The following is a 57,671-nucleotide window of genomic DNA, read 5'->3' as shown; positions in this document are numbered from 1 at the left end:
CGGACCACAAGCCCTTTACTTGGGTCCCTATTCATTAATTTTTTCCTACAAAAAGCATGGATTGTATTATAATAAATAGGATCTTTTTTGTTGGAGATTACAGAGCGATGATCATTTATTACATGCCTTATATGATCTAGATTGGCAAGCTGGTATTCACCGTTATTTTTTGTAACCTCTATTTTTTCTAGCTGAGGCAACTGAGAAAATTTCATAGAGAAACAAAGTAACTGCGTGTGTTCATGACTATCCAAAATATCATAGTCGGCATTTTGCTCAAACCTAAATATAATATGGTCGGTTCCTAAATTTGTTATCTGTATTTGCTGAATTGAATTAATTATACCTCTAATTTGCTTCTCTATATCGTGAAGTTTATTTTCAATTCTTTTGGGGATCTCTTGGCAGTCAATAAGATTGATTCTCATTTGTCTTCTCCATAAATAGTACTTTTAGAATGATTCAATATAAGGTTCAAGCTTCTTTTTAGTTCAAGCTTCTTTTTTTTGAAAATTTATTAAGCATTTTTCGTAATAATCGGAATCCCTTAAAACAGAAGTCTCAACATCCCATTCTTCATTTCTTATTGTCAGCAATTTTGATATAACTGGCATCTAATTCCGGGAGTGATGTTTCACTGCCTAGAACGGTTTTATACGTCTTTAGGCCTTTAGCAACGCCCCAGATGGTTATTACGTCTTTCTCCAGTATACGATCCTCTCCGTTTTGTCTCCGGTAATTAACAAAAATAGTATCTTCCCAAATACCATAGTCTCCCTTAGTTACATTAACCCTTAAAGCAACGTTGTTTCCTTGCTCTAGAACTTGAATAACTTGGCCATCAAAAGTAAGGCGTTCACCTTTAAATTTATCGGGGTTCCGAGCAAGATCAACATAAGGCATTTTCTTAGCAGACTCTTTAAATTGATCCTCTGTTTCTTTTTTTTCAGTGGTAGCGATAGCAGCATCCTCACTTATCTTTGCACCAGTTGAAATTGCCGATATATTTTTGGAACCCGTGCTTGGTTGACTTACCTTCCCAATGATAGTGAAAAGAACGATCAATGCAATACCATAGGTTGCCAATACTTTTTTTCGCGAAGCTATTTTCCCTGGAATTATTGAGGGATTGATTATTCCAAATATTAATTGAATTATACACAGGAGAATTAGGGTAGCAGAGATCGCAAAAGGCCTGTTGTTTGGATCAATTATAAGGGTTAATAATCCAAATAAAACAATTAATCCGGATAAGGCATATACTATAATCTTAAAGACTTTGGACACTAATGCTACTCGGGCAACTTTTATTTCCTTGGTTTCGTAATCTGTAGAGAACAGAGGTTTCAGACACTTTTTACATGCGTTCCTGTTTGGCTCATTAGCAGTATCACAAAATGCGCAGACATATAATTTATCCCATGTAGTTCCCTTCTTTACTTTCTGAGCGGGGAACCTATCGCTTAGCAGCCAAGTTCCACATTGAGTACAGTATTTTTGATGTTCATCGTTCTTTGATTTACAGATCGGGCATATGTAAAACTCCAATATACTTCCCTCCAGCTAATGATTATAAATACATATACAACAAGATATAGGAATTTCCTCCCAGATTAACTCAATTTAAAAAATCTTATCTTAGCGCCGGGTTGACAACGTGCTGGATGCCGTCGTCGCATTCTAGGCAAGATGTAGGATTCGACCATTTTTAGGTTTGACTGTGAGGGCCTCTTTGTTATGAATTAGTTTACCCTATCAATAGATGCGGCTAGATTGTATGTTGTTTCCGTACGTCTCATGTGGAGTGTGTTGATTGAAAGCCAATAGCCCTTGTATTAAGCGGTATACAGGGTTTGAGCCTGTATAATTTCGCGTAATTGGTATTGCGCGTAGGAATAGAGGGGGAATGATTTCACTACTAAATAATATTTATAAGGCGCCATCTTTGTGTAGAAAGGGTATAATAAATTGGAAGAAGTATACACTAACAGGGCCTGTCTTGTGTTAATCTGGAAACAGAAAACTAAAAAATGCAATAGAATGCCTATGATTTTTGTCCATGTAAAAAACTAGGATACAAAAAGACTGAAGAAGAACAGGAGATACGATGACAAAGGGAAAAGAAATAATAGAGACAGGATGGAACTTCGACAACAGTTATGCCCGTCTGCCGGAATCATTTTTTACCGTCACCAACCCAACCCCAGTACGCTCACCGAAGTTGATCATTCTCAATAATCCGTTGGCAACATCCCTGGGGTTGAACGTCCAGGCGCTGCAAAGCGAAGATGGCGTAGCGGTGCTTGCCGGCAACCGGATTCCCGAAGGTGCTTTGCCTCTTGCTCAAGCTTACGCGGGGCATCAATTCGGGCATTTTACCATGTTAGGGGACGGCCGGGCTCTGCTGCTTGGCGAGCAGATCACTCCCTTCGGTGAGCGGGTTGACATTCAGCTTAAGGGTTCAGGTAGAACGCCATACTCCCGTAGGGGTGATGGTCGAGCGGCACTTGGACCGATGCTGCGCGAATACATCATCAGCGAAGCCATGCATGCGCTTGGTATTGCGACTACCCGCAGCCTAGCGGTGGTGACAACGGGTGAGTCGGTAATCCGTGAAACCGACCTGTCTGGCGCAATTTTGACTCGCGTGGCTGCCAGTCATCTGCGCGTCGGCACCTTTCAATACGTTTCAAAATGGGGCACTGCCGAGGATCTCCGGGTCCTGGCTGATTATACATTGCAACGACATTTTCCAGACGTTGAAGCTGCCCAGAATCGCTATCTTTTCCTACTTCAGGAAGTGATTAAGCGTCAGGCCGTGCTGATTGCCAAATGGCAGCTGGTTGGCTTTATTCACGGGGTGATGAACACCGACAACATGGCCATTAGTGGAGAAGCCATTGATTATGGTCCTTGCGCCTTCATGGATGCCTATGACCCGGCAACGGTATTCAGTTCCATTGACACTCAAGGCCGCTATGCCTATGGCAATCAGCCGCATATTGCCGCGTGGAATCTCGCGCGATTTGCTGAAGCGCTATTGCCGCTGCTGCATGAAAATCAGGAGCAGGCTGTCGAACTGGCCCAGGATGCGATTTCAAATTTTACGGAGTGGTATCACTTGAATTGGCTCGCGGGAATGAGAGCAAAACTGGGGATATTTAACGAAGAGATAGAGGATGAATCCCTTATTGAAGACCTGCTCAGTATGATGCAAAAGTATCGTGCGGACTATACCAATACCTTCCGCTCATTAACTTTTGATACGGCGGAGGATACGGTTCTGTTTACGACCCCGGAATTTGCTCAGTGGCACGAGCTGTGGCAGGCGAGATTAGGCAGGCAGCAGGAAACGAAAGCCTCCTCGCATCAGTTGATGCGGAACAGCAATCCTGCGCTAATCCCTCGGAACCACCGGGTAGAAGCCGCACTAGAAGCCGCAGTGAAACAAGGAGACTACAGCGTGATGGAGCGGCTTCTTGATGTTCTTTCAAGCCCTTACGCGCATTCCCCCGAACAGGCTGATTACTCGACACTGCCTGCGCAATCAAACCGTCCTTACCGAACCTTTTGCGGCACATGATAATAGAAGCGTTAGGGATGGTTCTTTCTGCTATGGATCACTGCACGAACTCACACAGTATCGTAATGAATGACCAAAAAAGGCAGTCCAAAGCTGTCTTTTTTGCATTTTAAAAAGGCCAGCAGGCTTTTTGAATGGATGCATCGTATGATGTCATGTATAAAAGCATGATTATATGAAGGGGAGGGGTTTAACAAAATGGAAATCAAAGGATTAAACCATATCACTATCTCCGTATCTAACCTTGAGAAATCAATCTTATTTTATGAGCAAGCGCTTAAAGCGAAACTTATGGTTAAAGCAGAAAAGATGGCTTATTTTGATTTACATGGTATTTGGCTTGCTTTAAATGTACAAATGGATATTCCAAGAAATGATATTTATTCATCGTATACCCACATGGCTTTTACAGTAGATGAACATGATTTTGAACATATTGAACAGCAACTTAAGAATCAAGGTGTAAGTATCCTGGATGGGCGTAATCGTGATGAAGCAAGAGAAGGAAAATCAATTTATTTTACGGACCCTGATGGACATAAATTTGAATTTCACACTGGAAATCTGCAAAAGCGAATCCAATATTATAAGGATGAAAAGACAAACATGACATTCTATATATAATCATGTGTGAACAAAAGAGTAAGTTTCATTTACAAGCAGATGCCGCGGCAGTTTGCTTGTTTTATTGAAGTAACGTGGTACTTCAGTGCTCCAATGTTTGCGACCCTTGTTGAAAGTAATTTTAATATGTCCACTTATTCCCTGATTATTCGTAATATTTCCATCCGCCGATTGGGGCAATCTACTGGTGGAGGTGTGAACAAACAAAATGAGAAAGATCTTGGTACTGGTCCTATTGGGCACATTGGTTTTTGGAAATTCGCCGGCGGAAGTTTACAGTTTGTCGTATGAAATGCAAGAGGAAGTCAAACCGTCGGGTACTGTTGAGCCTTTTAAACGGGGCGGATATCGTTCGCCTCGGGGAAGCTATAATCCCGGGATCGGGAGCCCCGGCCGTACAACTCCTGCTAGACCGGATAATGCGGTACGTAATCCAGCGCCTCCGAGAACGACGCCATCTCCGCGAACCGGTTTTGGTGGATTTTTTGGCGGACTATTCGGTGGATTAGCTTTGGGGACGATTCTAGGATCACTGTTCAATCCATTTGCCGGTTTTTCGCTCGGGTTTCCTTTGCTTTCACTGCTAAGCCTCGCTTTATGGATCGTTGTTATTTTTACCGTCGTTCGACTAATTCGCAAGTCACGGCGCAATGGATATTAATTTTACAACCGCTCACCGTCAAGGAACCCGAAAGGGCCCTTGCGAATTATTAGGTCAGTCAGAAACTTCTGATTGGCCTATTTCCTTTGGTGCTTTAAATTGGGAGAAGGGTGTACCCCCTTAGAGAAACCTGCGATAACATCTAGCGTGTTGGCGTGCGGTCGTAATAATGAGATGGTATAGGGAGTTGATCCCCTTGCCCCGTTCAACTGCATGAGTCATGCCCAGTTGCTCTTCATTTGAAGGGCTTTTTGTCGTGAGGAATCGATTTTTGTCGGTTCTTCATAATTTCTTAACGCTGCGTTAACATCGAGCGAACATAAATGACTACAATTTAATTAATGAACCGCCTGCTGCTAAAGAGTTGGACACAAAGAAGGGAGGTTGATCATGTTAAATGATGCTCGCGAATAGGTACGGTCCCATTTACCGTAGAGGGCTGACGGCTGTTGTTCTGCTGTTGGCGATGGGTTTGGGGCTATTTCTTCCGCCCGGCGCGGAAGCACATTTCACCTCTACCGGGTATTCGGATATCACCGTCAAGGAACAGGAGCTTCAATATTTGCTTTCCTTTGGCGAGCATGATCTGATGGAAGCGCTCAAGCTGGATCAGGACGGGGACGGAAAGCTTTCCGAACAAGAATTAAGCGATGCGTCGGAAAGCTTGAAGGCATTTGTGAACGACGGACTGATTGTGACAGGGGACGGCAAGGTCGGACAAGCCGCGATCAAACAGGTAAAGAAAACGCTGCGGGCCAAAATGCCAATGGTCGAACTCGATTTGGTGTACGCGTTTCCCGGCAAGGTTGAACGCTTTCAGGTGCAGTACGGGTTCTTTTACAACGGAACGAACTCGGACCATCGAAGCTTCGCAACGATTCTTCTGGGTGGACAAACCGTCACTCAGGTGTTGAACCAGAACAACGCCATCCTGCAAATTCAAGGCTCTTCGCAGACGCAGGAGAGCGGGCAAGCGGGGGCGGCAGAGGAGAAGACAAGCTTCAAAGGCGTGCAGCCGGCCTCGCAAGGCTCCGCTTCCAACCCTTGGTACCTGACGCTCATGGAGTACGTGCGGATGGGGATGGAGCACATATGGGGCGGGGCCGATCATCTTTTGTTCGTCGCCGGTCTTATTGTTGCCACGCGAAACCGGAAGGAGGTCGTCCGCCTAATTACGGCTTTTACCGTGGGTCACAGTGTGACCTTGGTTTTGGCCGCATTGGAGTTGGCCTCATTGTCGCCGATTCTTGTCGAACCGCTCATCGCCCTTAGCATTGTATATGTAGCGATGGAGAATCTAAATTGGACCCGGAAGATCCCGATGAACCGGACGACGCTGACGGCGCTGTTTGGACTCGTTCACGGCTTCGGGTTTGCCGAGATTTTGCAGGGAACGCTGGCCGGTCACATTGCACTGCCCTTGTTCTCCTTTAACCTTGGGGTAGAGCTCGGTCAGCTTGCGGTGATAGCGATTGTGCTTCCCTTGCTGTGGGTGTTTCATCGAAGCCTGAAGAAAGCCTACGACCGCTGGCTTCCAGGCGCCTCGGGTTTGATCGGCTTATTCGGCGTCTTCTGGTTTATCGAACGCGTATTTTCAATATAAAGGAGAAGCGAATGGTGAGAAGCATACGTAAGTTGTTGAAAACATACATATCAGCCGTGGCGGCTGGCAGTTTGCTGCTAAGCTGTTTGTCACCCTTTGGACCCGTTGCTGCAGTTGCGGCGGCAGAGTCGAGCGCGCCGGTGCTGCTCGTGACGGAAATTCATCCGAATAATACGGGGGATGACGATTACGAGTTTATTGAAATCTATAATAACTCTGATCGGACGCTTAAGCTAAACGATTATTCTGTTAGGTACTATTATCCCTCAGACGGATCTACGATTCCGTTCCAATTCCCTGAGGTGTCGCTGCCCTCTGGGCAAACGGTTGTTCTCTGGTACAACAAGAGCGAGAAGACGGTCGCAGACTTTAACTCCAAGTACGGAACGTCGCTTAACCCCGATCAGATCGCAGAAATTACCGGGACCGGTTTTACCGGACTGGCGAACAGTGGCAGCCGCGGCGTGGTCATTCGAGACGCGGCCGCCAACGAGATCACAAGAGCGATCTACGTCACAGAAGACATTGGCACCGGATTAGGCGTTTATTATAGATCTCCACTAGCGGGAACGGAACAAGCGAAGCTTGCCGTCCTGCAGTCGCCGACGCCAGGGACGCTTTCCCCCGGTCAGGTTCCGGATACTCCGGTGCACCTGCCGGATAACGAGCCGCCGGTCATCACGCACACGCCGGTAACGGCTGCAAATGTGGAGAACGATGTAATCATCACGGCGAGCATTACGAATCCGGAGGATACGGTCGCTGGGGCCACCTACAACGATATTGTAACGGCGGCGGTATACTATAAATCGATTTCGGAACCGACCTTCTTATCTGTACCGCTTGTAAAAATGACGGGTACCGACTTCAGCGCAGCGATTCCTAGAACAGAGCTGAAGGAGGCGCAGCTTCAGTACTATATTCAGGCTAAGGACAGCGCCAATACTGTAAAAACAGATACGTATACGGTGCAGATTGCAATGCCGGATATCGACTTCAATGCGCTGCCGCCGTTAATGGTTACCGAGCTTGTGCCCGATTCGACGAACGTAGGGTTGGCTGACGGGTATGAGTTTATCGAGATTTATAACAACTCCGACAAGGACGTTAACTTTAAAGATTATAAAATTTATTATCGTTATACAGACTCCGGTCCGGACGCCGATGTCGTTTGGCCGACGGACGTAGAGGACTTCATCCTTCCATCTAAGCAAACGATGGTATTCTGGATTATCAACGCGCAGAACCAGTCCAAAACCGTCGCTGATTTTAACGCGATCTATGGCACGAATCTGCAGGAAAACGTGAACATCATGAAGATGCGCAGTGACGGGATGGCCAACGGTGGCAAGCGGGGCATCGTCATTGCCACGAACACCCACAAAGAGATATCGGTTGCGCTCTACGACAACGACGAAGAAACGCAGGCGAACAAAGGCATCTTCTATAAGTACGCCGCCAACGGCGCCGCTACGATGATCAAGTACAGCGCGGGTCTGGAAGCGGCGACGCCGGGCACGGTAGCCGGCCATCAAGTGCCGCTCCTTCCGGTGATGCTGCCTGTGGATACGACAGCACCGACGATTGAAGTCTTGACGGGAAAAACGGAGGTGGAGCAATGGCAGGATGTCGAGCTCGTTGCGGATGCCAAGGACGATCAGGGCGTGAAGACGGTAGCGGTCTTTTACAAAACGGATCAGCAGTCTGCGTACACCAAGCGTTACCTGAAAGAGAGCTTCAGCGATACGATGTATCATCACAAGGTCTTTTCGCCAGAGCTGATCGGACGGACTTATGTTGACTATTACTTTGCAGCTTCAGACGGCACGAATACGACTACAAGCCCGACGTATCGACTGCTTATTACCGGAGGCTTGGATACATCGCCGCTTCGAATGAACGTGAAGGACGGAGACACGTTATCTGGCCGGTACTTGTTGAAGACTACGTCGCAGTCGGCCGCCCCGAGCGAGCTGAGCGTCGCGATTGATAACGAGCCGGCCGCCCCTGCAAGCATTGCGCTGGAGAATGAGGCGTATTTCGCCTTTGATGTGACCGCGGTCAATTATTGGTTCAAAAATGCGGTGACCGACGGGCAGGAGATTCTGTTCACGTTCGATGATACGATTAATGATTGGACGACGTTAACCGTTCCGATCAACCCGGACCGTTTGGAAATCGGGGATAATGTCCTTTCCATTCGGGCTGGCTCCAAAGCCTCGCCGTTTGATACTCGGCAGGAAGAAAACAAGGACGATTTCCAGGTGAAGAACATTCGCCTTGTTCTCGCTGACGGAACGGAGCTGTATGATGACCGTTATACGGACCGCGAGCAGGAAATCAAGATGGGGGACAGCAGTGGCAGATTCCCGGTGATCGATTTCAAGTTCCACATTACGGAGGAGAAGTTTAGATCAAAGGCTTATGAATGGGATACGACAAAGTGGGCCGACGGAAGTTACACCGTCAAGGTTATCCAATCGGGAGGCGGGGAACGCACGGCCACCGTCAATGTGGACAACACGGCTCCATCCGTTCAACCAACGGTGGTAGAAGGAGAGATGTATAAAGGACCGTTTATCATTGATGCAGCCGTTAGCGATGCTTCATCCGGTTTGGAGAAGGTGGAGACCCGGCTCGACGGCGCGCCTATTACGTTCCCGTATGCCACCTCCTCTTCCGAGCTGCAGCCCGGGGAGCATACGCTGATCATTCAAGCCAGCGATAAGGTGGGGAATCGTTCGGAATCCAAGATTACCTTCTTTACGCCTAACGAACACCCTTCGCAGCCGGAACTCATCGCGCCGCAGCAGGGCAATGGAACTGCTAAGACCGACGTATCCCTCGCCGTGAAGGTGACCGATCCGACCGGTGATGCCATGAAGGTTTCGTTCTACAAGGGCTACGCGTATGGAGGCGGCGCACCTGGAAAGCTCGCAGGCTATCGGAATACGGTCGATTACGAGCCGCCGAAGCAGCAGGTTCCGGCAGGAGAAACAGCTTTTGGTGAAGCGGACTATATGGCGATTGCGGCCAAGGACGGACAATATGTAACAACGGACAGCGACACGCAGTTCCCGTACCAAAGGTTCCAAGTGCAGCTGGATCCGTCGGTGAAAGCAACCGATACCGTTGAGCTGAAGTGGCAGGGAGCTTCGCTGGAAGGACGCAAAGTAACCATGTACGCATGGGATGAGACCAAGCAGGAGTGGGAGAAGCTTGCCCAACATGTGGCGGGTGCAGAGGATTTTGAGCTGTACGCGACTTTCGAAGCCGGGAAATATTCCCGCTCGCACACCATCGATGTGCTGATTCAGGACGAAATCCCTCCTACGCCCGACGATTACGATTATTCCTTCGTTTGGATGTCGGATACGCAGTATTATTCCGAAAGCTATCCTCATATCTATGAGGATATTGTGAATTGGATTGCGGATAAGAAGGATGAGATGAACATTAAATATGTCATCCACACCGGCGACCTGGTTGATGAAGCGGATAAACCGATACAGTGGCAGCGCGCTTCGGACGATATGGCGGTGCTGGAGAAGGCAGGCGTTCCTTATGGGGTGCTTGCAGGGAACCATGACGTGGATCATAAGCTGGGCGCTTACGATCATTATTGGAATTATTTCGGCGAGGACCGCTTCAAGAAGCAGCCGACCTTCGGCGGGTCGTACGATAACAACCGAGGGCATTATGACCTCATATCGTCCCACGGCAACGATTTTATCGTGCTGTATATGGGCTGGGGGCTTGGCGACAAAGAAATCCAGTGGATGGACGATGTGCTGAAGCAGTATCCGGACCGGATGGCCATCTTGAATTTCCACGAATACCTGCTGGTGTCGGGCAACCGCGCGCCGATTGCCGATAAGGTGTTTGAGCGGGTCGTAGTACCGAATAAAAATGTCATTGCCGTCTTATCCGGGCATTATCATGACGCCGAGCTGCTGGTCGATGAAATCGATGACGACGGAGACGGCGTCAAGGACCGGAACGTATATCAAATGCTGGCCGATTATCAAGGCGGCCCCGAAGGGGGACAAGGATACATTCGGTTAATGCAATTTGATACGGATAACAATAAGCTCAATATTAAAACCTATTCCCCTTATTTGGACGATTACAACTATTACGATCCCGTGGAGTATCCAAACAAGGACGAATTTACGTTAACGCTCGATTTGCAGCCGAAGAAGAAGCGCGTAGCGACCGATTACATGGGCGTTAATGTGTATACGGATCAACGGATTGGCCAGGTGGAGCAAGTCGCGAGCGGCTCCAAGGCTGAAGTCGTCTGGAACCGTCTCCCGGCGAAGACCCTGCAGCAGTGGTACGCTGTCGCGGAGGATGCTTTCGGCGGCCGCAGCGTCTCCGGGATTTGGAATTTCAAGACGGGACCAAGCAGCAATTCCGACGATGACGAAGAAGAAAGCGGCGACGATCATGCTAGCTCTGGCCCGCAACAGCCTGCGGGACAACAGCCTGCGGGAGAGCAGCCCAAGCCGGACGAGGACGGCCGTCTGACCGTGAAGCCGACTCGGGAAGGAGCTGCAGCCAAAGCGGAGCTGAAGGCCGAGGAGCTCCATAGCGCATTCATACAGGCGGAAGCGCGAACGGACGGGCAGAAGACCGTTACGGTTAAGCTCGATGCCGTAGAAGGGGTACGGACATATGCGTTGGCGCTCCCGTCGGCAGCGTTGATGCAGGATAATCCATCCCGGCGCATCGAGATTGTGTCGGCCGTCGGCACTGTTGTGCTCCCCGGCAATATGCTGACGGGACGTAGCGACAATTCATCCACCGTCACTTTAACGTTAGGCGCTGCCGATCAAGGCCGCTTGAGCGAGCAGGTCCGCGCGTCAGTCGGTGACCGTCCGGTTATTGAGCTGGAGATGAAGGACGGCGACCGGACGCTGGCTTGGAACAACCCGGATGTGAAAGTGAAGGTATCGGTTCCGTACAAGGCAACGCCGGAGGAAAGAAGCAAAAGCGACCATCTGGTCGTCCTGTACATAGATTCGGAGGGTCAGGCCCATGTGATAGCGAACGCCAAATACGATCTGGCTTCTGAAACGATCGTATTCGAGACGACCCACTTCAGTACGTACGCCGTTGCTCTGGTATTCAAAACGTTCGACGACTTGAACGGTCTCGAGTGGGCGAAGCGGCCGATCGAGGCGCTGGCCTCCAGAGACATCATCGAAGGAACGTCCGAGAAGCAATACTCGCCGGCCAAACCGATCACCCGGGCGGATTTTGTAACGCTGCTGGTCAAGACGCTCGGACTCGAGTCGAAGCAAGTGGCAGAAAACTTCAAGGATGTGCAGCCCGGGGATTATTATTACGAAGCGATCGCGGCTGCAAGGAAGCTGGGAATCGCCGAGGGCTCGGGCAACGATACATTCAGACCGAACGATCCGATTACCCGGCAAGACACATTTGTCCTAACCGAACGGGCGTTGAAGGCGGCGGAAGCGCCGATAATTAGCGGTGCGGCTTCGCTCGAAACGTTCGCCGACGGGCAGCAGATTGCCGATTATGCCAAGGAGGCTGTCGCGGGCATGGTGAAGGCTGGATTCATCGAGGGGAGCAATGGGCGCGTTGAACCGCTGGCGAATATAACGCGGGCCGAAACCGCCGTGCTCATGTATCGAATCTTTAAGAAAATAACCGAATAAGCTAAGGAATACAGCGTGTCCTCCGGTAGGACGCGCTGTATTATTTTTTCTTGCCGCCCGAAAGATTTCTTGAATTCCGCAAATTTTTTCAAAAAAATCTTGATATTCATATAATACCTAGTATAATACTCGGTATAAGGATTGAGTTCATATCAAATTTCCCGTTGGTTATCAAAAAAGGTATGGTGGAGCCGGAGCGCCTTTGATATAATGGTCATGAAAAGCTTTTCATGACAAATGACAGGTGAATCCTATGAAATCAACCATAAGAGATGTAGCGCGTATGGCCAACGTTTCTATTAGCACGGTGTCCAGGGTATTGAATAATCCGGATCTGGTGGCCAAAGATAAGCGGGAAAAGATTTTGGAGGCGATCGAGCAGCTAAATTATACCCCTAACGCCTTGGCACGGGGGTTAATTCACAAAAGAACGCAGACGCTGGGGGTCATCATTCCGGACATCTCCAACTTATTTTATGCAGAGGTCATCCGCGGGATGGAAGATTCGGCGCATGAAAGCGGAAATAACCTGATTATTTGTAATACGGTTAACGATCAAGCTCGTCGATTGGCAAGCGTGAAGGTGTTAAGCGAAAAGCAGATCGACGGGATCGTCATTACAAGCGAGCCGATTTATCCGGACAGCTATGAACTGTTCCGGCAGTTGAATATACCGATTGTTTTGGCTGCCACGCATAGCTTGGAATACGAGATCCCTTCCGTAAGAGTGAACGACGAGCAAGCTGCGTATGATGCGACGGAGTATCTGATTCGCAAGGGACACAAGCGCATCGGCATGATTAGCGGGTCTACACTTGATCCGATATCCGGATTGCCGAGAATTCAAGGATTCATGAGAGCACTGCGGACACATGGTCTGGAGGCTACACCGGAAATCCGCATCGAATATGCGAACTATCACTTTGAAGAAAGCTACGAAGCCATGAAAAAGCTGTATGCGAAATTCCCCGAGCTGACAGCGGTCTTCGCTTCAAGTGATGAGAGAGCGCTTGGTGCGATATCTTATCTGCACGAGAACCGGATTCAAGTGCCTGAGCAGGTTTCGGTCATCGGCTTTGACAACACGAGAATGGCGGGCATGAGCTACCCGAAGCTGACCACCGTTGCCCAGCCGTTGTACCAAATGGGGTTTCAAGCGGTCCGGAAGCTGGATCAGCTCATCAACGGCAAACAGCTGGATGAGCTGCGCACGTACATGTCGCATTGGATTGAAGAACGGCATTCCGTGAGAGATATCAACATCAATTAGGTGAAAAACCAAGTGAGCTAAAGCTCACGATAATCTGAAAAGCTTTTCAGCAAACGTTTCCATTTGGGTTGAAAGGGGTGATACACTTCTGCACGCCGCTCGATAGCTATAATTTCCATGCTCAAACCAAATAGGAGGCCAATCATATGTTGAAAAAAGCTCTGAGCACAACCCTTGTATTCTCGCTGGCAGCTGCTGCGCTGTCCGCCTGCGGTGGATCGAATCCTCAAGACCAGGCACCTGCCCCAAGCAGCACGCCTAACGCTCCGGCTGCAGAAAATAAGCCGGCCGAGAAGGTAAAGATCGTATTCAGTCAGGGGGCCGACCAAACGGAAGGCACGAAGAAGCTGGTCGCCGCCTTCCAAGCGAAGTTCCCGAACATCGAGGTGGAAGTACGCGATTTCCCGAATGACTCCTCGCAAATGCATGATCAGCTTGTTACCATCCTTGGCGGTAAATCGGCTGAAATCGATGTGATCAATCTGGACGTCGTTTGGCCTGCCGAATTCGCCCAAGCCGGTTTCCTTCTTCCGCTCGACCGGTTGATCCAGGAGGATAAGGTCGACCTCACTAAATATCTGAAGGGCGGCATCGACGCAGGCTATTTCAACGGACAACAGTGGGCTCTTCCGCGTTATAACAATGCGGGGCTGCTATATTACCGCAAGGATATCGTGAAGGAAGTTCCGAAAACGTGGGATGATCTTCTCAAGCAAGCGGAGGCGTTGAAGGGGGAAGGCGGCACCAAATACGGTTTCGTAACCCAAGGGAAGCAGTATGAAGGGTTAACGGTCGGGTTTACGGAGCTCGTCAGCGCCTACGGCGGTAAAATTATCGACGACAAAGGCAATGTAACGGTGAATAGTCCGGAAGCTTTGAAAGGGCTGAAGAAGCTCATTGAGATTCAAAAATCTCAGTCCGTACCAGCCAATTTAAACACCTTTACCGAGAAAGAGACGCTGAATGCCTTCTTGGAAGGCAGCGCGGTGTTTGCCCGTCACTGGCCGGCGTTGTACGCACAGGCCAACGATCCGAAGCTATCCAAAGTTGCAGGCAATGTCGGTATTGCAGCGCTTCCGGCCGGTGACGCCCGTTCAGCAGCAGCTCTTGGCGGCTGGTTGGCGGCTATCAACAAATATTCCAAGCATCCGAAGGAAGCCTGGGAGTTCCTGAAATTTGCGGTCAGCCCTGAAGGGCAAAAAATCATTGCCGTCAACAGCACGCAAACGCCCACATATTTGTCTCTGTTTGATGATGCGGAGGTACAAAAAGCGAGTCCGTTGTTCGCGAGCCGCGACTTTGTCAACGGTCTAAGCAGCGCGATCCCAAGAACAATTACACCGCAATATGCCAAAATTTCCGGCCTGATTCAAGTCGAGGTGTCCAAAGCGATCGCTGGGGAGCAAACACCGGAGCAGGCGCTGAGCAACTTGGAAAGCCAAATCAAGCAAGCTATTGGCAGCAAATAAACACATAATGAGTCTACAGCCTTCAAGGCACACGACTCTTCATTCATTTCGATTCTCGATATAGCTGTGACCGAAGGCGGTGTCTTTCGAAAATATGTTTAAACGAACGGCGTTTACCAAAGAGGCTCGGGTGGCTTACCTGTTGATTATGCCGGCCGCCTTGCTCATCTGTGCGATTGCCATCTGGCCGGTGCTGCGCTCCTTCTGGATCAGCTTATATGACATCCGGCTCAATGATCCGACAAAGTCGGAGATTCATGCGGAGTATGCCCTGAATATGGAGAAGTATACGGAGACCATGCCGATACTTCTTAGAATTCTTGGGGCGGAAGCTGCTGAAGGAGGAGCGGTTAAAGATCGCCTGGAGCCGCTGCGGCAGCGCGCGGAGGAGATGAAGAACGAGCTGGAGGCCGATCCGGCCTTTAAAGCCAGATATGAGAAGATTGATCGTCTGCTATTCGATTTTCAGCCGGTGCCGGAAGAGCTGAAGTACTTCGAGCTGGACCGGGAATTGGCGTTGAAGCTGAGGACGGAGCTCGGCGAGATGCTTCAGATCTTAAAGCAAGTGAAAGAGGAGGGCTTGATGAAGCGCCCCGACGATCCCATAGGGCTCATCGGGGCGCTAATGGGGACCTTCATGGAGCCTAACTTTGTCGGCCTGGGCCATTATAAGCGGTTTTTCGCGGATCCGCGGTTATGGCAATCCATTGGAAACACCTCTTTATTTACGGTGTGCGCTGTATCGATGGAGATGCTATTCGGTCTGTTGATCGCCCTGCTTATCAACCGCTCTTTTCGAGGCCGGGGGCTCGTGCGGGCAGCCGTTCTTATTCCTTGGGCGACGCCGACCGCGATTTCCGCCATGATGTGGCAGTTTCTGTACGACGGACAGAACGGCGTGATTGCCAGGCTTTTCACCGAAATTGGCTTGATCTCCGAAATGAGTACGTTGCTATCGACGAAAGCGGGAGCGATGTTCTCGATCGTGTTCGCCGATACATGGAAAACAGCTCCTTTCGTAGCACTGCTGCTGCTCGCCGGGTTGCAGACGATATCCGGGTCGATGTATGAAGCGGCTCAAGTGGACGGTGCGACGCGGTGGAAACAGTTTGTTCATATTACGCTGCCTTCTTTGAAAACAACCTTCCTTGTCGCGCTGATGTTCCGTACGCTGGATGCCTTCCGTGTCTTCGATCTCATTTATGTGCTGACGGGGGGCGGCCCGGCGAATTCGACGGAGTCCATTTCGATTTATGCTTATAAAACGATGTTTGCCGAGCTTGATTTCGGAGCCGGCTCCGCGTTGTCTGTCATTGTGTTTTTGTGCATAGCCATCATCTGTATGATCTTTGTGAATCTCTTGGGCGCTGACATGGTCAGCAAACGCGGAGGTTAGGAGGGGAAACCATGGCGAAAAAATCAGGTCTGCTTTTTTATGTCGGCATAACCATTTTTATTGCAGCGGTCATGTTTCCCTTTTTCTGGGTATTCCTGGCCTCCGTGAAAGAAACCGAGTATTTATATGGGCCGCATGCGTTCGATGTGATCGTGCCGGGCTACACCTTGGACAATTACGTGAGCGTCTTCGTCAACCATCCGTTCGGCCGTTACCTGTTGAACAGCTTGACGGTAGCCGGTTTGACGATGCTTTACAGCCTGTTTGTCGCGTCTTTTGCGGCGTATGCGATTGCCCGTCTTCAATTTTTCGGAAAAACGTTTTTTTGGGTGTGCTGCTGGCGGTTTCCATGTTTCCGCAGATCGCTACGATTTCCCCGATTTTCCTGTTCATGCAGGCTACCGGGCTGCGCAACACGTATTTGGGACTTATTATTCCGTATACGACTTTTGCGCTTCCGTTATCGATCTGGTACATGACGACGTTTTTTCAAAAAATTCCGTATGAGTTGGAGGAAGCGGCCAAAGTGGACGGCGCCTCGATCATGCAGACGTTCCGCAAAATATTGCTGCCATTGGCAGCGCCAGGATTGTTCACGACGGCGATCATCGTGTTTGTGGACGCTTGGCACGAATTTTTCTTTTCTTTAACAATCAATACCAAAGAAAGCATGATGACCGTTCCAGTCGGCATTGCCATGTTTCAAGGAGAATTCACCTTCCCTTGGGGGGAAATTTCCGCCGCTACCATAACCGTGACGGTGCCGGTCGCGATCCTGGTGCTTCTGTTTCAACGGCAAATCGTATCCGGCTTAACTTCAGGCGCCGTAAAGGAATAATAGCTCGTGCAGCGATATAAAGAGGAGAGCGACATGAAAAAACCAAACATTCTGTTTATGATCTCACACGATACCGGACGTTATTTAGGCTGCTACGGTAAAGGGGTGGAAACGCCCGCCATCGATGCGCTTGCAGAGAAAGGGGTTCGCTTCGACAATTACTTTTGTCCGGCCCCGCAGTGCAGTCCGAGCCGCGCAAGTATTCTTACCGGCCTGTATCCGCATAATAACGGGATGCTCGGTCTTGCACATTTGGGCTTTTCCATACGACCCGAGGTCACGACCTTACCGAAGGAGCTGCAGAAGCTGGGATACGAAACGGCGCTCATCGGCTTTAGCCACGAAACGATCGGCGAACCCGACAGCCGGCTGACGTCCTCGACCTACAAGCTGGGATATGAACGTGTGGAGCCGGTGCCGGGAGATCGTGGACCTCAAGTAGCTGAGCGGGTTGTACAATATTTGCAGGAAAAGGGTGCCTCTGCCGAGGGGAGACCGTTTTTTGCGTCGGTCGGTTTTTTTGAGACACACCGTGATTTTGACGAGTATGAAGCGGTGAAGGACCCCGCGGATCAAGTGACTCCGCCCCCATACTTACCCGATCACCCTCAGGTAAGAGAGGATTTTGCGCTGCTTCACGGTTCGGTGAAAGTACTCGATCAGAGTATCGGCCGCATTCTTCAAGGTCTGGAAGAAGCCGGTTTAAGTAAGGACACGCTGGTCATTTATACGACGGACCACGGGATTGCCTTCCCGCGGGCGAAGGGAACACTTATGGACGCCGGCTTGGAGACGGCCCTCGTCATGTATTACCCGGGTCTGATCGAAGGCGGGAAGGTCGTAAAAGAACTGCTCTGCAACGTGGACTTGATGCCAACGCTGCTTCAGCTCGTTGGCGGAGACATTCCGCAAGAGCTGGACGGGACAAGCTTCCTCGGATTGTTCAAGCCGGAAGCCAGCGCTGTAAGCCGTGACCATTTCTTCGCGGAGCTGACCTGGCATGACTTGTATCATCCGATGAGAGGTGTTCGTACGCAGCAGTACAAGTATATCCGCAATTTCGAGGACGGCCCTTCCGTGTACTTGCCGCTTGATATTCATCGGAGCTTATCCGGCGAAATCGTGCGGGACGATTATTACGTTCCTAATGCTTTAGAGGAGCTCTATGATTTGGAGGCAGATCCGTTGGAGCGTCATAATTTAGCTGCAAATCCCGACTACGCGAATGTTCTTCACGAGCTGCGGGGTAAAGTGGATGCCTGGATGAAGGAAACGCAGGACCCGCTGCTATCCGGCCGCGTCGCGGGATGGCCGGCCCCGGAATGGCAGGAGCAATTGGATAACGGCTCGGCGTATGCTTCGGAGAAGCGTTCGAAATGATCGCCATGAAGGGATAGAACGTACGTTACATGTGATTTCTCAGAAGCTGCGAGTCAAGCTCTATTGGGTGGTTCATTCTCTGGAATGAGCCTGCCTGATAGGGCTTTCGCCAGTTGCCCCCATAAATTTCATGGCATCAACAACAGTATCCGGCGACTAGCCTGAGCTTTCCGGATGAGACAGATGAGGGATGAAAATATTAGTATTGACAAATTCCGAGTAAGTCTATAAGATATAAAATTATATAAAACTGACTGACTAGTCAATCTTGAAGGAGTGTGTATTTGTTATTACCAACGATAACGATAAAAGTGCTTCAAAGCGGGATCTGCGCCGGGAACAGCTTTTGGCAATTGCGGTCGAGCGGTTTGCCAAGCATGGGTACCACAATACGAAGATATCCGATATTGTAGCCGATGCCGGCGTGGCGCAAGGAACGTTCTATTGGTATTTCAAGAGCAAAGAAGCGATCGGTCTGGAAATCATACGTTCCGGCCGGGAACGGCTGCTTCAAGTGATTGCGAAAGGCTACCGCAGCCAAAGCGGTTCCGTTTCAGAGATGGTCGAAGGCTCGCAGCGTCTCTTGAAGGATATTTTTCAATTTGCCGATGAAAACCGGTATTTTATGGAGCTGCTGCTAACCGGAGGTGAGGATGAATCGATTCGAAGAGCCTCTAAGGAAACGCGTATCGACATGGAGGAGGCGTTCAGGCGCAATATTGAAAGAGCGACTGAACTCGGGATGCTGCCAGGGTCAATGAATTTGCATATGCGTGCGGCACTATTAGTGAGTCTCATCGAAGGAGTTATAGCCCGTTGGCTGTTCGGACCGATCCATCCGAATTCCGACTTGGCACGCCTTACGGCGGAAGAACTGGCGGCTGAGACGGTGCGATTCGAATTTTTCGGCTTATTAGGGATCTAAGCAAATGAAGGCCCCTATTAATAGCCTAATAAGGAGGATAAGAGGGACTTGCTGGTATACTCGCTCCGGCGTTTAACAATGATGGTTCCTAGTCTCATCGGGATTATCGTAGTCACCTTCATCCTGACACGGGTACTGCCGGGGGACCCGGCTTTGATGATAACCGGTGAGCAGGCGCTTCCCGAGTTTGTGGAGAAGGTGCGTGAGCAATACGGATTTAATCAGCCTTTATATATCCAATTTTGGGAGTATATCAAGCAGCTGGCCCGAGGAGATCTCGGATACGCTTGGCATACGGGACATTCTGTGGCTTCCGATTTCGCCACACGGTTTCCCGCTACGCTCGAACTTACACTTGCCAGCATGGTGATCGCACTTATGGTTGCCATACCGTTAGGCGTCTTGGCTGCTGCCCGAAAAAATTCCGTGATTGACCATTTCACGCGAATTCTCTCCTTGATAGGCTCCTGCATGCCGATTTTTTGGCTTGGCTTGCTGCTGATCAGCCTGTTTTATTCGAAGCTTGGCTGGCTGCCCGCGCCGGTTGGCCGAATCAGCGGGGATATCAATCCGCCGACGCATGTAACCGGATTGTATGTGATTGACAGCTTGCTTAGCTTGGATATGGTGGCGCTGAAGGATTCCCTCCTTCATTTGTTGATGCCGGCTTTTTGTTTAAGCTTAGGCACGATGGCCATTGTGACCAAAATGATTCGAGCCAGCATGCTGGACGTCATCAAGCAGGATTTCATGAGAACGGCGAAAGCCAAAGGCTTGTCGGACGGTGCCGTCATTGCCAAGCATGGACTTATTAACGGCTTAGTACCGACCCTAACGGTAGTCGGGCTTCAGTTCGGATATCTTCTCGGCGGAGCGGTGATCACCGAAACGGTTTTCGTCTGGCCGGGTGTAGGCCAATACGTCACGGAATCTATTCTGGCGGCCGATTACGCGCCAATCCAGGCGATAACGCTGATCAGTGCCGTGTTATACGGAATTTTGAATCTAATAGTAGAGCTTTGGTATGGGGTGCTGGATCCGAGGGTGCGTTATGAATAAGCGAAAGCAAGCTATCGTCGTCATAAATCATGTATTGAACAACAGGTTAACGTGTATTGGACTGATTCTTGTACTCGTTTGGGTCGTGCTGGCCGTGCTGGCGCCTTGGGTCGCTCCTTATTTGCCTAACGAGCCTCAAACAGCAGATAAGCTGCTGCCGCCGAATGCTGCGCATTGGTTTGGCACGGACAATTATGGCAGAGATATATTTAGTAGAATTGTATATGGTGCTCAAGTCACCGTATGGACAGGATTCGTCTCCGTCGGCATCGCTTTTTTTATCGGAGTTCCGCTGGGAGCCATCGCCGGCTATTTTGGAGGGAGAAGCGGAAATATCATTATGCGCATCATGGATACGCTGCTTGCGTTTCCTTCGCTCATCCTGGCTATGGCCATTGCAGCTTCCATTGGTCCAGGGCTGTTCGGAGCGCTGCTGGCGGTCGGCATTGTCGGTATTCCTGAGTTCGCGCGACTGATGTATGGACAAACCGTCGTGATCAAGGAACGGGAATTTATCGAGGCTAGCCGGGCCTTAGGCGTCAGACATAGCGCTATCTTGTTCGGTCATATTTTTCCTAACGCATTCGCCCCGTTGCTGGTGCAGGTTACACTCGGTCTGGGATCCGCCGTACTGACGACCGCCAGTCTAAGTTTTCTTGGGCTGGGCGTACGACCGCCGACCGCGGAATGGGGGGCGATGATTTCCCACGGGCGCGATTATATCATTTCCGGCGAATGGTGGATGACGGTATTCCCCGGCATAGCCATCGCTACTACGATTCTCGGGTTTAATCTGCTTGGGGACGGACTGCGGGACATACTCGATCCGCACTCTCGTTCCTCGAAGGATAATAAATTCAGAGCAAAGAAGGAGTAGAGAAAATGAAACCAAACAAGCTTATTATGATCATTTCAGCAATATTAATTCTGGTGCTGGCGGCAGGCTGCACGAATAGCGCGAATCCGAAGCCGGGCGCGAATAACTCCGAGCAGCCTCAAGCTGGCGCGAATAACGATACGCCCGCTGCGGGTCAAACGATAACCATCGCCTACTCCCAAGGTGCAGGTCAAACGATGGATCCTCATGAAGCGGCAGATTTGACCTCGGCCTCCTATGCGTTTGCCTTGTACGATCAGCTGGTAACGAGCGGCACAGAAACCAAAGACGGGAAAACCGTAGGCCGTACGGATCAGATCGTGCCTTCCTTGGCTGAGAAGTGGACGATCTCCGACGATAAGAAAACTTATACATTCGTGCTGCGCGACGGCGTGAAATTCCACAGCGGCAACCCTGTGAATGCCGATGCGGTTGTATTCTCCTTCAAGAGACTTCAAAGCAAGGGCGAGAGCGGCAGCTTGTATAAGCTCTCGAACATCGAATCGTTTAAGAAAATCGATGACAAAACTGTAGAATTTAAGCTTGCGGCACCGAACCCGCTGTTCTTGAAATATTTGGCGACCTTTACCTTCTCGGTCGTTGATCCATCCGTCGTTGAGGGCAAGCCTGACGGTTATTTAACCCAGAACTCGGCAGGCTCGGGCGCATTCACCCTGGAGAAGTGGGACCCCGCCACGGAAGCCGTATTCGTAGCGAATAAAAGCTACTGGAAGGGCGCTCCGAAGGTCGACAAAGTGGTGGTGAAGTACGTAAAAGAAGCGTCGAACCGAGAGCTTTTCCTGGAAAAGGGAGATATTGACGTCGCTCTGGATATTCCGGCCAAGGATGTGGGGAGCTTATCCAAGAAGGATAACCTGGTTATCAGCTCCGAATCGACAAACCGCATCGTATATATGGGAATGAACGCGAATTTCAAGCCTTTTGACAACCTGAAGGTCAGACAGGCGATCAATTACTTGATTAATCAGGACAAATTGCTGCAGGATGTTGTCTTTGGTCAAGCCTCCAAGATGACCAGCTCCATCTCAAGCAAGTCTCCTGCTCATACCTCTGAAGGCTATGAATACAAGTATGATGTGGAGAAAGCCAAATCCTTATTGAAGGAAGCCGGCTACGAGAAGGGCTTTACGTTCGATCTGACCATTTCCTCCGCGACACAGGATTACGAGGATATTGCCGTACTGCTTAAGGCTGAGCTGGAGAAGGTCGGAATTACGTTGAATATTAATAAAGTGGCGCCGGCACAATACCGGGAGCTGACGACCAAAAAGTCGGTGCCTGCGTTCCTTGGCAAATATACGTCGCTCGTGAACGACCCGTCGTACCATTACGGATTTTTGCTGGACAGCAAGGGCGCTTCGAACTATGCTGCTTATAACAACCCTGAAGTCGACAGCCTGCTGGCTAAGGGCAATTCCGAGACCGATGAAGCTAAGCGCACTGCGATTTACAAGGAAGTTCAGAAAAAGATCACGGCCGATTCCCCATGGGCTTATCTGTACGAAAGCAATCTGATTGCAGGCTTCAATAAGAACGTGAAGGGGTATGTATTCTATCCGGATGAGATCATCCGATTTGCCTCGCTCTATAAATAATAAACAAGCCCCCGAGTAACTTCGGGGGTTTTGCCGGACTTTACTCGTTACACGGGAGGCGAATATGACTAAGCTTTTGGAGGTTTATAACTTAAGAACGGAGTTTGCCGCCCCGTCGGGCTCGGTACGTGTAGTGGACGGTATCGATCTGTATTTGAATTCAGGAGAAACGCTCGGAATAGTCGGAGAATCCGGCAGCGGAAAAAGCATCACTTCGCTCTCCATCATGCGTCTTCTCCCGGAACAAGCCGTGATTACGGGAGGCGACATTCGCTTACAAGGACAGAACCTGGCGCAGCTGCCTGAGTCCGAGATGAGGAAGGTTCGCGGGAACCGGATTGCCATGATCTTTCAAGAGCCGATGACGGCATTGAACCCGGTGTTCAAAATCGGGAGACAGCTGGAAGAGGCGATACGGCAGCATTCAAACAAAGATAAGAGAACAGCCCGCAAGGAAGCAGTCTCTTTGTTGAGAGATGTGGAAATTTCGGCGCCTGAACAAGTGGCCAAGCTCTATCCGCACCAGCTGTCGGGAGGAATGCGTCAACGGGTGATGATAGCGATGGCTATGGCAAGCAGCCCGGAAATATTAATTGCCGATGAACCGACGACAGCGCTCGACGTCACGATTCAAGCCCAAATCCTGGACCTGATGCGTAGGCTCAAGCGGGAGCGGGGCATGGCGATCATGCTGATCACGCATGATTTAGGCGTTGTCGCCGAGATGTGCGACCGGGTTTCCGTGATGTATGGGGGGCAAATCGTCGAGGAGGGAGACGTCGCGAGCTTGTTTCGGGAGCCGAAGCATCCTTACACGGTGGGGCTGTTGAAATCGGTGCCCCAATTCACGGACGGCGAAAAGCGCCTATACTCGATTGCCGGACAGGTACCCCATCCTTCCGAATACCCGAAGGGCTGCCGTTTTGCGGAGAGATGCCCTTCCAAAATCGATATTTGCGAGATTGAGGAGCCGGGCACGTTCGACTTTGGAAACGGCCACCGGTGCAAATGTCATCTGTACAGGAGGGATACGCATGCCCCCGATGCTTGAGGTACGTGATTTGAAAAAGCATTATCCCGCTCGGAATGGAATATTCCGTAAAGGAGCCGGTACTGCTAAGGCGCTCGACGGCGTTTCCTTGTCCATTGAAAAAGGAGAGACCTTCGCGGTCGTCGGAGAGTCGGGCTGCGGCAAAACGACGTTTGGCAAAACGGTCCTGCGATTAATAGAGCCGACCGCAGGGAGCATTCGGTTTGACGGCACGGATATCACCTCATTAGGCCCGGAGCAGCTGCGTCAGCTGAAAACCGACATGCAGATTGTTTTCCAGGATCCGTACGGTTCGTTGGACCCCAAGTGGACCATTCAACGGACGCTGGAGGAGCCGCTTCGCACCCATTTGAAATTATCCGCTCAAGACATCAAGGCCAAGGTCGGCGAGATGCTGGAAGTCGTCGGATTAAATTCGCATCACGCTCTTCGATATCCGCATGAGCTGTCCGGAGGACAACGGCAGCGTATCGGCATTGCGCGGGCTTTGATTCTTCAGCCCAAATTCGTGGTTCTTGACGAGCCGGTTTCAGCTTTGGACGTATCCATACAAGCCCAAATTCTGAATTTGATGCAGGATCTGCAAAGCCGTTTGTCGCTCACCTACTTGTTCGTTTCTCATGATTTGTCGGTCGTTCGATTCATTAGCGATCGGGTCGGCGTCATGTATTTAGGCAGAATGGTAGAGATGGGGCCCACGGAGGAGCTGTTTGAGCGCCCGCTTCATCCTTACACCCAAGCGCTCATCTCGGCGATCCCCGAACCGGACCCGGACAAGCGCAGGGAGCGAATTGTGCTATCCGGGGATGTTCCCAGCCCGCGCAATCCTCCTTCGGGATGCGCTTTTCATACCCGTTGTCCGCTAGTTAAGCCGGAATGCAGGAACATACAGCCCGAGTGGCGGATGGTTGACGGGAACCGTTATATTGCTTGTCACTTATATGAGAAGAACAACAATTCCAATTGATTACCATGATCTCACAGGAGAAAGCGGGTTTTAAAGGATGCTCGTAACGACCAAATGGCAAGGCAAACGCTCATTTCAATCGGTAGGCCCTTCCGGGTTCAGCATAAGCATGGACGCAACGCCGGCTTACGGCGGAGACGGAGAGGGGGCGACGCCGATGGAGCTTCTGCTGGCAGGCTTGGCAGGCTGCATCGGGATAGATATTACGATGATTTTGAATAATTTCTTGCATACGGTGGAACACCTGGAGATCGATGCCGAGGGTTCCCGAAGAGAAGCGGCGCCCAAAGGCTTTAACGCCATCGAGCTGACGGTAAGGGTCGATGGGACGATCCCCGACTACCGCGTGTGGAACGCCATCGAGTTGGGAAGCAAAAAGTACTGCTCTGTGTCCGATTCACTGAATGCGGATATCACGTACAGACTTATTCTTAACGGAATTGAAGTGCCCAATCCTAAAGCGCTGCCGCAATGAGCGAATAGGTAACTATACAAGCAAAATAACCGGCTGTTGCAGCCGGTTATTTTGCTTTACCTTGTAAACCGCTGATTAACCGGATGAGGTTGTTTTAGTTGAGACAAACACCCGCGCTGCTCATGGTACTAATAATCCGAGTAAACCGATTGACATTTACACATATTGAGTTAAAATAACCTTAACAGGTTTTGAAAGAGTCCAATGATAAGGGGGGAATTGAAAATGAAGACAGTTGCGATCATCGGAGGCAGTCAAACCGATACCTACAAAAAAATGGGTGAAAAGCGCGGTTTGATCGTCGTGCATCATAATGGAAAGACGGGTGGAGGCTCTGTAGAAAACTATTTTCAACGAATCATTAATAAAGCCGATGTTATTATAATCTTAAAAGGAGCGATCAAGCATACTTCGATGTGGGCCGTGCGCGAGCTCGCGGAAAAAAAGGGTAAGAAAATCGACTATCATGATGGCTTCGGTGCATCTGGAGCGTTAGAGAAGGCTCTACAAATAGTTGGATAATGAAGTTCAATAAAACCCCGCCAAAGGAGATGGCAGAAATAACCTGTTTATTAACGCCGTAGACCCTATTCCAGTGCAGCTGGAAGAGGGTCTATTCATCTGTGGACGAATGACTGTTCAGTCCGGCAACGAAGAACCCGTTCAACCGTTCCCCTTCTGGATCTCCAGCTTCAGCAGATTGAGGAATTTCTTGGCCGCGGGAGACAGCGGTTTATCCTTGGACCGGATCCAGCCGAAATACGTTCTGTGCTTTTGCTCGAAATCCGCGATGTCGACGGTAATGATATCCCCGTTGATGATGTAGGGATCGTAATGCACGATATTGCTGGTCCCGATGCCGATGCCCAGGCCTTCAATGGTCGCCCTTTTGATCACATCATTGCTGTCCGTTGTGAACAGGATCTTAAACGGCCCGTATTTGTCGGATAATTCCTTGACGAACTGTTTCACATTCTCACTCTTGTACAGGACCAGCGGATATTTCGCCAATTCCTCCGTAGTGATCGTACCGTTGAAGGCCAGAGGCGTATTTTTCCCTACATACACCTTCATCTTCGCTTCCAGAAGCTTCTCGAAATAAAAACTTTCATACGTTTTCAGCAGATCCTCAGGAATGGTGATCAGGCCAATCTCGGCGTGCTGCAGCCTTAAATCCTCGAGAATATCGCTTGTTCCTTTTTCGTTGATTTCGATATGGATATCGGGGTGATCGCTTCTAAAGGCTAACAGGGTGTTGAACAGCAGCATCATCATGTTGGGAATGACCGAAATTTTCAATTCGCCGGTTATCAGGCTTTTATGCATGTGTGCTTCCTGCCTCAGCTCCCGCAGATTGCTTAAAATTTCATAGGCTTTCTTAATGATCACTTTGCCTTCATCGGTTGGGTAGGTTCCCATTCGTGACCGGTTGAAAATTTTAATGCCCAGCTCCTCTTCGAGACTGGTAATCGACTGGCTGATTCCGGATTGCGAAATATGCAGTTTTTCCGCCGCGATCGATATTGAACTCGTTTTGGCCACTTCAACGATATATTCCAATTGTTCAATATTCATCGTCTTACTCCCCGTATGAGTTAATAGTGCAGTATGCCTTCATCATACCATATTTCATGACATGGATTGCCGTCATGCAAGCTGCCCGGCCTGATCCATAACTTCAGCTTAACTAAAGATCACTATTATTAATTTTACATTAATTGCATTAATGCTATAAGATAAATCCATCCTTATGTAAGGGCTTTCAGTTTACAATATCGACTTAAGTGTAAGGGCTTGGAAAATGATCAGAGGAGCGATGGCCGTGAAAAAATTGATAAACAACCCGGAGCGGGTTGTAGATGAAATGATAGAAGGCTTCATCCATGCATTTGGAAACGATTATACCAAAGTGGACGGCATTAACGGAATTGTCCTTAAACACAAAAAAGACAAAGTCGGCCTTGTCATCGGGGGCGGCAGCGGTCATGAACCCCTGTTTCTCGGTTATGTGGGTGAGGGTTTGGCGGACGGGGCGGCGATCGGCCATGTGTTCGCTGCGCCGACTCCGAGCACCATACAAGGCGTAGCCAAAGCGGTCGATTCGGGCAGGGGTGTCCTGTTTCTGATCGTGAACTATGCCGGGGATGTGCTGAATTTCGAAATGGCGGCGGAGATGCTGGACATGGAGGGGCTGACAACCGCAACCGTACCTGTATATGACGATGTGGCCTCCGCGCCGCCGGAAAGAATCCATGACCGGAGAGGCGTTGCCGGATTCCTGTTTGTCCTCAAAGTCGCAGGAGCCGCAGCCGACCAGGGACACAGCCTGGATGAAGTCGTGCGGATCGCCCGGAAAGCAAGCGAGGCCACCCGCTCCGTATCCGTTGCGCTGTCACCGGGTACCATACCCGGCTCGGTTAAACCGTCGTTTACGCTCGCGGACGACGAAATCGAATTCGGCATGGGCATCCACGGCGAGCCTGGCATCAAACGAACAAAGCTGATGCAGGCGGACGAACTGACGGACAACATGCTGGATTACATGCTGGATGATCTTCCCTTCGCCAGCGGCGATGAAGTCTGCGTGCTGGTCAACGGTCTCGGCTCAACGACGCTTATCGAACTTATGATCGTCAATCGCAGAGTGTCCCGGGTTTTGGCCGGGCGCGGCATTGCCATCCATGACACTGTAATCGGAAATTATTGTACAACGATGGAAATGGGAGGCGTTTCGATCTCGCTGATCCGATTGGACGACGAGCTGAAACGGTATTACAACCATCCCGCACAATCCTCTTTTTATCATAACATGCACAGACAGGAGCGATGATCGTGGAGAACACGTTAAACGTACAGATGACCTGTGATTTGTTCCGGTTTGTCGGCGAGAGGATCATCGAAAGCAAACCGATCCTTACGGAGGTTGACGGTGCCATCGGCGACGGCGATCATGGCATCGGCATGTCTATCGGTTTTACGGCGGCCATCCAGAAATTGAACGAAACCGAGATGACGAGCATCAACGATATTTTCAGAACGATCGGCATGTCCATGATCAACTCCATGGGCGGCGCGTCGGGCATCATCTTTGGCACCATGTTTACAGGCGGCGTGAAAAACATGCCGGTCATGGACCGGATCGATTTGGAAGCGCTGTCAACCATCATGGAAAATGCGTTGAAAGCGGTCAAGGAACGCGGAAAGGCCGATCTCGGGGATAAGACGATGATTGATGCTCTGCAGCCGGCCGTTGCCACGCTGCGGAAATATGCGGATAAATCCGCCAGTTTGCTAGACGCGCTGAAGGCAGCGGAAGAAAGCGCGCGAGTCGGCGTGGAGAATACCAAGCAGTATGTATCCAGGTTTGGCCGGGCGAAAGCGCTGGGAGAGCGGGCGATCGGACACCAGGATGCCGGAGCCACCTCCGTCTGGATCATTTTCCGCGCGATGGCCGCCTGGATCGAAAATAGGAAAGCTGTCAGCAGCTAATGGACAAGGAGATGTCAAGTATGAGCATAGCCCCTAAGTTAATCGATACGGACGTACACAATTCGATGGCCGACAGGAAGGACCTGCTTCCGTATTTGCCCAAAGCGTGGCATCAGCAATGGATGGAGTACGGTTACGGCATGGAAGGCTCCAAAACCTGGTCTCCTGTAGGCGTGCTGCGCAAAGACGCCGTTCCTGACAACGGCGGTACAGTGGCAAGCGATCCTTACTTCGTATTGAAGGACCATATATACAAATATGGCATCGATTACGCGATCTTAACCGGCACCCCGTACATGAATGCGATTTCGCTCTGCTACGATCCGGACTATGGCAATGTGCTCGCGTCGGCGCTGAACGACTGGACTGTGGAAACGTGGTTGAAGGCGAGCCCTCATTATAAAGGCTCCATTCATGTGAACCATTCAGATCCGGCTGCGGCCGTCAAGGAAATCGAACGGATGGCCGGCCATAAAGATATGGTCCAAATTATTATGTGCAGCGCTGCAAGAGTGCCGTACGGTCAGCGGTTCTACCATCCGATCTATGAAGCTGCCGAACGGCACGGACTGCCGGTTGCCGTTCATCCCGGCTTGGAAGGCTTGGGCCCGACCTATCCTCCTACCCCATCCGGCTATCCGACGCGGTTTATGGAATGGGAAAACGTGCTTCCCCTCAACTTTATGACGCACGTGAACAGCCTGGTCTGCGAAGGGGTATTCGAGAAATTCCCGGCATTCAAATTTGTCGCCATTGAAGGCGGCGTATCCTGGCTTCCGCATCTGATGTGGAGGATGGACAAAAACTACAAGGCGCTCCGGGATACGGTTCCCTGGCTGAAGAGACTGCCGTCCGAATATATCAAGGAGCATATCCGGCTGACTACGCAGCCGATCGAGGAGCCGGTCAGCCCGGAACATCTGGTGCAAATCTACAAAATGAGCGGTGCGGAGGATGTCGTCATGTATTCTTCGGATTACGCGCATTGGGATTATGATCCCCCTAAGGTAGCGCTTGCCCCCTTCCCCAGGGAGATGAGGGAGAAAATAGGTGCCGGAAACGCGATGGAGCTGTACGGATTGAAGGAAGCGGTTTCAACAACCGTGTAGAGGAGGACGTAGATGAACAAGTACGCAGCTGCCAAGGTCGCCGAGTTGGCGGAGCGCGGCCGGAAGGTCGTTACAGTGAATGGAATCGAAATCGGGATTTTTCTTGTAAACGGGCAATACTTCGCTTGGCGCAACATGTGCCCGCATGCCTACGCGCCGGTATGTGTCGGGATGGTGTGCGGTACCCACCTTCCGTCAGATGTGTATGAATATGAATTCGGACGCGAACAGGAAATATTGCGCTGTCCCTGGCACGGATGGGAATTCGACCTCCGTACAGGGGAGCATCTGGTGAATAGCGGAACGAAGCTCAGGGGATATCCCGTGGAGCAGGACGGCGAGGACTTATATTTGGTATTCAAATAACGACAAAACGCATAATCGCCTGCAAGAACTGCATCGGTGATTACCTGGAGGTGCCTGCATGCTGGAGTTAACGGATGTGAGCAAGCACTACGGCGGCATTAAAGCCGTCGATAAGGTGAGCTTCAAAGTTTATCCGAACGAAGTCGTAGGTCTGATCGGGCCCAACGGATCAGGAAAGACGACCATGATGGACCTGATTTCGGGGCATACCCCTCTGACAAGCGGCCACATCGTATTCAACGGCCAAGATATTACGCGTCACAACGCGACGAAGATAGCCCGTGCCGGTATTCGGAGAACGTTTCAGACAACAAGCCTTTTTAAGGACTGTACGGTATTGGAGAACTTGTCCATAGCCTCCCATCTCGAGGACAAGCGATCATTGTTTAATGTGACGACACGTAAACAAAGCCAGCTCAACATCGAGCATAAATCGCTTGAGCTGCTGGAGTTCGTCGGGATCGACAGCGCCTATGCGGACCGGTCCGTATCGGAGCTTAGCACGGCGGATCAGCGGCGGCTTATGGTCGCGATGGCGATGGTCGGCGATCCGGCCTTCATTCTGCTCGATGAACCGTCGGCAGGGATGATTGTCGGGGAGCGCGACGATTTTCAACATCTCCTTCTGAAAATTAAAAACCGGGGCATCTCCATCCTGATTGTTGAGCATCATATGCGCTTGTTGTCCAAAATTTGCGACAGGATGGTTGTGCTGAACTTTGGAAAAGTGATAGCCGACGACAAACCGGAGATCGTCCAGCGGGACCCGGTCGTCGTTGAAGCCTATCTGGGAAGGGGAAGTGCAGCTCATGCTCACGGTTGAAAATTTGCATGTTTCCTGGGGAAGCCTCGAGGTGCTGCATGGGATCAGCTTCACGGCGAAGGAAGGCCAGACAACGGTTGTGCTGGGCCCGAACGGAGCGGGAAAAACATCGACGATGAAGGCGGTACTGGGATTGGCCCGAATCACCCGGGGGTCCATTACATTCAACGGCGTGGACATTACCCGCATGTCTCCGCGGGAACGCATTCTGCAGGGGATTGCGCTCTGTCCGGAAGGAAGGCAGGTGTTCCCCACGCTTACGGTTAAAGAGAACCTGGAGCTGGGCGGGTATCTCCGGTCGGACGCATCGGCCATCCGGAGCGATGTGGAAAGGCTTGTCGAATGGTTCCCGATTCTGAAGGATCGCTGGACGCAGCCGGCCGCTAACTTGAGCGGCGGGGAGCAGCAGATGCTTGCCGTGGCGAGAATGCTCATGTCGCGGCCCCGGATGGCGCTGCTGGATGAGCCGTCTCTAGGGCTGGCCCCTATGATGGTCGAGAAAATCGGAGAGATCGTGAACAAGATCCGCGAGGAAGGTACGTCCGTTCTGCTGGTGGAACAGAATGCCAATATGGCTTTATCGGTTTCCGATTACGCTTATGTCCTGGATGCCGGTTCCATCGTGAAGGGAGGGTCGACCGAAGAGGTGAAGACGGATTCGATCGTACAAAGCGTTTATCTGGGTGTCTAGCCTTACAAATCCATTAAAGGGGAACAAACAAATGAAAAAAACAAGGCTGGTTATGATTGTAGCATTGTTGGTTTCTGTATTTGCAGCGGGGTGCGGGAACTCGTCGTCGTCTTCTTCCGAACCGACGATCGTCATCGGGGAGACCGAGCCGCTTTCCGGACCGCTTGCCGTTTATGGCGTACCGCAAAATAACAGCATCAAGCTCGCCGTCAAACATATCAATGAGCGGGGCGGAATCGACGTCGGGGGGAAGAAACATAGGATTGAGCTGGTTTCGCTCGACGATCAATTCAACCCGACAACCGCACTTAGCAATATCAAGAAAATGGTGGAGCACGAGAAGATCCAGTTTCTCGTCGGTTTCATGAGCGGCTCCTCGGTAATGCCCGCCTTTCCTTACATTAAAGAAAATAAGCTTCCGACCCTTGTCGGCGTAGCTCCCGACAAAGCGATCACGGCAACGAATAACCCCTACGTCTTTCACGTCCGCCCGCCGAGTGACTTCACGGGCCTGACGAGCGGAAGGTTTATCGGCGAAGAGCTGAACGTAAAAACGATGGCTGTGGTCGGTACGACCGCCCAAGGGTTCTTCAAGGACCTGATCGAGGGTGTACAGCAGGGGCTTCAATCCACCGGCGGCAGCATCACAACGGTACAGGGCTTCAAAGTCGGAGATCAGGATATTACGGCACAGCTGACAGCGGCAATCGCGACGAAACCGGATGCCATTTACGTCGGGGCCGACGTAGAATCAGCGGCGTTCGTCTATAAACAAGCCAAAGAATTGGGATATAAGGGCCGACTGCTCGGTTTCAACGGAGGCTCGAAGGCACAGTTTGAGAAAATTGTTTCCGCCGATGTGCTCGAAGGCATCTACGACATGATTCCGGCAGAAATCAATCCGTCCGATCATTCGATCAACGGTCCGTACGCGCAGACCTTCCTGGATAAATATAAAGCGGAATATAACGTGGAAGCGCCGCCAAGCACCGGCTACGGTTACGATCTGATGAACATTCTGGCCGCGGCGATCGAGCAGGCTGGAACGACGGACGCGGATGCGGTCGTGAAAGCGCTGAACGAGATGCCGGTTCCGAAAGAGCATATGACGATGAAATGGATCCCGGTGGAAGGCAAGATGTTTGACAAGAACAATCAGGCCTATGTGCCGAATGCAAGCTTCGTATGGACGGGCGGAGATAAGAAGGTGCATAAAGAAATGAACAGCCCTGTCCAAGAATACTCGGAAGGATTGGCCAAAATCAGAAACGCGTCCAAGTAAACAAAAGCGAAGATGGCCGGGCCGCCGATACGCTTCGGACGGGTCCGGCCAAACGAACATAGGCTTCGAACGGAGGGACTATATTGAATGAGCTTTTGCAGCAGTTGGCGAACGGGTTGGTCATGTCCAGCCTGTACCTGCTCCTTGCGTTAGGTTTGTCTTTGGTATTCGGGGTTCTGCATATTCCTCATTTTGCATTCGGGTCGGTCGCGGTGCTCGGCGGATATTTCGGCTTGGTGTTTATCAATCGGATGGGCTTTCCCATCTGGATATCCATCCTGCTGGCGATCGCGATTTCAACGGCAGCGGGCATTCTGCTGGAGCGGCTCCCGTACAAGAACGCGAATGAGCTGCCTCCCCTCAATATATTTATTATTTCACTGGGACTGATGACGTTCCTGAATAATACGATGCAGCTGATCTTCGGGCCGGACCAGTTCCAGGTCAAATTGGACGCGGGCGGCATGATCAAGCTTGGTCCCGTTATGCTTACCGAACTGCGCTTGATTCTGATCCTGACCGCAATCAGCATTACGGTGGCGACAGCCGTTATTTTGAAGAAGAGCAAGCTGGGCACAGCGATTCGTGCCGTCGCCGAGAACCGTGAAGCAGCCCTGCTGATGGGCATCAGCATCAAAGGCATATCGGCATTTGTATTTGGCTTTGCCTCGGCTGTAGGCGCCCTCGTCGGCATCTTGTATGGAGGATTGTATTCCCTGGTCCCGACCCGGGGCAACGATCTGATCTTTTTCGGTTTTGCGGCGCTCGTATTGGCCGGAATGGGCAACCTCATGGGAACGATCATATCCTGTTTGATCATCGGCATCTTCCAATCTCTGACCATCGGATACATTTCGAGCCATTATTCAACCGTAGCGGTTTTCGTGATGATCATTCTGGTTCTTGTGTTTAAGCCGATGGGGTTGTTTGCCAAGGAGGTCAGGCGATGAAAACGATCCTGAACCGCGGCTCCCTGCTGTCGATCGCCCTCGTCCTTCTGGCCGCCTTGATCCCTCTGTTCACCACGTCTTCTTATTACCAGGGCCTTTTCATATTAACGTTCATATGGATCGTGGTGAATCAGGGCTTAAACATTATTCTTGGATTTACAGGCTATACGTCGCTGGTGCAGGGCGGACTGTTCGGCGTCGGAGCCTATATAACGGCTATTTGCGCGACTACGTTCGGCATGAACGTTTGGTCCGCGGCACTGATCGCCATCGCGGGCAATGGTCTGATCGCTTTGACGCTTGCCTTAATTGTGTTTCGGACCAGCGGTCATTTCTTTGCGATTCTGACATTGTCGATGTCCCTTATTCTGGATGAGCTTTTTCATAATCTGGCCATTACCGGCGGGAATCTCGGAATCTCCGGAGTACCCGGCTTGTTCCCGAGCTCATGGCCGAGAGAGACCTACTATTATTTCGTGCTGGCGGTCATGCTGCTCGCAATCGCATTCGTAGCCTGGCTGCGCAAGTCGCGACTCGGTTACGGACTGCGCGGCATCGGCTCGAATGACAGGCTGGCGGCCAGCGTAGGCGTTCCGCTGTATGTGTACAAGACGGCTTCATTTGTATTGTCGGCTTTGTTTGCCGGCGTGGGCGGGGTTTTGTACGTCTATTTTACCGGGTTTGTCAGCCCGGCGCCCTTCAACGTCGCGGCATCGATGGCGTGTCTGCTTGCCGTTGTCATCGGCGGTTCGGGAACGCTGCTCGGCCCGGTATTGGGATCGATCCTGCTCGTGTTTTTACCGGCCTGGCTGCAAAACTTCCAGGATTACCAGTTGACCATCTACGGCCTGGCCGTCATCTTAATCATCCGGTTTATGCCGAAAGGGCTGGTTGGGCTAGGGCGTTATTTCAAGCGGAATAAAGCGGTGCCGAAACCGGCAAAAACAGGCGGCGAGGAAATATCTCTGCAACGATAAGATACTGTTCGAACAGCAAAAAAACTTATGATCATGAGGTCATAAGTTTTTTTATTTCTAAATCTTGAAATTGTAGTAGAAAGTTGAAAGCGCCCAGCCGGCCATATGGATGATTAAAAGCATGGCTAATACGGCTTCAATAGCGTTCCCTTTCAACTGGATTTGGATTGCTCGCAACGTTTAATAAATCTCACCTATTTTCAGCAATTCTGATTAAATTAACAGCAATATCCGTTATTTCAATGGCTGACATGTGTGGTATTATTGATCACGTAGCAGTCGTTTTATGTCGAATCAAATATACAAATAGTACTATTGAGGGGTGGTACTGATTTCTTTAATAATTCACACTCCGACGAATCTTGCTCTCCGAAGAAATGGAATTTATGTTCGAGCGGATCAAAGCGAATGGCAGTATAATTGGCCGGTTCATACGCATGAAGGCTTTGAAATTTATTATTTCATTCGCGGGAGCGCCAATTACATTATCGGTGAGGATATTTATGATTTGTCGCCAGGTGACATGCTGCTATTTCGCGGCAGCACGATTCATAGAGTGAATCCTGCGAAAGACGTTCCCTATGTCCGGAGTTATGTTAACTTTACGGAATTGTTTCTCAAGGAGCAATTACCGCCCGAGATGTATCAGAAATTGTTATCGTTGTTTGACGCCCCCGGCGGCTTGCTGATTCGCTGGGCACTCGACGAGCAAGGTGAAATTGAGAGCGGTTTCCGACTTTTGCAGCAAGAAATTGAACGCGAAGCGTTCGGATACGAAGTGATTCTGAAGACGTATCTTGCGCAATTGTTAATTAAGATTTACAGGAAGTCCAAGCATCTGGTCGAATTTTCGCCTACTGAACAGCCGTCCCATAGTCAGGCGAATGTAAGGCGAATTTTGCAGTACATTAACCAGCATTTCACAGAAAACATCACGCTGGCCGATCTTTCGAAAGCGCTCCATTTGAACAAATATTACATTTGTCATTCTTTTAAGGAAGTCACGGGATACACGGTTAACAATTATTTGATGAGCAAGCGGATTGAAGAGGCCAAGAAGCTGTTGCTGACGACGAATGAACCGGTTAGTGCTATCGCAGAAAAAATCGGCTTCAACACTTCGGTGCATTTCAGCCGTTCGTTTAAGCAGTATGCCGGAGTGTCGCCGCAAATTTTTCGAAAAGTAAGCGTTAGCAAATGACCATGTTGATTATAAGAGGGAGTTGATTGCAATGAGAAAAAGCTTCAAATTTGTATCGGTTACTCTGGTTTTGGTTATGTTAGCCTTGATGTCTCTTGCTTGCGGCAAGAAAGACGACGATCCTGCAGCTTCGGACGGCAAGAAAAATGCGACGCTTGATTTCGTATGGTTCTCGGATGGTGTCGAAGGCGGAGTCATGAAGGACATTATTAAAGATTACGAAGGAAAAAATCCGAACATTAAAATCAATTTAATTGAAATTGCTTACAAGGATTTATCGACCAAAATGAAGACGATGGTCGCCGGAGGAAAGCCGCCGGCACTTGCGCGGATCAGCACAACTGAGATCGGGGCGTTCTCCAATCAGGCGTTGGATCTCGCAACTTATGTCGGAGGCGTCGATAAATTTACAGAGCAATTTATCGATTCCATTAAACCTTATTACGTGGTCGACAATAAAGTTATTGCCGCTCCGATGGATGTGACGGCAAACGGATTGATTTATAACAAGACGCTTTTTGACAAAGCCGGAGTGAAGGTGCCTACTTCTCCCGATGCTGTATGGACTTGGGACGAATTCAGTGCAGCTTTGAAGCAGGTTATGGAAAAGGGCGGAGCCAAATACGGGATGGTATGGGACTTCACGCCACATCGCTGGTCCACGCTGCTGTACCAGTTCGGCGGCAGCATGATCAGTCAAGACGGCACGAAAGCAACGATTAACAATGAAGCGGGCGTTCAAGCGGCCGATTATTTCAAAAAGCTGCACAAGGATGGCGTCATGCCGATTTCCGTTTGGCTCGGCGGCGAAAACCCGAACAACCTATTCCGTTCCGGTACGGTAGCCGCACATTTGGCCGGAAACTGGATGGTCAGCAACTACAAAGACATTACCAACTTCGAGTGGGGCGTAACGTATATGCCGAAGGCGAAGCAGCGCTCCTCCGTTCCTGGCGGTAAATTCGTGATGGCCTTCAAAAACTCCGGTGTAGAGAAAGAAGCGGCGAGCTTCATCGAATACTTGTCCAGCAAGGAAGTGAACTCGAAATTTAATAAAGAATCTTTGTTCATGAGTCCGCGCAAAGACAGCAGCAAGCTGGATTATGCATTCGGCAAAGAGATGTTCGAAGTATTCGCTAACGAGTTGAATAACACGGCTCCAGCCGCAGCTGAAGATTGGTCCAAGCAAGGCATCGTTCCGAAATTCAGCAACGATTTGAAAAATAATTTGGTCGAGGTCATCACCGACAAATCAACGGCCAAAGAAGCTATGGATAAAACAGCTAAAGCGATCGACAAAGCCATTAGCGACGATAAGAAAGACGATAAAAAATAATAGGTTGAAGGCTGCTGCGATAGGCGGCAGCCTTTGATTTTTATTAGGAAAGGGGAAGCAATAATGTCAGCGCATGCTATGGATACCGGGATGAAGAAAAAGTCGCGGCCGAAAAAAAAGCTACAACTAGCTCCGTATTTATTTGTCTTGCCTAACTTTTTGATTTTTTCCGTGTTTATTGTGATCCCGACGCTTATCGGTTTTGTATATTCCTTTCACGAGTACGACGGGTTAAATCCGATGAGCTTTGTAGGTATCGATAACTACAAAGAAGTATTCGCCAATGAGGAGTTCTGGACGGCCCTGAGCAAGACCGCTTTGTATGCGGCCACTGTGGTGCCCGGTATTTATTGCTTATCATTGGCCGTAGCGATACTGCTTATTCAGCAAATTAAGCTTAGGGGTTTGTTCAGAGCCATTTTTTATTGGCCGACTATGATTTCATTCATCATTGTCGGTTTGACCTGGAAATGGATTTTCGGAGATTTCGGTATTTTAAATTATGTGTTAACCCTTGTCGGAGCGGAGCCGGTTCACTTTCTATCTGATCCGACTTATGCCAATCTGTCGGTTATTGTTGCGACCCTGTGGTCGCGGGTCGGGTTTTTCATGGTCATCTTCATGGCCGGATTGCAGGTCATCCCGAACGATTATTACGAAGCGGCGCATCTCGACGGCGCATCCAAGCTGCGTTCCTTCTGGAGCATCACGCTGCCTCTTCTGAAGCCAACGAGCCTGCTGGTCATCATGATTTCGTTAATCGACGCGTTTAAGGCGTATCCGCTGATGTTCGCTCTTACGGGCGGCGGTCCGGGAAGAGAGACGACATTTATCGTTCAATATATTTATGAGATCGGCTTCGCCAAGCAAGAGCTCGGTATGGCAAGCTCCATGTCGGTCGTATTGTTCGCGCTCATTGCCGTTTTTACCGTCGTGCAATTCAAGCTCTCCAAAGGAGGCGCAAACTAATATGGAAATGAAACCGCTGGTTAGAATATCGGTGTATACGCTGTTAATTGTTTTTGGATTGTTTTGGTTGTTTCCGGTACTTTGGGTCGTACTCTCGGCTTTCAAGACGAACACGGATCTGTATAGTTTTCCTCCGAGCCTTTTTCCGAAGACCGTGACGTTTGAGCATTTCATCGCTGCCTTTGATAAAGGGAACTTTGGGGCTTATTTCATCAACAGCACCATCGTCACCGTTTCTTCGACGCTGCTGCTGCTGCTTATCAATTCTATGGCTGGATTCGCCTTGGCCAAGTACCGATTTAAAGGCGATACGTTCCTCTTGGTCGGATTTATTTCCACCTTGATGATTCCTCTGGAAGTCATCATGATTCCGATTTTTAAGGTGATCAGTTTTCTCGGGCTGTACAACAATTTGCTCAGCATCATTATTCCTCCAGCGGCAACGCCAACAGGTGTGTTCCTGCTGAGACAATATTTGCTTTCCGTTCCGGATGAACTGCTGGAAGCGGCGCGGATAGACGGCGCATCCGAGTGGAGGATCTACTCGCGAATTATTTTGCCGGTCTGCAAGCCAATCCTGGCGGTACTGGCGATCTTCTCCTTCATGTGGCGTTGGGATGATTTCTTGTGGCCGCTGATCGGGATCAGTGATCCTTCCTTGTACACGATTCAACTCGCGCTTTCCAATTTCATCGGGGAGTTCAATGTGGATTGGGGCAGTTTGCTTGCGATGTCCGTAATTACGATGATACCGGTTCTTGTCGTGTTCCTGATGTTCCAGCGCTATTTTGTCAGCGGCATGGTAACTTCGGGGATGAAATAAAGGATCATGAATCATAACAACTTGACCGCCGCAGCTATGGAGGCTGTGGCTATTTTTTCTCGATAGCAAGGTGTATGGAACAAATAAGGGGAAGCGGCAATTAGGGGACAATATCGGTTAAATATATAGCAACAATTGCAAAGTAAAAAAACGAGGAAATGCTATGATGAATATAAGATCCCGGTTAATTCCGTTGGAACGAACTTGGTTGATCGTATAACAGAATGATTAACATGTATCGGATATTGTGGTGGATATCAAAATGGTTTGGTAGGGAAGGGGTAAGGAATTATGCTGGTAAGCAACACATTACTGCAGGTCATCGAAGGGCATAATTATTTGGATCTCATTACAAATGCAGCCAGATACCGAATTATTTTGATGAAAGACGAGGTGATTCGAATCCGGTGCTCCTTCGACGAACAATTCGTTGAAGAGGCTTCCTACGTTCTCGCGATGACGGCTTGGGAAGATAAATTGGACTCCATCGTCGACGGCCGGAAAAAAATAGAGGCGCTTCCCGTTAACTATCAAGATTCGGACACGCAATTCGTGCTATCAACGCAAAAGTTGAACGTCATTATCCATAAACAGCCTTTTGCTATCGAAATTCAAGATAAACAGGGTACGGTGCTTCATGCGGATTTGAAGGAAAGATCCTATGTCAAAGACAAGCAAGGCCGGTTGTATCACTATTCGTGTATGAACGATGAGGACTATTTCTACGGCTTCGGCGAGAAGGCCGGCGCTTTGAACAAGAAAAAAAGAAGAATGCGTATGCACAATGTGGACACGCTCGGTTACGACTCCGAACATACGGACCCGTTGTACAAGCATATTCCCTTTTATATAAAGCTCAACGGCAAAACTCAGCAGGCGACCGGGCTATTCTACCACAATTCCTGCGATTCGGTCTTCGATATGGGCTGTGAGCGGAGCGGCTATTGGAACCCTTATTCGTATTTTTGTGCGGACGGCGGGGAACTGGACATCTTCTTTATGTATGGACCGGAAATAAAAGACGTCGTACGTCATTACACCGATTTAACCGGTAAAACGATTCTGCCTGCCAAGTATTCCCTCGGGTATATGGGTTCCACCATGTACTATACCGAGCTGGAGAAAGATTCCGACAAAGCGATTTTGAGCTTCCTGGACAAATGCAAGGAAGAAGGCATTCCGTGCGACGGGTTCTTCATGTCGTCCGGCTATACGACGGGTCAAGACGGAAAGCGCTATGTTTTCAATTGGAACAACGACAGGTTCCCGGATCCTAAGGCGTTTATCGGGGAGCTCATGCAGAAAGGCGCAGCGCTCGTGCCGAACATTAAGCCGGGTATGCTGACTACGCATCCGTTGTACAAAGAATTTGATGAAGCGGGAGCTTACGTAAAGGACCAGAACGGGGAAGGCCCGCAAACAGACCGCTATTGGGGCGGCCCGGCATCGTTCGTGGATTTTACGAATCCCGAAGGCAGAGCGCTGTGGAAGAAGCACCTGAAGGAATCCTTCATCTCACTCGGCGTCACTTCCATTTGGAATGATAACAACGAATATGAAATTAACAATGAGGACGCGTTATGCGATTTTGAAGGCGAAGGTAAACCGATCAGCGAGCTGCGTCCGATCATGCCGAACCTGATGGCCCAGATGGCCAAGGAGGCGATTGCCGAGGTCGAACCGAACATCAGGCCGTACATTGTGAACCGGGCGGGCTTCGCGGGCATCCAGCGGTTTGCCCAGACGTGGGCCGGAGACAACAGCACAAGCTGGAAGAGCCTGAAATTCAATATACCCGTTATTCTGGGCATGGGACTTTCGGGCGTGGCTAATCAAGGCTGCGATATCGGGGGGTTCTTCGGTCCGGCGCCGGAACCGGAGCTGTTCGTGCGCTGGGTGCAGAACGGTATTTTTCAGCCCAGGTTCTCCATTCATTCCTGCAATACCGACAATACCGTGACCGAGCCTTGGATGTACCCTTCTTATACGAAGTATATCCGTGAAGCCATCCAGCTTCGCTACAAGCTGGCGCCTTATTTCTACTCCCTGCTGTTCGAAGCTTCCACAGAAGGTTCGCCGGTTATGCGCCCGCTGGTTTATGAGTTCCAGCAGGATGCCCGGGTATGGGAAGAGAGCTTTGACTTCATGCTCGGACGCTCCATCCTGGTTGCGAACGTGCTGGAGGAACAGGCCAAGACGAGAAAAGTATACTTGCCGAAAGGCTGCGATTGGATCGAGTGGAACAGCAAAAAACGGTATGCGGGGGGACAAACGATTGAGTTTGACGTTACCCTGGCCTCCATTCCGATGTTCCTCCGGACCGGTGCGATTGTGCCGATGGCTGTCGGTCTGAATAACCTCCATCAAGACGTGATGGAAGAGCTGCGGCTGATCATTGAACCGTCGGAAGATGCGAGCTTCGTGCTGTATGAGGATGACGGGCTGACCAACGATTATCAGCGTGGAGCTTATCTGCAGACGACGATCCGCGTGAAAGCCGGCCAAGAAACCGTCATTTCGTTCTCAAACGAAGGTGAATATGACAGTACGCTGAAAACGTTGGTGATCGACTTGATTTGCAAAGAGATCGCTCCGGTTCAAGTGAAGCTGCAGGGCAGGAAGCTTGCCATGTTCCTGGATCCCAAGGAATGGAATGACCAAGCGGAAGGCTGGTACTACGATACGGAACAAAAAACGGCTAAAATTAAATATTCTCAGCTACAAACAGATTACGAGGTAAGCGTTCATTTTGACGTGAAGGATCTGATTTCCATTTAGCAGGATATGCCCTGATTCATAAGGGAAACAGGTGTTGAATCATGAAGAAACCGTTCTGTACAGAACGGTTTCTTCGCGATATCCCCAGGTGCCGTAACCTGCCCAGGTATCGTTCTCAGCAGCTTTGGAGACTACTCGTCAGCCGCTTCTCCGGCCAGTTTATCGATGATTTGCTCAACGGCTTCACTTAGGAGATCCGTAGGCGTGATGTCTTCCTGGTCAGCGGGTGTAGGAATACTGTTATTCGTGAAGTGTTCGAAGTAATCTTCTTTATTTTCCATGGATGAGCCTCCGGACTGCAGGATTACAAGTATGATTTGTTTACGGAGACCATCATATGCATAGAATTCCTATAAAAACTTGTTTTCGGTTTCTTTTCGTTTATCGAGACTTAATTTGATGAACAGCTGGGTCAATTCATTGGTGGGGTTGTCCAAGATAACATTTTGATTGTTCATATGAATGTGCTCTATAGACCAACTATGGAACAGAAGCTTTCCTTCCGTTTCAAGTCCCTCAAACGCAAAATCTCCTGCGTATTGATAAACACCTTGCTTATCTTTGAGAAGTATATCAAGACGTTTGGAGCTTATATGGATGCTCAGCAAAATATTATCGCCCATCTCGACAAGCATGGTGCCTCCGCGAACGCCCAAGCCAAGCTTGTACCAACGTCCGGATAACGACTCTGCAAGCGTAAAATCATCAGGGAAATCACTCATCAAGATCACCTTTTTGCATTTTTATTTAGAATACCACGAATTGAAAAAAGATATAAACAGGCAAGGGAATCTGAGTATGGATTTACATGCGGCATGCAGACAAGCCGCCTCCAACTTCCGGAAGCGGCTGCTATGAGTAATGGGGGATATATAGAATTTATTGCAGCTGGCTTTGACTGCTTTGTTGGGCTATAAGGTCTCTGGTCCAATCGATCATGCCATTCATCATATTCAAGATAAGGCTGATTACATCTTCATTGGTTAACGCCGATTTTTTTTGGTTGGTTGCGATATATTCTTGCATTTTCATTTCCAAAGCATCCGTTAAATCTTTGAGTTTTAAAAAATCGACAGCGATATCATTAATTTGCTGTCCGCTATTCGTGGCTGCGTCTTGATTACCGTTGCCGCTGCTTTGTTTATCGCTTTGGCTGCTGCTGCTTTGATGATTCCCATTATTTTCGTTACTGCTTTGATTCGTGCCGTTGTTTTGATTATTTTTATTATTATTGGATTGATTTCGGATTAAATCTTTAATTTGTTGCAATTCCTGGGTTAATAATTGGTTTTGTTCGGTTAAGCCATCGATCTGTTCCTTGATTTCACGGTTGCTTATCATAAAAATCTCCTTGACCAAAGATTAATTTTAGTTGTATTGTAACCAACAAAATACGCATTATCCAAACCGGATCCGGTTCCAATGCGTTGAATGGGGTTCTTAAAAATATTTTATAAAATGAGAGTAGACAAGAAACTAAATTTCGAATATACTCAACTTAAATGAATGCGCATTCATGGCATACATTGGAGAAGTAGATGGTTCTTCTGGTAAGGAAAGAGTAGATTTGGCTTCATTTTTGAATACGTATTCTTGGAGAAAAACTTATGGCGTCTTCTAACGATGTGGCTAAAAGGGCCGGAGTATCACAATCCACCGTTTCTCGTGTACTAAATGGCGCGGAAAGTGTAAATCCCAAGACGCGGCAGAAAGTTCTTCAAGCTATTGAAGAATTGCGATACCGTCCCAATTTGATTGCAAGAAGTCTAGTCACGAAAAGTACGAAGACCATTGCAATGGTGTCTGGTTCGATTTTGAATCCTTTTTTTGCAGAGACGACAGATTCGATTGTTCAGTATGCGAGCCAAAAAGGATACAACGTCACGGTTAGCTTTGATGAGGAACTGACCTCGAACTGGCTTGAAACCGCTATCGGAAATTCGGTTGACGGCATTCTGTTGTCCTCGCTAAAACTGGATGACCCTGTCTTTGAAGATTTACAGCGTTCCGGCGTACCTTACATGCTCTACAACCGCAAGCCGCAAATCGGCGGAAACTATGTGGTGCTGGACAACGCCCTCGCTGGCGAGCTGGTCGCCAAGCATTTATTAGATCTGGGGCATTCGCGCATTGCGTATATTTCGAAGAGCGGCAATATTTCAACGTTTAAAGAACGATTCACCGGGTTTATTCAAGCCGTTAATAGCGAGGCGTTGACGGTCGATTCCGATCTTGTTTATTTTTTGGATTTTCCCGAAGTGGAAGTTGAGAAGGTCGTATGGAAGTTAATGAACGGGCCCAAGCCTCCGACCGCAATCCTGTGCGCGAACGATGCCATTGCGCTGCAGTGCATGGATGCGCTGCTGTCAATAGGGCTTAACATTCCCGAGGATGTAAGCTTAGCGGGGATTGACAATATTAAAATTGCATCTCATCGCGCGATAAGATTGACAAGCGTCGGTCACGAGAAGTATCAAATGGGCGAGATTGCCGTGGAAAGTCTGATCAATATGATAGAGGGAATTGAAGACACGTCCACGCCCAAACAAATTGTGCTGAAGCCTGAACTGGTGGTGCGGAACACCACGTGTAAAGCTCGTTGTTGAACGGGAGTTTCTTTACAGGGATTCCCCTTCGCAAGTCTTTATGAATACGTATTCTATAAAGCGTTTACAACTGGCTGATGAATACGTGTTTTTTTAACCGGTTACAATATTCAACCCTAAACCGTCACTATTTAACGAATGGTTCATGGTAAAATAGTCTACTATTTTTGCTCGGCAAGCCATGTCCCTATTCAAACCGATTTGAATACGCATTCATTGAAGCGGTTTCAAACGCCGTAAAGGCGAGAAACATATAATCTTTTACTTTATTAAAGGGGGTTTTTGTATGAAGAAATTTTCTTTAATTACGATGAGCGCCATACTTGCCTTTGGTTTGACTGCTTGTGGAGGCGGGACCAAAGAAGCAGCCGGTGGCAGCGGTGGCTCAGGCGGTTCAAGCAGTGCCGGTGGAGCCGTTAAAATCGGCGTCATCCTTCCGCTTACCGGAGATGCAGCGCCATTAGGGGATCAAAGTAAAAAAGCCATAGAAGTAGCCGTTGAAGAAATTAACGCAAAAGGCGGGATCAAGTCCCTGAACGGCGCGAAATTAGAGCTTGTTTTTGGCGATAGCCAAGGCAATCAGCAAGCGGCGGTTTCCGAGACGGTTCGTTTGATCGATAAGGAAAAGGTTGCTCTCATCACAGGAGCTTACCAATCCGGGATGACCTTGCCTGCTTCCCAGGAAGCGGAGAAGAAGAACAAGATTTGGTTCGCTTCGGTTCCATCGGACGATTCCATTACAACACGCGGCTTTAAGAATGTATTCCGGATCGCCGATACTTCCAAAATGCGCGTTACTACACAAATCAACTTCATGAACGACCTGAAAGCGAAAGGCACGGAAATCAAGACAGTCGCGCTCGTGTATGAGAACAGCTCCTGGGGACAAGGCGTAGCGAAGTACTGGAAAGAGGATTTGCCGAAGGCGGGCTATCAAGTCGTCCTCGACGAGCCGTACGACCGGAAAGCGACCGATTTAACGCCGGTAGCCAATAAGGTGAAAGGGGCAAACCCCGACGCTATTCTGATGGTTTCCTATGTACAAGATGCGACCCTGCTGGCCAAAGCGTTCAAGCAGCAAAAGGTAACGCCAAAAGCCTTTATTTCCACGGCGGGCGGAACAGCGGATATGCAGTTCGTGAAAAATGCCGGCGAGGATGCGCTCAACTGGTTTGATATTTCCGCCTGGGAGCCGGATGTGAACCGTCCTGGATCCAAAGAGCTGGACAAACTGTTTGTGGATAAATTCGGAGGACATCCGAGCGGCGAGCAAATTAAAGAATACGCAGGCATCTACACGATTGCGGATGCGCTGGAGCGTGCGAAATCGACGGATACGGAAGCGCTTCGCAAGGCGTTGAAAGAAACGAATCTGACAAGCGGTCCGACTCAAATTTACACGAAAACGATTCACTTTAATGAACAAAATACGCTGCCGGATCCAAGCTTAGTTATGGCTCAATTCCAGAAAGTAAACGGCAAGGTTGAACGTGTTACGGTTTATCCGCAAGCCGATGCCCGTCAAGGTTCCCAAATCATATATCCGTATAAAGCGGAGTAAGCAAGTAGAGAGGGGTGGGGTTCTGTTCCCCACTCTTCTCTTACCCAAGCGGTAAAGGAGGAGTATTCGTGAGTCAAGCGCTGGTTCATGGGATTTTAATGGGTTCGGTTTATGGGCTCATTGCCCTAGGTTTAACCTTGATTTTCGGCATTATGAAGGTAATTAACTTCGGTCACGGTTCGTTTTTGATGATTGCTATGTTCCTGTCTTATTTCGGGATTACTTCTCTTGGGCTGCATCCCTATGTATCCCTCCTGATTGTGGTTCCCGCTATGTTTCTCATCGGCTACGGGGTTAACAAGTTTTTGGTTCAACCCGTGCTGAATAAAGAAGCGGATGTGCGCGAGCCGGTTGGCGCCCTGCTGTTAACGGCTTCCGTTTCGATCGTATTGGATAATGGAATTCTTGCTACCTTCGGCGGCGATTATCGGACGATCAAAACCTCTTTTTCAGACGCCACCGTTACGTTCTTAGGGGTTACGAATGGTCTTTCCCGCGTCTATGCTTTTGTTCTTTGTATTATTGTGACGGCTATTTTCTATTGGATCATGAATAAAACGGAAATTGGCCGTCAGATTCGTGCAGTAGGACAAGACAGGAACGCAGCCAAATTAATGGGAATTAACATCGGAAAAACGTTCAATATTGCATTCGGTATGGGCATGGCGCTGCTTGGGACGGCTGGCGTAGCGTTGCTGCCGTTCAACCAGTTATATCCGACTATCGGCGGCTTGTTTGGCACAACGGCTTTCGTCACCGTCGTATTAGGGGGCCTGGGCAGCATTCCGGGAGCGATCATCGGCGGCTTGCTTATTGGCATCGTTGAATCCGTAGCCACCTTATATGTTGCTCAAACATTAGCGCCGGCATTCGTCCTGTTTGGGTTCTTGTTATTCTTAACGATTCGTCCGTCGGGGCTATTCGGCTCTCCACATGATTGGTAATAGGAGTGATATGATGAAGAAGTTTCTACCTATCATTATCGTCGGGCTCATCTTTGCAGCCGTGCCCCCGTTGTTAGGAAATGACGAATATTTATTGAAAAGCTGTGTCTTTATTCTTCTGAATGCGTATCTGGCTACCAGCTGGAACATTGTCGGCGGGTACGCGGGGCAATTGTCCTTCGGTCATGCGGCTTTCATGGCAATCGGCGGATACGTTTCCACGCTGCTGTTTATGAATACCGGCTTGAGTCCCTGGATCGGGATGCTGATCGGCGGTATCGTGGTTGCCATCATATCGGTATTAATCGGGATTCCGACATTTCGCTTCAAAGGCGCTTATTTCGCTATCGCGACGGTTGCCTTTTCCGGCGGCTTGCTCACGATTCTGAAATCGGTGCCCAAGATTGGTCCGATTGAGCTGGGCTCTTCCGAAGGATTGATCATTCCGCTCGTAACCGACGGCGGTATTGCAAGCTTTCAGTTTCTCTCCAGTGTGCCGTACTACTATATCATTCTCGCTTTTACCGCGATTGTTCTTTTCGTATCCTGGTATATTGAGCGGTCGAAGCTCGGATTTTACTTGACGGCCATCCGTGAGGATGAAGAAGCGGCCAAAGCACTGGGCATTAATACGGCAAGAGTAAAGCTGTACGCCGCAGCGATCAGCGGATTTTTCACCGCTATCGGAGGTACGTTCTTCGGTCAGCTGATGGGGATCTTGCAGCCGGATACGGTTGCAGGTGCGGAAATGTCCGCTCATATGGTGTTCAACGCCATCGTAGGCGGAATCGGAACGGTGTTCGGACCGTTCATTGGTGCGATATTGCTTGGGACCGTGGGCGAAGTGTCGCGCGTGTACCTTGGAGATGGAATTCCAGGGCTTCATCTGGTCATCTACGGCATTATCGTCACGATCGTTATTGTATTCTGGCCTAAAGGAATCGTGGAGCCGCTGCAAAACTTCCTTTCCAAAAAACTGTCATTCAAAAAGAAAGTGGCGATGGGCGTAAAAGAGGGGAGGAACCAAGATGGCCGTGCTTGAGATCCAAAATTTAAATAAAAGCTTTGGCGGATTAACGGTAACCAAAAATTTATCGATTAGTGTGCAGGAAGGTCAAATTTTCGGGGTTATCGGGCCCAATGGCGCCGGTAAATCGACCCTCTTCAATCAAATCTCCGGATATATCCGTCCGGATTCCGGAAGCATTGTGTTTAATGACAAAAATATTGTGGGAAAACCCCCGTACGAGCTGTGCCGCGAAGGGATCGGAAGAACGTTCCAGATCGTGAAGCCGTTCGGTTCGAAGACGGTGCTATATAATGTGGCCGTAGGCGCGTTTGCAAGAACGAACAGCAGGAGCGAAGCGCTGCAAAAGGCGGAAGAAGTCGTCAAGCTGGTCGGCTTGGAGAGCCGGAAAGACTTATTGGCCAAAAACTTGACGATTGTCGACCGCAAACGCTTGGAAGTCGCAAAAGCGCTTGCGACCCAGCCTAAGTTGATACTGCTGGATGAGGTGCTGGCAGGACTGACGCCAAGCGAAGTAGATGAAGCGGTGGAATTAATTAGACGCATTCAACAATCAGGGGTCACGGTTCTCATGATCGAGCATGTCATGAGAGCGGTCATGGCCTTGTGCGAGCGTGTGCTTGTCATCAGCTACGGCGAACCGATCGCCGAAGGAACGCCGCAAGAGGTTACGCAAAATCCACAGGTTATTTCAGCGTATCTGGGGGATGATCATCATGCTTAAAGTGAAAAATCTGAGTGTACATTACGGCGGCATGCAGGCTCTGGCGAACGTCAATATCCAGGTTAACGAAGGGGAAATCGTCAGCATCGTCGGCTCCAATGGCGCCGGTAAATCCACCACCATTAATGCAATATCCGGACTTCGCAAATTAACGAGCGGAACCATCGAGTTTATGGGTAAAGACGCAACGGCGGTAGAGGCCCATGATCGGGTGCCGATGGGCATCGTTCAAGTGCCGGAAGGCCGAAAGCTGTTTCCGATCATGACCGTGGAAGAAAATCTGCTGCTCGGCTCCTCCCATCCGGAAGCCCGAAAAGTTAGAAATGAAACCTTGAAGGAAGTATACAAGCTGCTTCCGCGCCTGGAGGAAAGAAAGAAGCAAATTTCCAAAACCCTCTCGGGCGGGGAGCAGCAAATGGTAGCCATCGGCAGAGCCTTGATGAGCAGACCGAAGCTGCTTATGTTCGATGAGCCTTCGCTGGGCCTGTCTCCTCTGCTGGTTCAAAATCTGTTCAGTCTCATTAGACAGATCAGCAGTCAAGGCATTACGATTATGCTGGTTGAACAGAACGTGAAACAAACCTTGCAAATTGTAGACCGCTGTTATGTGCTGGAGAATGGATCCATAAGCTTGGAAGGAACCGGACAAGAGCTGCTGCACAACGATCACGTGAAGAAAGCATTCCTGGGTATGTAGGAGGAGGAGATGAGAGAGATGCATATCGGATCATTAATTAATGGCATCGAAGTACGGGGAGAGGGACGCGAAGAGCACGAAATCAGAAGCCCTTATAACGGCGAGGTTGTAGGCGTCGTGGAATACGGTACGCGCGAGGATATCGAGCAAGCGGTTCAAACGGCTTACCGCGTATTCCATGAAACGATGAAGAAGATGCCGGCCTACCGGCGCTCGGAGATTTTACGAAAAGCAGCGGATAGCCTGGAAGCTCAGGCGGAAGATTTTGCAAGGCTGCTCATGGCGGAAGCGGGCAAACCGATTCGCGACGCCCGGGGAGAAGTAGGGCGCGCCATTCAAGTGATACGTTTTGCGTCGGAAGAGGCCAAAGCCAATGACGGCGAGCTTATTAAGATGGATAGCGCCATCGGCGGAGAAAATCGGATCGGCTTTGCCAAAAGGTATCCGGTTGGCGTTGTTGCGGCAATTACGCCCTTCAATTTCCCGCTTAATCTCGTGCTTCATAAATTGGCGACGGCCTTTGCCGCAGGCTGCACCGTCGTGTTAAAGCCGGCGGAGAAAACGCCGCTGTCTGCGATGAAGCTAGCCAGATTGCTGGAGGAAGCCGGTTACCCCAAAGGGGCCTTGAACGTCGTCAATGGCACCGGGGTTGACTTGGTCGAGCCGCTTGTCACGCATCCGCTGGTCAAAAAAGTAACCTTTACGGGAAGCGGCCCCGTAGGATGGAAAATCAAAGAGATGGCAGGTCCGCGTAAAGTAACGCTGGAGCTCGGCTCCAATTCGCCTAATCTTATTTTCAATGACGCCAACTTGGAAATTGCCGTAGAAAGCATTCTCAAAGGCGGATTTACGTTTGCAGGTCAAGCCTGCATTTCGGTGCAACGGGTGTATGTCCAGAAGGACGTGTACCAGCCTCTATTGGACCGGCTTGTTCCTAAAGTAGCCAGCCTCAGAATCGGAGATCCCGCCCTGGAATCGACGGATATCGGACCGATGATCACGGAGCAGGCCGCCATTCGAGCGGAGGAATGGATCCGCGAAGCGGCTTCGGAAGGAGCGACTATTCTTGTTGGCGGGGAAAGAAACGGAAATATCGTCTCCCCAACCATAATTACCGATACCAAGCATCATATGAAAGTCGTTTGCCAAGAAGTGTTCGCTCCGCTCATTACGGTGATTCCGTTTGAAACGGAAGAGGAAGTCATCGCCGCAGCGAACGATTCGGACTACGGTCTCCAGGCAGGGGTGTTTACCTCGGATATTAACCGGGCGTTCCGCATCGCTGAACTGCTGGAAACCGGCGGCGTATGGATTAATGAAGTATCTACGGTCCGCACCGATCATATTCCGTACGGCGGAGTGAAATTGAGCGGACTTGGCAAGGAAGGCGTCAAATATGCGATTGAGGACATGACCGAAACGAAGTTTATCGGAGTCCGCTTACTTTAAGGGGGAAGCAGCATGAGTGTATCTTCTATTTTCCGAATGCCGAATGTGTTACTTACAGGAACCGGGTCTGTGCAGCAAGTCGGAGTCCAGGCTGTCAAATTGGGAGCTCGCAAAGTACTGGTCATTACCGATAAAGTATTGAACCAAACCGGATTGGTCAAGCAAGTGACCGATCCGTTAGAAGCCGAGAATATTCAAGTCGATATTATCGACGAAGTCGTTCCCGAGCCTCCGTTTGAAAATCTCGAGCAAATTGCGCGCAGCATTCGCGATCAAGGCTATGACGTGTTCGTCGGAATCGGCGGGGGAAGCGCATTAGATGTCACCAAAGCCTTGGCCATTATGATGACCAACCCGGGCGATGTACGGGAATTGGTCGGCATCGAGAAGGTGCGGAACAAAGGCATTCCGTTTATTTTAATCCCGACGACAGCAGGAACGGGCTCTGAAGTGACGTACAACGCCATTTTTACGGATATTCGGGATAACGTGAAAAAAGGGATTGTAAGTCCCTATCTTCTCCCGGATGTTGCAATCGTAGACGCAGCCTTGACGGTCTCCGTACCGCCTGCGGTAACGGCGGCTACGGGTATGGATGCATTAGTCCACGCTGTGGAATCCTACACGGCCCAGCGCGCATCGGAGTTGACGGACGGCATTGCGCTTCATGCGATTCAATTAATATCGCGCTCCATTCGTACTGCCGTATATAACGGCAAGAACATTCAAGCCCGCGAGGATATGGCGATGGGCAGTTTAATGGCCGGCATCTCCCTCGGCAATGCGGGAGTAGGAGCGGTTCATGCGTTAGCTTACCCGTTGGGCGGCAAATTTAAAGTTCCGCATGGCGTGGCGAATTCATTGCTGCTGCCTTATGTGATGAAATATAATGTGCTCGCCAATCTGGAAAAGTTTGCACAGGTAGCCAAGGCATTGGGAGAGAACACGGAAGAACTTTCTTTGCGCGATGCAGCGGAAACAGCGGTTCATGCCCTGGCCAGATTGTCACGGGATGTCGGGATTCCATCCACATTGCGGGACGTTGGCGTAACGGAAGACGATATTCCCGCTTTGGCTGAAGAAGCCAGCAAAATTGACCGCCTGTTAAATAATAATCCACGTTGGCTCACGGTGAAAGAAATCGAAGCGATCTACCGGGATGCTTACGAAGGGCAGTAACCCCAAACAGGCGTCTGCGGCGCCTGTTTTATTTTTGATACGGTGGGTGAAAGCATGAACTTTGACAGCCTGCAAGGAAAAGTTGTGATCGTGACGGGCGGGAACAAGGGGATCGGGAAAGACATCGCGCTATCGTTCGCTAAATTGGGCGCCCGTGTGATCATTACGGGGAGAGACGTAACCGCTTTGAACCAGACTTGCCGGGAGCTTCAACTGCACGCGCCGCAAAGCCTCGCCATGGCATGCGATATGCAGAAAGTGAGCGACATCCGGCAATTGGGCGATACGGCCTTGGAACGGTTCGGCCGGATCGATATATGGGTCAATAATGCAGGGATTAATATTGCGAAGCCTGCCCTGGAAGTGACCGAAGAAGATTGGGACCGGGTGCTGGATACGAACCTGAAAGGCACTTTTTTTGCTTGCCAGCGCGCAGGGGAGGTCATGCTTAAACAAGGGGGAGGCCGAATAATCAACATCGCCTCCCAAATGGCTTTTGTCGGCTATTTCAACCGGGCGGCGTACTGCTCGAGCAAAGGCGGGGTGGTGCAGCTGACCCGCGCTCTTGCGGTTGAATGGGCTTCCCAGGGCGTGCTCGTCAATGCCGTAGCGCCTACCTTTATTGAGACCGAGCTTACGGCCAAGATGCTCACCGATCCATCGTTCATGGAGGATGTCCTGCGCCGCATCCCGCTCGGACGGATGGCGAGGCCTCAGGATGTAACGGGAGCCGTCCTTTACCTGGCTTCCGATCTGGCCGGCTCCGTCACGGGAGAAACGATCCGCGTCGATGGCGGCTGGACGGCGATATAAGGAAGGGGGAGAGGGCTATGCGCGAACAGTTGGCTGTGATCGGCGCAGGTACGATGGGGCATTCGATTGCTTTGACCGCGGCTTGGGCCGGGATGCCTGTACAGGTTTGGGCAGCCGATTTGCACGATTTGAATAAAGGGAAGGCCGGCATTGAGGAGAAGCTTGCCATTCTGCGGGACAATCAATTAATCACAGACGACGAGCAAATCGAGATCGAACAGCGCATTCGCTTCACGACTGCTTTGGAAGCTTGTCTCTCCGGCGCCACCTTTGTGATAGAAGCGATTCCGGAGAATTTGCCGCTGAAGCAGATCTGGTTTGAAAAGCTCGATCGTTTATGCGGGGAGGACGTCATTCTCGCCAGCAATACGTCGGGGTTAAGTCCGACGGACATCGCATGGAAAGCCCGCTATAAGCATCGTATTCTAGTGACGCACTTTTGGAATCCCGCTCACCTCATCCCTCTCGTGGAAGTCGTTCGCGGTGCGGAGACATCGGATGAAGCGGCCCAGCGCGCGATGAACCTGTTGAATCACATGGACAAAAAACCTGTCGAGCTCAAAAAAGATGTGCTGGGTTCGATCGTGAACCGTCTGCAATACGCGCTGTTCCGTGAGGCTCAATATATAGCGGAGATGGGTGTTGCAACCATAGAGGATATCGATACGGCCGTTAAATACAGCATCGGAAGGAGACTCCCGGTTACAGGTCCGTTCATGACGGCCGATATGGGAGGGCTTGATGTATTTGATTCGATTTCCGGTTATTTGTTCCCCGATTTGAGCACGCATTCCGCATCGTTGCCGGCGATGCGCGCGCTCGTCGACAGCGGCAGCTACGGACAAAAAAACGGAAAAGGCTTTTATGAATGGACGCCGGCGTTCTCCCGGCAGATGAACCGGGAGCGAGAGCAGGAATTGATGGATTGGCTGAAAAAGGACAGGAGGAACCGAACGCCTGAAACGACCTGATACAGCTTAATTCGGCAAAGGCTCCGGGGATTTGGCGTCACCGAGATGAAAGAGATGATCTTCAATAAAGGAGTGTGCAGGATGAGTACATTTATTTCTCCCGTAAAAATTCATTTCGGAGAAGGTTGTGTCCGAAAAATTAGCGACGAATGCCAAGCGTTAGGAGTCCGTCGCGTGATCGTTTTCGCAGACCCGTTTCTCGTTACGTCAGGTGCCATAAGCAAAGTAGAACACATTCTGTCTGAGCATGGCATCGAATATTCGGTCTACGACCAAATCGTGCCCGAACCGCCGGTCGCTATCGGCGATCAAGCGGTCGATGCGGTCAGAAACTCCGGAGCGGAGCTGGTGATCGCGGTCGGAGGGGGCAGCGCGCTGGATATCGCCAAGGCCGCTGCGGTGCTTGCGACACATGAGGGCAGCATAGCGGATTATTTAAATTTGACCGGCACCAAGAAGCTGCAGCATAAGGGGCTTCCGAAAATCCTGATCCCGACAACATCAGGGACAGGGTCTGAGGTAACGGATATCGCCGTCTTTAACCTGGAGTCAACCAAGGACGTCATTACCCACAACTACCTGCTGGCGGATGTCGCGATTGTAGACCCAGAATTCACGTACAGCGTTCCACCCCGTGTAACGGCTGCCACTGGCGTAGATGCCTTCACTCACGCGCTTGAAGCTTATACGTCGATCCAATCCTCTACGCTCACGGATGCGCTGGCGTTGGAAGCGATGGATTTGATCGCCAAAAATCTTCGCAAAGCGGTATGGCAAGGCCACGATCAAGAGGCAAGAAGAGCTATGTCCTGGGGGAGTATGCTGGCGGGAATGGCCTTCTTCAATGCAGGGACGGCCGGCGTTCATGCGCTGGCTTACCCGCTCGGCGGATTATTCCATATTTCACACGGGGAATCGAACGCTCTCATGCTGCCTTATGTGTATGAATTTATTCTTCCCTCCTGCCTGGAGAAGATGGAGAAGGTTGCCTTCGTTACGGGGGTAGGACGCAAAGAGGCATCCACTCGGGACAATGCGCTCGCCGCGCTTCAGGCGGTTCGCGACCTGACTCAAGATGTCGGCATCCCGTCCTCCCTTCAGGCCTATGGCATTGAAGAGAAGGATATCGAGCTGCTGGCCCAGGACGGAGCCAAGCAAACACGCTTGCTGCAGCGGAGTCCCAAAGCCTTAACTTTAGACGATATTCGTCATGTTTACCGCAGAGCGCTTCAAGGATAGGAGCACGTCGAAGGGCGTGGCAGGCCGAAATGTGACGCTTGAATAAGACGCCAGACGCTAGGGGAATTTGCCTGGCGTCTTTTTTTTTGCGGGCTTTTCACTACGCGAGTGGTAGATCGTGTAAACTTATAGTAATATTTTCATCGGAAGATGTTCGAATCGGCGGAAGCTGAAAGAAGAACGCTTACGAAAATTCAAGTTGAGAGAGATTGCGAAAAAAGGGTGGAACCATGCCGTCATTTTTAGAGTTCTTTTATGAACGTCTCAAAAAGAAAGAGTTTGACAATTATCCGTTTATGATCTCGCTTCATCACGGACTGGCTTATACCGTACAACTGGAAGACCGGGTTACGAACCTGCTGATGCTGCCTTTCGAACAAACGGGTCTGGCCTACATCGAACCGAATCCGAACCCCGGCAACGTGGTGAACGTGCATCCTTATTACAGAGGCAGGATACTGCTGGAATTCGAAATTCTTCACGGCACGGACCTGCATAAGCCTAAAACCGAGGAGCAAGTGCTCGAATTTCTGTACCGCAACGCCTGGCAGCTTCATCAGTTGGCCGAAGGCATGCAGGGAAGCTTCGAGGATTACATGGTGAAGTTTAAAATGATGTGCGACTTTCTGCGTTACTTTAATTCCGTCGTTGTCATTCCGAATCGTTCGTAGAGGGAAGGGCTTGCGGCGGGAAGAAACATGTATCTATCCCGGGCCGTCCACGAGGAACGGGGGAATCCCTATGAAAAACGTACCAGGGGGAGGGGAACAGCCTTGTTACCGATGGAACAGGAAACGATGGCGCTGCTCGTCGGCGGTTTCGGCATCGTCATGGGCATTTCGTTTGTTTTTGTCATTTTGCTTTGGATAAAAGGGCGAAAAGAAGTATACCGCAGCGCCTTCGGGTGGGTGATCGCGCATTTCGTGGTGTTCAGTGCAGCGGTGGCCTGCTGTCTGAAGGCGATCGGCACGAGGCCGACGCACCCTTCGATGGCTTCGGAAGGAAACTCGCTGTGGCTCGGCATTGGCGGCGTCCTGTGGGCGGCCTCCATGCTGATCTTGCTCGGCGCGATCGCCGCATTCACGGCACGGGATACACATCGCGGGGAGTAACGTTAAGAGGCTCAGCTCTTTCGCTGCCCGGGGCCCCAGATCGCTTCCTTCTCCGCTTTTGACAAGTTCCGTCTGACAAGCTGATACGACTCTTCAAGCATGTTCTCAAGCTCCTCATCCGCCAGCTTTCCGTTCAAGATGACGGTATTCCAATGCCTTTTGTTCATATGATATCCCGGCAGCACGGTGTCTGGATACGTCTGGCGCATCAGCCAGATTGTGTCCGGATCGGCCTTCAGATTGACGCTCGGGACGCCGGATTGATGGCCTAATAAGGCGAACATTTTGCTGCCGACATAAAGCACCGGAAGATCGGGCTCGAACGGGTAACGCAGACTGGTTCCGGGTTTCTTCAACGCCAGGGCGATCAATAACTCGTGATTCATTTGACAAGAGGCTCCTTTCAGCGGCGGTTTTGCCTTTATTTCAGCATATCCGATCCCGGCTCTGATGAAAAGCCATAACCGCAGCTGGCCGAAGACTTGCGTGACCACGGGGCATAGGCATCAGACCGGGCGCCCAGCGCGGCGACAAAAGCGGCAAGCACTCCTGACGCGTGTCATCTCAACCTCCCGCATCAAGCTCCCTTTCCGACAAAGAGTTGGACAGTCTTGAAATAATCGTGCTATCATGGAAGTTGATTATCAAAGAAGTGCGTGAATACGTACCTAATTTTATATTGAGTTCAGAGAACAGGTGCCGATATGCCGCCATTGCGCGTATCGGCTTAATAGGGAAGCCGGTGTAAGTCCGGCACGGTCCCGCCACTGTAAGCGAGGAGCTTTTTCCGACCCAGGCCACTGTCGATTCGTCGATGGGAAGGCGCGTGAAAAAGCGATGAGACGCAAGTCAGGAGACCTGCCTGTTTTCCGCTGCCTTGTCACGATCGAACGCGACGAGAGCGGCAAAGTCACCAGAAAGCCTACGCGGATAGGGGGGTGTACGGGAATGGGTTCAGGCGTACTGCGGGTTAGAGCCAAGCGCTTGCCGTCATATTCGGCAAACGCGCGGGAATTTACCACGGCAGCAGCCGGTTCACTTTATCGTCAAGCATCTTTCCGAGAGGAAGGATGCTTT

Annotated in this window: 50 protein-coding genes, 1 pseudogene and 1 riboswitch (1 of these 52 running past the window's edge); of the genes and pseudogenes, 44 read left to right on the top strand and 7 right to left on the bottom strand. The window is 50.2% G+C overall.

The genetic code is table 11. The features are described from left to right. Positions 1 to 428 carry the 5' portion of a hypothetical protein gene (locus JMF85_RS26245; RefSeq protein ID WP_155614563.1) on the bottom strand. 295 nt of this gene lie to the left of the window's left edge, so 428 of the gene's 723 nt are visible here — the first part of the coding sequence; the start codon lies at positions 426 to 428; its stop codon lies off the left edge, out of view. Between the two features lie 148 nt (positions 429 to 576). Beyond that, on the bottom strand, positions 577 to 1,548 hold the full coding sequence (locus tag JMF85_RS26240) for a zinc ribbon domain-containing protein (protein WP_201319262.1): 972 nt from the start codon (positions 1,546 to 1,548) through the stop codon (positions 577 to 579). A 559-nt stretch (positions 1,549 to 2,107) separates the two neighbouring features. Here JMF85_RS26240 and JMF85_RS26235 point away from each other — a divergent pair. From JMF85_RS26235 to JMF85_RS26155, 17 genes and pseudogenes are all read left to right on the top strand, one after another. Next, on the top strand, positions 2,108 to 3,583 hold the full coding sequence (locus JMF85_RS26235; RefSeq protein WP_201319261.1) for a protein adenylyltransferase SelO: 1,476 nt from the start codon (positions 2,108 to 2,110) through the stop codon (positions 3,581 to 3,583). 198 nt (positions 3,584 to 3,781) lie between these two features. Further along, positions 3,782 to 4,207, top strand: coding sequence for a metallothiol transferase FosB (fosB, locus tag JMF85_RS26230; RefSeq protein ID WP_201319260.1), 426 nt, complete (start codon positions 3,782 to 3,784; stop codon positions 4,205 to 4,207). 1,058 nt (positions 4,208 to 5,265) lie between these two features. Then, positions 5,266 to 6,471, top strand: coding sequence for a HupE/UreJ family protein (locus JMF85_RS26225; RefSeq protein ID WP_201319259.1), 1,206 nt, complete (start codon positions 5,266 to 5,268; stop codon positions 6,469 to 6,471). A 14-nt stretch (positions 6,472 to 6,485) separates the two neighbouring features. After that, the gene (locus JMF85_RS26220; protein ID WP_201319258.1) at positions 6,486 to 12,155 is read left to right on the top strand and encodes an S-layer homology domain-containing protein; all 5,670 of its coding nucleotides are present in this window, start codon (positions 6,486 to 6,488) and stop codon (positions 12,153 to 12,155) included. Between the two features lie 253 nt (positions 12,156 to 12,408). Beyond that, the gene (locus tag JMF85_RS26215; RefSeq protein WP_201319257.1) at positions 12,409 to 13,425 is read left to right on the top strand and encodes a LacI family DNA-binding transcriptional regulator; all 1,017 of its coding nucleotides are present in this window, start codon (positions 12,409 to 12,411) and stop codon (positions 13,423 to 13,425) included. 146 nt (positions 13,426 to 13,571) lie between these two features. Beyond that, positions 13,572 to 14,894: an ABC transporter substrate-binding protein gene (locus tag JMF85_RS26210; protein WP_201319256.1), complete on the top strand. Its 1,323-nt coding sequence runs from the start codon at positions 13,572 to 13,574 to the stop codon at positions 14,892 to 14,894. A 94-nt stretch (positions 14,895 to 14,988) separates the two neighbouring features. Continuing rightward, positions 14,989 to 16,290, top strand: coding sequence for a carbohydrate ABC transporter permease (locus JMF85_RS26205; protein ID WP_201319255.1), 1,302 nt, complete (start codon positions 14,989 to 14,991; stop codon positions 16,288 to 16,290). A gap of 11 nt (positions 16,291 to 16,301) precedes the next feature. Further along, positions 16,302 to 17,128 (top strand): annotated as a pseudogene (locus tag JMF85_RS28525) (carbohydrate ABC transporter permease). A gap of 33 nt (positions 17,129 to 17,161) precedes the next feature. Continuing rightward, entirely contained in the window at positions 17,162 to 18,508 is a 1,347-nt protein-coding gene (locus JMF85_RS26195) for a sulfatase family protein (protein ID WP_201319254.1), read from the top strand. A 346-nt stretch (positions 18,509 to 18,854) separates the two neighbouring features. Next, positions 18,855 to 19,433, top strand: coding sequence for a TetR/AcrR family transcriptional regulator (locus JMF85_RS26190; RefSeq protein WP_230876057.1), 579 nt, complete (start codon positions 18,855 to 18,857; stop codon positions 19,431 to 19,433). A gap of 48 nt (positions 19,434 to 19,481) precedes the next feature. Beyond that, a complete protein-coding gene (locus JMF85_RS26185) occupies positions 19,482 to 20,492 on the top strand; it encodes an ABC transporter permease (RefSeq protein WP_201319253.1) in 1,011 nt (336 codons plus the stop codon). After that, complete coding sequence (locus JMF85_RS26180) at positions 20,485 to 21,369, top strand: ABC transporter permease (protein WP_127608413.1); 885 nt, start codon at positions 20,485 to 20,487, stop codon at positions 21,367 to 21,369. The genes JMF85_RS26185 and JMF85_RS26180 overlap by 8 nt, the downstream gene beginning before the upstream one ends. Positions 21,370 to 21,374: 5 nt before the next feature. Beyond that, a complete protein-coding gene (locus tag JMF85_RS26175) occupies positions 21,375 to 22,985 on the top strand; it encodes an ABC transporter substrate-binding protein (protein WP_054799391.1) in 1,611 nt (536 codons plus the stop codon). Positions 22,986 to 23,049: 64 nt separating this feature from the next. Next, positions 23,050 to 24,036, top strand: a complete 987-nt coding sequence (locus tag JMF85_RS26170) for an ABC transporter ATP-binding protein (protein WP_054797712.1) — start codon at positions 23,050 to 23,052, stop codon at positions 24,034 to 24,036. Then, on the top strand, positions 24,020 to 25,003 hold the full coding sequence (locus tag JMF85_RS26165; RefSeq protein WP_127608415.1) for an ABC transporter ATP-binding protein: 984 nt from the start codon (positions 24,020 to 24,022) through the stop codon (positions 25,001 to 25,003). The genes JMF85_RS26170 and JMF85_RS26165 overlap by 17 nt, the downstream gene beginning before the upstream one ends. Before the next feature lie 37 nt (positions 25,004 to 25,040). Continuing rightward, on the top strand, positions 25,041 to 25,478 hold the full coding sequence (locus JMF85_RS26160) for an OsmC family protein (protein WP_127608416.1): 438 nt from the start codon (positions 25,041 to 25,043) through the stop codon (positions 25,476 to 25,478). Positions 25,479 to 25,703: 225 nt separating this feature from the next. Next, the gene (locus JMF85_RS26155) at positions 25,704 to 26,000 is read left to right on the top strand and encodes a DUF2325 domain-containing protein (RefSeq protein WP_230876056.1); all 297 of its coding nucleotides are present in this window, start codon (positions 25,704 to 25,706) and stop codon (positions 25,998 to 26,000) included. 141 nt (positions 26,001 to 26,141) lie between these two features. Here the strand turns inward: JMF85_RS26155 and JMF85_RS26150 are convergent, their stop codons facing one another. Beyond that, a complete protein-coding gene (locus JMF85_RS26150; protein WP_127608418.1) occupies positions 26,142 to 27,053 on the bottom strand; it encodes a LysR family transcriptional regulator in 912 nt (303 codons plus the stop codon). Between the two features lie 247 nt (positions 27,054 to 27,300). On the opposite strand from JMF85_RS26150, the gene JMF85_RS26145 reads away from it, so the two are divergent. The 14 genes from JMF85_RS26145 to JMF85_RS26080 all read left to right on the top strand — a co-directional run bounded on the left by JMF85_RS26145 (position 27,301) and on the right by JMF85_RS26080 (position 42,272). After that, a complete protein-coding gene (locus tag JMF85_RS26145; protein WP_201319252.1) occupies positions 27,301 to 28,308 on the top strand; it encodes a dihydroxyacetone kinase subunit DhaK in 1,008 nt (335 codons plus the stop codon). Further along, positions 28,305 to 28,967 carry a dihydroxyacetone kinase subunit DhaL gene (gene dhaL / locus JMF85_RS26140; RefSeq protein WP_201319251.1) on the top strand — a complete coding sequence of 221 codons (663 nt, stop codon included), beginning with the start codon at positions 28,305 to 28,307 and terminating at the stop codon, positions 28,965 to 28,967. Before JMF85_RS26145 ends, dhaL begins: the two co-directional genes overlap by 4 nt. Positions 28,968 to 28,987: 20 nt before the next feature. Next, positions 28,988 to 30,076: an amidohydrolase family protein gene (locus JMF85_RS26135; protein WP_230876055.1), complete on the top strand. Its 1,089-nt coding sequence runs from the start codon at positions 28,988 to 28,990 to the stop codon at positions 30,074 to 30,076. A gap of 12 nt (positions 30,077 to 30,088) precedes the next feature. Next, positions 30,089 to 30,442 carry a Rieske (2Fe-2S) protein gene (locus JMF85_RS26130; protein ID WP_127608419.1) on the top strand — a complete coding sequence of 118 codons (354 nt, stop codon included), beginning with the start codon at positions 30,089 to 30,091 and terminating at the stop codon, positions 30,440 to 30,442. 58 nt (positions 30,443 to 30,500) lie between these two features. Then, positions 30,501 to 31,265, top strand: a complete 765-nt coding sequence (locus JMF85_RS26125; RefSeq protein WP_141335067.1) for an ABC transporter ATP-binding protein — start codon at positions 30,501 to 30,503, stop codon at positions 31,263 to 31,265. Further along, complete coding sequence (locus tag JMF85_RS26120; protein WP_127608421.1) at positions 31,252 to 31,956, top strand: ABC transporter ATP-binding protein; 705 nt, start codon at positions 31,252 to 31,254, stop codon at positions 31,954 to 31,956. The genes JMF85_RS26125 and JMF85_RS26120 overlap by 14 nt, the downstream gene beginning before the upstream one ends. A 31-nt stretch (positions 31,957 to 31,987) precedes the next feature. Next, positions 31,988 to 33,238, top strand: a complete 1,251-nt coding sequence (locus JMF85_RS26115) for an ABC transporter substrate-binding protein (RefSeq protein ID WP_155614557.1) — start codon at positions 31,988 to 31,990, stop codon at positions 33,236 to 33,238. A gap of 83 nt (positions 33,239 to 33,321) precedes the next feature. Further along, complete coding sequence (locus tag JMF85_RS26110; RefSeq protein ID WP_054799388.1) at positions 33,322 to 34,188, top strand: branched-chain amino acid ABC transporter permease; 867 nt, start codon at positions 33,322 to 33,324, stop codon at positions 34,186 to 34,188. Continuing rightward, positions 34,185 to 35,165: a branched-chain amino acid ABC transporter permease gene (locus JMF85_RS26105; protein WP_054799387.1), complete on the top strand. Its 981-nt coding sequence runs from the start codon at positions 34,185 to 34,187 to the stop codon at positions 35,163 to 35,165. Before JMF85_RS26110 ends, JMF85_RS26105 begins: the two co-directional genes overlap by 4 nt. Positions 35,166 to 35,487: 322 nt before the next feature. After that, a complete protein-coding gene (locus JMF85_RS26100; protein ID WP_236596004.1) occupies positions 35,488 to 36,366 on the top strand; it encodes an AraC family transcriptional regulator in 879 nt (292 codons plus the stop codon). Positions 36,367 to 36,397: 31 nt separating this feature from the next. Further along, positions 36,398 to 37,702, top strand: coding sequence for an ABC transporter substrate-binding protein (locus tag JMF85_RS26095; RefSeq protein ID WP_155614555.1), 1,305 nt, complete (start codon positions 36,398 to 36,400; stop codon positions 37,700 to 37,702). A 63-nt stretch (positions 37,703 to 37,765) separates the two neighbouring features. After that, positions 37,766 to 38,671 (top strand): carbohydrate ABC transporter permease, encoded by a 906-nt coding sequence (locus JMF85_RS26090; protein ID WP_127608425.1) that lies wholly within the window; start codon positions 37,766 to 37,768, stop codon positions 38,669 to 38,671. Position 38,672: 1 nt separating this feature from the next. Further along, positions 38,673 to 39,494 carry a carbohydrate ABC transporter permease gene (locus tag JMF85_RS26085; protein WP_054797722.1) on the top strand — a complete coding sequence of 274 codons (822 nt, stop codon included), beginning with the start codon at positions 38,673 to 38,675 and terminating at the stop codon, positions 39,492 to 39,494. A 291-nt stretch (positions 39,495 to 39,785) separates the two neighbouring features. Next, complete coding sequence (locus tag JMF85_RS26080) at positions 39,786 to 42,272, top strand: glycoside hydrolase family 31 protein (protein WP_201319250.1); 2,487 nt, start codon at positions 39,786 to 39,788, stop codon at positions 42,270 to 42,272. A 131-nt stretch (positions 42,273 to 42,403) separates the two neighbouring features. Here the strand turns inward: JMF85_RS26080 and JMF85_RS26075 are convergent, their stop codons facing one another. From JMF85_RS26075 to JMF85_RS26065, 3 genes are all read right to left on the bottom strand, one after another. After that, entirely contained in the window at positions 42,404 to 42,553 is a 150-nt protein-coding gene (locus JMF85_RS26075) for a hypothetical protein (RefSeq protein ID WP_164751859.1), read from the bottom strand. A 69-nt stretch (positions 42,554 to 42,622) separates the two neighbouring features. After that, the gene (locus JMF85_RS26070; RefSeq protein WP_127608428.1) at positions 42,623 to 42,994 is read right to left on the bottom strand and encodes a hypothetical protein; all 372 of its coding nucleotides are present in this window, start codon (positions 42,992 to 42,994) and stop codon (positions 42,623 to 42,625) included. A 157-nt stretch (positions 42,995 to 43,151) separates the two neighbouring features. After that, positions 43,152 to 43,613 carry a hypothetical protein gene (locus tag JMF85_RS26065; RefSeq protein ID WP_201319249.1) on the bottom strand — a complete coding sequence of 154 codons (462 nt, stop codon included), beginning with the start codon at positions 43,611 to 43,613 and terminating at the stop codon, positions 43,152 to 43,154. Between the two features lie 266 nt (positions 43,614 to 43,879). On the opposite strand from JMF85_RS26065, the gene JMF85_RS26060 reads away from it, so the two are divergent. From JMF85_RS26060 to JMF85_RS26000, 13 genes are all read left to right on the top strand, one after another. Further along, the gene (locus JMF85_RS26060) at positions 43,880 to 44,878 is read left to right on the top strand and encodes a LacI family DNA-binding transcriptional regulator (protein WP_155614551.1); all 999 of its coding nucleotides are present in this window, start codon (positions 43,880 to 43,882) and stop codon (positions 44,876 to 44,878) included. 286 nt (positions 44,879 to 45,164) lie between these two features. Then, positions 45,165 to 46,439 carry an ABC transporter substrate-binding protein gene (locus JMF85_RS26055; protein ID WP_127608431.1) on the top strand — a complete coding sequence of 425 codons (1,275 nt, stop codon included), beginning with the start codon at positions 45,165 to 45,167 and terminating at the stop codon, positions 46,437 to 46,439. A 68-nt stretch (positions 46,440 to 46,507) separates the two neighbouring features. Then, a complete protein-coding gene (locus JMF85_RS26050; RefSeq protein ID WP_127608432.1) occupies positions 46,508 to 47,383 on the top strand; it encodes a branched-chain amino acid ABC transporter permease in 876 nt (291 codons plus the stop codon). A 13-nt stretch (positions 47,384 to 47,396) separates the two neighbouring features. Further along, positions 47,397 to 48,425: a branched-chain amino acid ABC transporter permease gene (locus JMF85_RS26045; RefSeq protein ID WP_164751860.1), complete on the top strand. Its 1,029-nt coding sequence runs from the start codon at positions 47,397 to 47,399 to the stop codon at positions 48,423 to 48,425. Further along, positions 48,412 to 49,134, top strand: coding sequence for an ABC transporter ATP-binding protein (locus JMF85_RS26040; protein ID WP_127608434.1), 723 nt, complete (start codon positions 48,412 to 48,414; stop codon positions 49,132 to 49,134). Before JMF85_RS26045 ends, JMF85_RS26040 begins: the two co-directional genes overlap by 14 nt. Beyond that, on the top strand, positions 49,127 to 49,831 hold the full coding sequence (locus JMF85_RS26035; RefSeq protein WP_127608435.1) for an ABC transporter ATP-binding protein: 705 nt from the start codon (positions 49,127 to 49,129) through the stop codon (positions 49,829 to 49,831). The genes JMF85_RS26040 and JMF85_RS26035 overlap by 8 nt, the downstream gene beginning before the upstream one ends. 18 nt (positions 49,832 to 49,849) lie before the next feature. After that, the gene (locus JMF85_RS26030; RefSeq protein WP_201319268.1) at positions 49,850 to 51,280 is read left to right on the top strand and encodes an aldehyde dehydrogenase family protein; all 1,431 of its coding nucleotides are present in this window, start codon (positions 49,850 to 49,852) and stop codon (positions 51,278 to 51,280) included. A 12-nt stretch (positions 51,281 to 51,292) separates the two neighbouring features. Further along, positions 51,293 to 52,459 carry an iron-containing alcohol dehydrogenase gene (locus JMF85_RS26025; protein ID WP_201319248.1) on the top strand — a complete coding sequence of 389 codons (1,167 nt, stop codon included), beginning with the start codon at positions 51,293 to 51,295 and terminating at the stop codon, positions 52,457 to 52,459. 54 nt (positions 52,460 to 52,513) lie between these two features. Further along, positions 52,514 to 53,272, top strand: a complete 759-nt coding sequence (locus JMF85_RS26020) for an SDR family NAD(P)-dependent oxidoreductase (RefSeq protein WP_155614549.1) — start codon at positions 52,514 to 52,516, stop codon at positions 53,270 to 53,272. A gap of 17 nt (positions 53,273 to 53,289) precedes the next feature. Then, positions 53,290 to 54,243, top strand: a complete 954-nt coding sequence (locus JMF85_RS26015; protein ID WP_155614548.1) for a 3-hydroxyacyl-CoA dehydrogenase family protein — start codon at positions 53,290 to 53,292, stop codon at positions 54,241 to 54,243. Positions 54,244 to 54,324: 81 nt separating this feature from the next. Then, positions 54,325 to 55,482, top strand: coding sequence for an iron-containing alcohol dehydrogenase (locus tag JMF85_RS26010; RefSeq protein ID WP_201319247.1), 1,158 nt, complete (start codon positions 54,325 to 54,327; stop codon positions 55,480 to 55,482). A gap of 230 nt (positions 55,483 to 55,712) precedes the next feature. Then, positions 55,713 to 56,153: a hypothetical protein gene (locus JMF85_RS26005; RefSeq protein ID WP_054797732.1), complete on the top strand. Its 441-nt coding sequence runs from the start codon at positions 55,713 to 55,715 to the stop codon at positions 56,151 to 56,153. Between the two features lie 102 nt (positions 56,154 to 56,255). Further along, complete coding sequence (locus JMF85_RS26000; RefSeq protein ID WP_372813143.1) at positions 56,256 to 56,594, top strand: hypothetical protein; 339 nt, start codon at positions 56,256 to 56,258, stop codon at positions 56,592 to 56,594. An 11-nt stretch (positions 56,595 to 56,605) separates the two neighbouring features. On the opposite strand, the gene JMF85_RS25995 is transcribed toward JMF85_RS26000, so the two are convergent. Next, positions 56,606 to 56,980, bottom strand: coding sequence for an MmcQ/YjbR family DNA-binding protein (locus JMF85_RS25995; RefSeq protein WP_054799403.1), 375 nt, complete (start codon positions 56,978 to 56,980; stop codon positions 56,606 to 56,608). Between the two features lie 291 nt (positions 56,981 to 57,271). After that, a riboswitch (cobalamin riboswitch) is annotated at positions 57,272 to 57,474 on the top strand. Positions 57,475 to 57,671: the final 197 nt, after the last annotated feature.

This window comes from Paenibacillus sp. EPM92 (assembly GCF_016586185.1).
In the GTDB taxonomy this organism is placed as follows: domain Bacteria; phylum Bacillota; class Bacilli; order Paenibacillales; family NBRC-103111; genus Paenibacillus_G; species Paenibacillus_G validus.
The sequence above is the reverse complement of the archived record's forward strand: the minus strand, read 5'-3'. Positions and strand labels throughout refer to the sequence as shown.

Bases quoted from the DNA above. Each gene is read 5' to 3' on its own strand.
- JMF85_RS26010 (WP_201319247.1), top strand. From the start codon at position 54,325: ATGAGTACATTTATTTCTCCCGTAAAAATTCATTTCGGAGAAGGTTGT.
- JMF85_RS26225 (WP_201319259.1), top strand. From the start codon at position 5,266: ATGATGCTCGCGAATAGGTACGGTCCCATTTACCGTAGAGGGCTGACG.
- JMF85_RS26115 (WP_155614557.1), top strand. From the start codon at position 31,988: ATGAAAAAAACAAGGCTGGTTATGATTGTAGCATTGTTGGTTTCTGTA.
- fosB (WP_201319260.1), top strand. From the start codon at position 3,782: ATGGAAATCAAAGGATTAAACCATATCACTATCTCCGTATCTAACCTT.
- JMF85_RS26045 (WP_164751860.1), top strand. From the start codon at position 47,397: ATGAAGAAGTTTCTACCTATCATTATCGTCGGGCTCATCTTTGCAGCC.
- JMF85_RS26170 (WP_054797712.1), top strand. From the start codon at position 23,050: ATGACTAAGCTTTTGGAGGTTTATAACTTAAGAACGGAGTTTGCCGCC.
- JMF85_RS26105 (WP_054799387.1), top strand. From the start codon at position 34,185: ATGAAAACGATCCTGAACCGCGGCTCCCTGCTGTCGATCGCCCTCGTC.
- JMF85_RS26060 (WP_155614551.1), top strand. From the start codon at position 43,880: ATGGCGTCTTCTAACGATGTGGCTAAAAGGGCCGGAGTATCACAATCC.
- JMF85_RS26120 (WP_127608421.1), top strand. From the start codon at position 31,252: ATGCTCACGGTTGAAAATTTGCATGTTTCCTGGGGAAGCCTCGAGGTG.
- JMF85_RS26065 (WP_201319249.1), bottom strand. From the start codon at position 43,613: ATGATAAGCAACCGTGAAATCAAGGAACAGATCGATGGCTTAACCGAA.
- JMF85_RS26165 (WP_127608415.1), top strand. From the start codon at position 24,020: ATGCCCCCGATGCTTGAGGTACGTGATTTGAAAAAGCATTATCCCGCT.
- JMF85_RS26215 (WP_201319257.1), top strand. From the start codon at position 12,409: ATGAAATCAACCATAAGAGATGTAGCGCGTATGGCCAACGTTTCTATT.
- JMF85_RS26205 (WP_201319255.1), top strand. From the start codon at position 14,989: ATGTTTAAACGAACGGCGTTTACCAAAGAGGCTCGGGTGGCTTACCTG.
- JMF85_RS26235 (WP_201319261.1), top strand. From the start codon at position 2,108: ATGACAAAGGGAAAAGAAATAATAGAGACAGGATGGAACTTCGACAAC.
- JMF85_RS26055 (WP_127608431.1), top strand. From the start codon at position 45,165: ATGAAGAAATTTTCTTTAATTACGATGAGCGCCATACTTGCCTTTGGT.
- JMF85_RS26085 (WP_054797722.1), top strand. From the start codon at position 38,673: ATGGAAATGAAACCGCTGGTTAGAATATCGGTGTATACGCTGTTAATT.
- JMF85_RS26040 (WP_127608434.1), top strand. From the start codon at position 48,412: ATGGCCGTGCTTGAGATCCAAAATTTAAATAAAAGCTTTGGCGGATTA.
- JMF85_RS26150 (WP_127608418.1), bottom strand. From the start codon at position 27,053: ATGAATATTGAACAATTGGAATATATCGTTGAAGTGGCCAAAACGAGT.
- JMF85_RS26160 (WP_127608416.1), top strand. From the start codon at position 25,041: ATGCTCGTAACGACCAAATGGCAAGGCAAACGCTCATTTCAATCGGTA.
- JMF85_RS26130 (WP_127608419.1), top strand. From the start codon at position 30,089: ATGAACAAGTACGCAGCTGCCAAGGTCGCCGAGTTGGCGGAGCGCGGC.
- JMF85_RS26125 (WP_141335067.1), top strand. From the start codon at position 30,501: ATGCTGGAGTTAACGGATGTGAGCAAGCACTACGGCGGCATTAAAGCC.
- JMF85_RS26155 (WP_230876056.1), top strand. From the start codon at position 25,704: ATGAAGACAGTTGCGATCATCGGAGGCAGTCAAACCGATACCTACAAA.
- JMF85_RS26135 (WP_230876055.1), top strand. From the start codon at position 28,988: ATGAGCATAGCCCCTAAGTTAATCGATACGGACGTACACAATTCGATG.
- JMF85_RS26030 (WP_201319268.1), top strand. From the start codon at position 49,850: ATGCATATCGGATCATTAATTAATGGCATCGAAGTACGGGGAGAGGGA.
- JMF85_RS26175 (WP_054799391.1), top strand. From the start codon at position 21,375: ATGAAACCAAACAAGCTTATTATGATCATTTCAGCAATATTAATTCTG.
- JMF85_RS25995 (WP_054799403.1), bottom strand. From the start codon at position 56,980: ATGAATCACGAGTTATTGATCGCCCTGGCGTTGAAGAAACCCGGAACC.
- JMF85_RS26195 (WP_201319254.1), top strand. From the start codon at position 17,162: ATGAAAAAACCAAACATTCTGTTTATGATCTCACACGATACCGGACGT.
- JMF85_RS26025 (WP_201319248.1), top strand. From the start codon at position 51,293: ATGAGTGTATCTTCTATTTTCCGAATGCCGAATGTGTTACTTACAGGA.
- dhaL (WP_201319251.1), top strand. From the start codon at position 28,305: ATGATCGTGGAGAACACGTTAAACGTACAGATGACCTGTGATTTGTTC.
- JMF85_RS26035 (WP_127608435.1), top strand. From the start codon at position 49,127: ATGCTTAAAGTGAAAAATCTGAGTGTACATTACGGCGGCATGCAGGCT.
- JMF85_RS26015 (WP_155614548.1), top strand. From the start codon at position 53,290: ATGCGCGAACAGTTGGCTGTGATCGGCGCAGGTACGATGGGGCATTCG.
- JMF85_RS26020 (WP_155614549.1), top strand. From the start codon at position 52,514: ATGAACTTTGACAGCCTGCAAGGAAAAGTTGTGATCGTGACGGGCGGG.
- JMF85_RS26080 (WP_201319250.1), top strand. From the start codon at position 39,786: ATGCTGGTAAGCAACACATTACTGCAGGTCATCGAAGGGCATAATTAT.
- JMF85_RS26075 (WP_164751859.1), bottom strand. From the start codon at position 42,553: ATGGAAAATAAAGAAGATTACTTCGAACACTTCACGAATAACAGTATT.
- JMF85_RS26005 (WP_054797732.1), top strand. From the start codon at position 55,713: ATGCCGTCATTTTTAGAGTTCTTTTATGAACGTCTCAAAAAGAAAGAG.
- JMF85_RS26180 (WP_127608413.1), top strand. From the start codon at position 20,485: ATGAATAAGCGAAAGCAAGCTATCGTCGTCATAAATCATGTATTGAAC.
- JMF85_RS26070 (WP_127608428.1), bottom strand. From the start codon at position 42,994: ATGAGTGATTTCCCTGATGATTTTACGCTTGCAGAGTCGTTATCCGGA.
- JMF85_RS26090 (WP_127608425.1), top strand. From the start codon at position 37,766: ATGTCAGCGCATGCTATGGATACCGGGATGAAGAAAAAGTCGCGGCCG.
- JMF85_RS26095 (WP_155614555.1), top strand. From the start codon at position 36,398: ATGAGAAAAAGCTTCAAATTTGTATCGGTTACTCTGGTTTTGGTTATG.
- JMF85_RS26210 (WP_201319256.1), top strand. From the start codon at position 13,572: ATGTTGAAAAAAGCTCTGAGCACAACCCTTGTATTCTCGCTGGCAGCT.